This is a genomic window from Mucilaginibacter litoreus (assembly GCF_042676805.1).
Classification (GTDB): Bacteria; Bacteroidota; Bacteroidia; order Sphingobacteriales; family Sphingobacteriaceae; genus Mucilaginibacter; species Mucilaginibacter litoreus.
On the sequence record NZ_JBHTHZ010000005.1, the window covers coordinates 634,155 to 691,825 of the forward strand.

Consider the following 57,671-nt stretch of genomic DNA (forward strand, 5'->3'; position numbering starts at 1 on the left):
CTTTAGACGACTGGTGCATTGCACAGATGGCAAAAATGCTTAACAAGCCGCAGGATTACGCCGAATATATTAAGCGGGCCCAATACTGGAAAAACGTACATAACAACCAAAATGGCTTTATGCAGGCCCGTGATAATGGTGGCTGGTATACCCCTTTTGAGCCAACTGAAATAAATAACAACTACACCGAAGGGAACAGCTGGCAGTACAGCTTTTTGGTACCGCAGGACGTAGAGGGCCTGGCAAACAGCCTTGGTGGACGTAAACAACTTGAACAAAAGCTGGATGAATTATTTACAACACAGGCTAAACTTAGCGGCAGGCAACAGGATGATGTTTCGGGCTTAATAGGTCAGTATGCACATGGTAATGAACCAAGCCACCACATTGCCTATCTGTACAATTTTACCAACTCTCCGGATAAAACACAGTATTATGTAAACAAGATCCTTCGCGAACAATACAGCGCTAACCCTGACGGCTTATCAGGTAACGAGGATTGCGGGCAGATGTCAGCATGGTATGTAATGAGCTCATTGGGTCTTTATAATATTATGCCTGGGCAAAACCAGTATCAGATCACCATGCCGCAATTCGAAAAAATCACCATTAACCTGGAGAATGGCAAAACCATCAACATCAGCAACCCGGGTGCTACGGTAGGCAAAGGCAACTTCTACATACAAGGCATGAATTTTAACAAAAAGCCTTACAGCAAGCTTTATTTAAACTATGATGACCTGGCCAATGGCGGCGATCTGGAAGTGTTTACCGGCAGGCTGGCCAACAAACTGTTTATGCAGGACCTGGAAAAGCCAACGTCTAAGATCACCGATGAACTGATAGTTCCCAACCCGTACATCACCGCGCCTGACAAAACATTTAAGCAGCCAATAAACGTAGAGATTGGCTGTGCAGATAGTGCAGCTAAGATCTATTACACGCTTGATGGCAGCACCCCTACTCAAAGCTCAACACTTTACTCAAAGCCAATAACCATCAGCAATACTACCACTGTAAAAGCGGTAGCTATTAAAAACGGCAAAAGCAGTTTTGTAGATGTGGCCACCCTTACAAAAATACGCAGCGATATCAAGCTGACGTTGAACAGCAAATACCTTTACAATTACTCGGCACAGGGGGATGAAACGCTGATCAACGGCATACACGGTACAGCCAACTGGCGACTGGGTAACTGGCAGGGTTATCAAAATAAGGACCTGGAGGCAATCCTGGATCTGGAGGAGGTTAAGCCTGTAAAAACCATTAGCCTGGGTGCTTTGCAGGATACCCGCTCGTGGATTGTTTTCCCGCAAACTGTACAATACTGGACATCCGCAGACGGAAAAAATTACACCCTGGCTGCCGAAGTAAAAACCAAAGTAAATATAGATAACCTTGAACCGCAAACCCAGAAGTTTACTGCATCTATCAATAAAAGTGTCCGCTTCATAAAAGTTGTGGCTAAACAATACGGTGCCTTGCCCGAGTGGCACGAAGGTAAGGGTGGCCAATCCTACATCTTTGTTGATGAGATAACGATTCAATAATGATTGTGGATAGTGAATAGGGAGTGATGAATTGTAGATGGTGAATAGAAAATAGCAATTACACATGGCATACGACGAAAATCTGGCTGATAAGGTACGCGAATCATTGGTGCATTTGCCTGATGTTTATGAGAAAGCTATGTTTGGCGGACTGTGCTTTATGGTTGATGGCAAGATGTGCATCTGCGTGCGTAACACCGAACTGATGTGCCGTGTAGGTACCGATGAAGCCGAAACCGCCCTCGAACGAAATGGTGCGAGGCAAATGGTACACGGCGGCAGAACTATGAAGGGATATGTGTATGTTGAGGACACCGGCCATACCAAACCGTCCGATTTTAATTACTGGATAAACGCATGCCTTAAGTATAATAAAGTCGCTAAATCGTCAAAAAAGTAAGCAGGGGCATTATAGCCGCGCTTCAACCGTTTATAAGGCAGGTATGAAGATATACATCAAAAACATGGTTTGCAGCCGGTGTAAAATGGTTGTTAAAACAGAGTTGGAGAAACTTGGCTTACACCCTGTATCAGTTGAATTAGGTGAGGTGGAGTTAAGTGAAGAACCTGCTAAGGCTATCATCAATCAATTAGATCAAAACCTAAAGCAACTGGGCTTTGAGATTATAGACGACCGCAAAAGCCGTATCATCGAGCAGATCAAAAACACTATTGTAACCCTTACCCATCATAGTAACGAGCTTCCTCAAGTAAACCTGTCCGACTATCTTGCTCAACAACTTAATTATGACTATGGTTATCTTAGCAACCTTTTCTCTGAAGTTGAGGGCGGGACAATAGAAAAGTACTTCATTTCTCAAAAAATTGAAAAAGTGAAAGAGTTGATGATGTATGATGAACTTACGCTATCGCAAATTGCCAATGAACTTGGCTATAGCAGCGTGGCGCACCTTTCAGCTCAGTTTAAAAAGCAAACCGGCTTAACACCTACCTTTTACAAATCTTTAAGAGAAAATAAGCGCCGCAATATCGAGGAGCTGTAAATATTGTAAATGATTCCTGTAATTGTGTAAAGCTAAGGTAGCTTACAGCTTGTATCTTTGCAGGATAAACTCTGATCAAATGACACATACCTATCATATAACCGGCATGACATGTACCGGCTGCCAGGCCAAAGTACAAGGGCTGCTATCAAAAGTTCCCGGCGTTACCAACGTCGATATCAACCTGGAGAATGGAACCGGAGAAATCAGCATGTCAAAACATATAGACACATCGGCTTTAAAAGCGGCATTAGCTGACTATCCAAAATATACCATTAACGAGGCCCATCATGCGGCAATGGCTGTATCTGCATCTGGTTCAGTTACAGATGAAAGTAAACGTTCGTTTGTAGAAACTTACAAACCCGTACTGCTTATATTTGCTTATGTTACATTAATATCAGTACTGGTGACCGTAACCGCTGGCTTAAGCTGGATGACAGGCATGCGCATTTTTATGAGCGGTTTTTTCCTGATATTTTCATTTTTTAAAATGCTTGATGTGGCCGGTTTTGCCAGCAGCTATGCCATGTATGATATAGTAGCCAAAAAGATCCCGGCCTGGGGATACATTTATGTATTTTTAGAATTAGGATTAGGGATTGCCTATGCCATAAATTTTGCACCTGTATTAACCAATGCGGTAACGCTGATAGTAATGGCGGTAAGTATAATTGGGGTATTGCAAAGCGTATTTAACAAGCGCCAGATTAAATGCGCCTGTCTTGGTGCGGTGTTTAACCTGCCCATGAGTACCATTACTATTATTGAGGATGGCCTGATGATAGCCATGAGCGCCATTATGCTGACACTCATGGTCTAATCAATATTTTAATCCCAGTTGAAGGTTGTAACCTGTCCGTCAAGTTTCCATTTGGCAGGCCATTGATTGGTCAACCAGTCCAGTGGCTCGCCTGTTGGCTGCACTTTAGCCGCCTGGGCAAAAGCCTGTTTAATGGCAGCTTTTTGCTCGGCCCCTAAAACAGCAGGATCTGCAGATACAAACAAAGGCGATCCGCTTTGTGCCAGTAATTGCAGCCACTGTTTATTCTTATCCCAGGGCACATCTTTAGTTATTCCTACGCAATCGCCATCGGCGGCATAAAAAGTGTTATTTTGTGTTAAACGGAAACCAAGCGTGTTTACGCCCATCTTTTTAGTACGTGCCCACTCCTTTCCGCTGGTATCGTCACCAATACGGTTTAATTCAAATACTCCGGCCGATAAATGGCTTAGCGTATTGCAGCCTATCAGGTACATACTGCCCGCAGCCTGGCGTATGGCGCCGTACATGTTCAAAATAATTTCGGCGTTGGTTTTGGTTTGATCATAAAAATGCCAGCCGGGTTGGGTAAAGTCAGTAGTCATTTGCATACCCCATTTACCAAATATGTCCCAGGTGGTATAATCGTGCTTAACCATCTCGTATCCCCACTGTTTGTAAAGAGATATATTATGCTTTATCTGCTCAATGTTTTCAGGTACTGATGGATCAAGTATAGGCGTTTTAGGATCATTACGACCATCAATAGACGGCGCAAGCCTGTTTTTAGCCGTATCAAGGCGTGCTATCAAAGGCCTTGTCCATAAGCCGGGGCGCATGCCAAGCGCTTTTACTTCAGCAGCCATTTTAGCCATATCCTCAAACTTGTCATTATGTTTGGAGAAATCATCCGGCAATTCCCATCCATCATCAATTACCGAAAACGGCTTATTGCCGCTCACAGCAAATTCCGCCATGATCTTCGTGATCTCGTTTATTGATTTTTGAGAGTTATTACCATACGCGTAATACCAATCGTTTATACCATAAACAGGTTGCTTAGGCAATAGCGGCTTTTCGCACATCATTTTGCAAAAGCGTGTGGTAGTTGCAAAGGCATTTTCGTTTCCTTTGCTTATTGTGGTCACTACATCAGCAGCATGCAGGGTTCTGTCGCCCAGCTTTACGCCTTCGCCGCCAGAGTGGGTGTCAAGTGTAAGCTCAATATTATCAGGCTTAACCTGCCACCAGCACATAGTATTGCAGCCTGTTTTAACGCCAAATCCGGCTGTTTGCTTTCCGTCATACAGCATAACATACCATGGGTTCTTAACATTTGATTCAGGCGTTTTCCAGGCAAGGTCACCGTATGAGCGCTCCCAGTGGTCGCCCAGCATCTTACTATATTTTTGATTTTGGTATTTCCAGACAAGCCTTATTCCACGTAGTTCGGTTGAGGGTGCCTGCACCAGAATTGCCTGCCCGTTTTTACTGTTTTTCAAGCTAACATTTATTCCGTTTCCGGAGAATGCAGAACCGTTAGCTGCAGTCAGGCGTACCCAGTCGCCGCCCGTTAAAGCCCATGCCTCATCAGGATTATTGATTAATTGTTCATTGTTAGCATTTGCATACGTCAGCCTGCTGTACAGGGTTACAGCCATTGCAGTTGCAGATAATTTTATAAAATTGCGTCTTTGCATAGTTTAGTAATATGGCTTAAATTTATTTATTTAAATAGAGATAACCTTATTTTGTAACAAAATTGATGTCAAATCATCTAATTTTAACGTATTAGCAAAGCGTAAACTCTACAACATGAATTGGAAGTTTTTTTCAAGAAAAAAATCAGCCGACAGGCCTAAGAAAAGCTTATTGCGCGAATGGGTAGACGCCATAGTATTTGCAGTGGTTGCATCTACCATTATTCGCGGATTGATTTTCTCTGCTTATGCCATTCCTTCAGCTTCTATGGAAGGAAGCCTTCTAACAGGCGATTACTTGTTTGTAAGCAAGATGGCCTATGGTGCACGTATGCCCATCACGCCGGTTTCATTTCCGTTTTTAGAGTCAACAATTTTTAACGGCAAAGTAAAAACCTATTGGGAAGGATGGCAACTGCCTTACTACCGCCTGCCTGGCTTTGGTAACGTAAAAAAAGGCGACCCGGTAGTATTTAACTACCCTGCCGAAACTGTGGCACGCCCGGTTGATATGCGTTCACATTATATAAAAAGGTGCGTGGCAACACCAGGAGATATCCTGCAGATTAAAGATGGTAAGGTTTATGCAAACGGTAAATATTATGCAAATGCACCTAAGGGCCAAACTTCATACCTGGTGACAACAGATGGCAATGACCTAAACCCGGACATGATACGAAATTTAAAAATTGAGTTAAGGTTACAATACAGCCCCAATTTGTATGAAATGATCATTCCACCCGATAGCTACAACGAGTTTAAGAATTACTCCAACATTAAGGCTATTAAGGAAGTGATTGAACCGGCCGGCACTTATAACCCACAGATATTTCCGCATAACGAAAAATTTAAATGGAGCGAAGATAATTTTGGTCCGCTGCTTATACCCAAAAAAGGAACTACCATACAACTTAACGACTCTACCATGGCATTGTATGGCCATGCCATTGAAGCTTACGAACATAACAAGGTTGATCGTAACGGAAGTGATGTTGTAATTAATGGTAAAAAGGCAAATAATTATACCTTTAAGATGAATTACTACTGGATGATGGGCGATAACCGCCACAACTCTGAGGATTCTCGTTTTTGGGGGTTTGTACCGGAAGACCATATTGTGGGCAAGGCAATAGTTACTTGGATGAGCGTAGACAGCACCCAAAGCGGCTTAAACCATATTCGGTGGAACAGGATATTCCGGGGCATTAATTGATAGCTTCATAGTGAACTTATACTTAAGGCTTAATGATTATTAAGCCTTTTTAATTGCCCGTAACCGAACAGCTATTGTAGCGTTACCGCTCATTTGCCGGATAAAAGTTTAATTTAAATTATTGATATACAATGATATATAGCTATGGCATTTACTTTGAGGATAAGTATTTGTTGTTAGCGTATCAAATGAAAGATAACAAATATATTATACGGCGTACACTATCGCAGGAGCGATTTGAAGTACTATGGACCAAGCGGAAAAATGGCGAGGCTACACTCAAAGACTTAACCGAGATGGACGAGATCATCAACCGTGATGCCGGTGTTCGCCAATTTGTACTGGAAGAAATGGCCGCCGAACAAAACTCACTTGACGACGACAACGGTTTATCACAAATAGCGCCTCAATTAAAAGTGCCCGCTACAAATATTTTTAAAAGGATTAAAGCTATTTTCGGTCGGCTCTTTATCTTGTCGCCGCAAGCGAAAATCATATCATTTCCTAACGTTTATTGATCTATAGGCAAAGTAAACCAAAACTGGCTGCCTTCGCCCCACTGGCTATCAACACCTATATTACCATCATGCCTTTTAATGATGTCTGCGCTGATGTAAAGCCCCAGCCCCAAACCCGAAAATTGATGTCCAAGTGCATCTACACGGTAATAGCGGTCAAATAAATGCGGCAGTTTTTCAGGATTGATACCTATGCCATAATCGCAAACAGTCACCTTGGCGTTGCTGCCCTCCTGTTCCAGTATCACATCTATATTTTTTGATTGTGGTGAATATTTTATAGCATTACTTAAAAAATTCACAATCACCTGATCAACGCGCCGGTAATCAGCATAAACCATCAGTTCGTCAACACCAGTAACCGCTATTTCATGATCGCTTCCTGGGCTGATGTGTTCGCAACTGTCCTTAACAAGTTCAACCAGGTTGAACCTGTTTTTGCTTAGAGCAAGCTGCCCTTGCTGTATTTTGGTTACGTTAAGCAAATCATCAAGCAAATGCACAAGCTTGCTTAAGTTATTGGCGGCCTTAGCGGTAAACATTTTAAATTTATCCGTTACCTGCTCTGTTTTAACCAGCTTTTGCAGAATTTGGAGCGAGGCATTAAGAGAGGTTATAGGTGTTTTAAGCTCATGGCTGGCAACACTAATAAACTCGTCTTTACGCCTTTCAACCTCGTACTCGTCTGTAACATCCTGTAAAGTGCCGCTAAAGCGCTTGGGCTTTCCTTCTGCCTCAAATATTACTTTTCCTTTAGCCCTTACTGTACGTTTTTCGCCGCTTGTTAAACTTTGTATACCATATACAATGTCATAATAACCGCCAGACCCTGGTTTAAGCACATCTTCTATTGCTTTTTTCACCTTATCACGGTCTGGCTGAACAATGGCATTTAAACCGTCAGTCAATGATATCTCGTCATCAGGTGGTAGTCCAAACCACTGTTTTAACCGCGCATTGCCTATGAAACACCCGGTTTCTGGGTTCAGGTCCCAGGTAGCTAACTCAGCGGCTTCAATGGCAAACTCAAGCTCTTTATTAGCCTCAGCAATGCTTTTATTCAGTTTTACCTTAGCGGTTGTCTCGTTACATACAACCAGTATACCGGCCGGTTTACCGCTTTCATCTATCACCGGGCTATAGCTAAATGTCCAGTAAGCGTCATCTATGCGGTTATACCTGTAAAGCGGAATTAGCTGATCTTCACGCCATACCGACTCCCCTGTTTCAATTACCACATCAATAAGCGGTTTAATTACAGGCCAGGTTTCAGTCCAGCACTCCACTGCTTTTTGGCCTAATGCCTTTGGATGCTTACCAGGATTACCCAAGCTTGGTCTGTATGCATCATTATAAAACTGTATAAGGTTTGGGCCCCACCATAAAAACATGGGGAACTTAGACCTGAGCATAATACTGAGCGTAGTAAACAGGGTTTGTGGCCACTTGTCTGGGCTGCCAAGTTCGGTGCTGGCCCAGTTGTATGATCGGATCAACTCACCCATTTCGCCGCCGCCTGCCAGATATTTTAAATAAGGCTTTTCCGTATCAACGTAGTCGATCATCTAATTATATACTTTAAGGATGGTTCAAGTATGGGCGATAAAGATAAATAATTATTAAAACGTATAATTTATAAACCGCAACTATTTGCAACATTTTTATTTCATATAGAAACGGCCAAATTAATTTTCAGATATTTAGAAGGATTGTATGATGAACAAACTTTTACTTACCTGTCTTATTTTTATTTCGGTTGATGCTTTTGCTCAAAAATCATCAAAAAAACCATTGGATCACAGCGTTTTTGATAGTTGGCAAAACATCAGCGGAGAACAGATCAGCAATGATAGCAAATGGATACTATACGCGGTAAAGCCACAGGAAGGTGACTCACAACTGGAAATAACTGATGCAGCCGGAAAAAAACGCCTGATTATCCCCCGTGCGGATACCGCCCGTTTTACTTCCGATTCTAAATACGCTGTTTTCCTGATCAGGCCGTTTTACAAAGACATCCGCGAAGCGAAGATCAAAAAGAAAAAGCAATCAGAATTTCCTAAAGATACGCTTGGGATAATCCTGACAGGACAAAAAAACATTACGAAGGTACCGGCCATCCGCTCATTTAAAATCGCTAAAGATGCTGCAGTGGTTGCTTATCTGTCGCCGGCAGATACAGTGAAAAAGCCAACTGGCAGCGACACCTCAAAAAAAGCAATTGCTACAACCATTGCCCCGCCCGTTAAAGATGGCGCGGAGTTGACGGTTCAACAATTACAAAATGGCAAAAAACGCAGCTTTAAATACGTCAGCGAATATCAACTGACCAAAAACGGCAAATGGCTTGCGTTTGCAGTAACTGCTCCCAAGAAAAATAAAAGCATTATATCAGGCTTATTTTTGTATGATGTATTGAAGGATACTTTAAAGATCATCAGCACGGGCCGTGGCACCTATAGCCACATTACTTTTGATGATGCCGGGAAACAACTGGCGTTTACAGCAGAAAAGAATCCTGAAAAAGCCCAGGTTAAACCGTTTAAACTTTATTATTACAATACCAGTAAAGATTCGGCTATAGTTTTAGCCGCGGAAAACTCTAACGGTATGCCTGCAAAATGGGCGGTTAGCGGTGATGGTAAGGTTTCATTCAGTAAAAGTGGCAATATGTTGTTTTTCGGCATCGCCCCCATACCAAAACCAATTGATACTACCCTGGTAGATTTTGAACATGCAAGGCTGGATATTTGGAATTATAAAGACGACTATTTACAACCACAGCAGCTTAAAAACCTGCAGCGTGAGTTGAAGCGCAGTTACCTGGCGGTAATCCGCCCATCAGACGGTACAAAAAAGTTAATACAGTTAGGTGATAAAGGTATCAGAGAGGTATTGGTTGCTGATAATAATTCGGATGCCCAATTTGTTTTAGGGCTTACTGATACCGGGGCACGTGTACAATCTCAGTGGGAAGGTGGGTCGCAGCAAGTGGCTTATCTGATCAATACCGCTAATGGCGACCGTATGCGCATAAACAACCGCCTGAAAGCCCGGTACAGCATATCCCCCGATGGCAAGTATATATTATGGTTTGACGCCAAAAACCAGCATTGGTATACTTATGATATTTCCACCGGGAAAAAACGCAATATTACTCTATCTGCACGGGTTAAAATGGGCGACGAAGAAAACGACGTGCCCGACGACCCCTCTGCCTATGGTGTAGCCGGATGGACGGCTGGAGATAAATATGTTTTAATTTACGACCGTTATGATATCTGGAAAATTGATCCGGCGACAGGGCGTGCCAACAATTTTACCGATGCTGTAGGAAGAAAAAACAAAATACAGTTCCGCTATAATCCTGCTGATGACGAAGAGAAGTTTATCCCAAATAAATACCCCTTGTGGCTGTTAGCTCAAAACGAAGGCAACAAGCAGTGGGGCTACTACACTAAATCTTTATCTGCCGATGGTGAACCCAAGAAAGTTGCCATGTCTGCAGTAAAATATAGCCAACTGCAAAAAGCGGAAAAGGAAAATATTTTCATTTACACTAAACAAAGCTATACGCAATCGCCCGACCTGTACGTATCTGCTGATCTAAAGAAGGAAACCAAACTAACATCAATAAATCCCCAGCAGAATAATTACAATTGGGGCACTGCCGAGCTTATAGAGTGGAAAACACCTGCCGGCCATAAATCAAAAGGTATTTTATACAAACCGGAGGACTTTGATCCGGCAAAGAAATATCCGCTGATAGCCTACTTTTATGAAAAACTATCAGATGGGTTGTACAATTATATACCTCCTGCGCCCACGCCTTCCAGGCTGCCTATCTCGTGGTTTGTAAGTAACGGCTACCTGGTTTTTGCACCAGATATCAGCTATCAAACCGGCTATCCGGGCGCTTCGGCAGTTGAGTATGTCAACTCAGGTGTTGAATATTTGAAGAAAAACCAATGGGTTGACAGTGAACATATTGGTATACAAGGGCAAAGCTGGGGTGGCTACCAGGTTGCGTACTTAATTACGCAAACCAATATGTATGCCGCTGCCTGGGCCGGGGCACCTGTTGCCAACATGACATCGGCGTATGGCGGTATAAGGTGGGAAAGCGGCGTTAACAGGCAATTTCAGTACGAAAGGACACAAAGCCGTATCGGTGCAACACTTTGGGAAAAACCCGATCTTTATATTCAAAACTCACCCTTGTTTCAATTACCAAAAGTTAAAACACCGGTTGTTATCATGAGTAATGATGCCGACGGCGCTGTACCCTGGTACCAGGGTATAGAAATGTTCACCGCCTTAAGGCGCTTAAATAAGCCGGTATGGCTGCTGCAGTATAACGATGAGGCGCACAACCTGGTTAAGCGCCAAAACCGGAAAGACATTACCATACGCGAAGCGCAGTTTTTTGACCATTATCTGAAAGGTGCACCAATGCCGGTTTGGATGGCTAAGGGCGTGCCCGCAGTAGACAAGGGCCGCGACTGGGGGCTTGAGCTTAGTGGGCAGTGAATGGTGAAACAACATTACGTCATTGCGAGGAACGGAGCAATCCCCGGTATTAGACTGGCAAATGCGAATGGAGATTGCTTCGTTCCTCGCAATGACGATGCAATCAAATCATTTCAAGTAATAATGCCTGATGCTGTTCAGCTTGTCATCAAGTTCGTACACCCAGGGTGTGGCAGTTGGTATGTCAAGCTTGGTAACCTCTTCATCGCTCAGGTTTTCTATATATTGAATAAGCGCCCGCAGGCTGTTACCATGTGCGCATATAATTACCTTTTTATTCTCCCGGATGGCCGGCACAATGCTTTCATGCCAGAATGGTAAAGCGCGGTCCATCGTTTCACTCAGGTTTTCAGTTAACGGTAGTTCGCGGTAGGTTAAATCAAAATACCGCAAGTAATGTCCGGGAAAGCGTTTATCATCCTCGGTAATAGCTGGCGGGTGCTCATGCGGGTCCCGCCGCCATTTGTGCACCTGCTCCTCGCCGTATTGATCTACAGTTTCCGCTTTATTAAGGCCTTGAAGGGCACCGTAAAAACGCTCGTTCAGCCGCCATGACTTTCGTACCGGTATCCATAGATGGTCCAATTCTTCCAGTATAAAATGCATTGTTTTTATGCTGCGTTTTAAAACAGATGTAAAGCCCATATCAAATGTGTAACCATGCCTGGCTAATAACCTGCCAGCATTTACCGCCTGCTTTAATCCTTCTTCAGACAAATCCACGTCCTCCCATCCGGTAAATCGGTTCTCTTTGTTCCAAACACTTTCTCCGTGGCGTATCAATACCAATTTTTGCATATCTTGCTAATACGTTTTAGTAAACCCTAAACTAAATATTGCTATTTAACTAAATTTAATTAAATTGCTTTATAAACCAATTTTAAACTTTATTATGATACCTACTACTCCTGTTGTAGTGAAGGATGGCATAGCTAATCCTGCACCTCTTGGCCTTTGCGCTTTTGGTTTGACGACCGTTTTATTAAATATCCATAATGCCGGTTTTTTCGACCTTAATGCCATGATATTGGCGATGGGTATTTTCTACGGCGGACTGGCGCAGGTAATAGCCGGTATCATTGAAGCAAAAAAGAACAACACCTTTGGGTTAACAGCATTTACTTCCTACGGTTTTTTCTGGCTGTCACTCGTTGGTCTTATTGTTATGCCAAAATTAGGCTGGGGCACAAAACCATCTGAGGGTGCTATGTGTGCTTACCTTGGGATATGGGGTATTTTTACGTTTTGCCTGTTCTTTGGTACTTTAAAGCTTAACCGCGCCTTGCAGTTTGTATTTGCATCCTTAACCATACTTTTCTTTCTATTAGTATGGGGCGATGCCAGCGGTAACGAAACCATTAAACATATTGCCGGTTATGAAGGCGTTATCTGCGGTTCATCTGCCATATATACCGGCATTGCCAATGTTTTGAATGAGGTTTATGGCCGTACCGTATTGCCTATCGGTGCAAAATAGTACAGCTGGAAATTTCTTGCTAACTTTCGCAAGTGAAAGATTATAAAAAATATTATCTCATACCGGCTACGCCGGAGGAGGTCTATATGGCACTTACCAACCCTGTTACCATTCAACTTTGGACAGGCGAGCCTGCCGAAATGTCGACAGAGCCGGGTTCTGAGTTTTCCCTATGGGAAGGCGCCATTGTAGGGAGGAACATTGAGTTTGAACCAAACAAAAAAATTGTACAACAATGGTACTTTGACGGGCAACCGGAGGAGTCGATAGTTACTATTAAACTGCATGCTGATAAGCATGGCTCATCTGTAGAACTGCGCCATACCAATATCCCTGATGAGGATTACGATGATATTACTGAGGGCTGGAACGATACTTACTTCGGCAATCTTCAGGATTTCTTTTCACTATAAAATCTTTAAAACAACAAAGCCGCTTTGTTTCCAGAGCGGCTTTGTTATTGTTAAAGGTATTTATTAATATAAAGTAAATTCAACACGGCGGTTTTGCTGACGGCCTGCTGCTGTTTTATTGGTAGCAATTGGCTGGCTTTCACCGTAACCGGTAGCTTCGATGCGTGATGGATTAGCACCCTGGCTTACCAGATAAGATTTAATAGATTCAGCACGATCTTTAGACAATTTCAGGTTAGCAGCGTCAGAACCAACATTGTCAGTATGACCGGCCAGTTTAAGGCTGAAGTTTCTGTCTACAAGTAAACGTGCAACACGCTGTAAGCTTGCATAAGATCTTTCGCGTATGGTAGCTTTGCCAAAATCAAACTCCAGGTTGTTAATAGCATCTTTAACCACGCGGCGGTCTTCTTCGGTAACCACTACAACCGGTTTAGCCAATGGGCAACCAGAACCATCTACCTTAGTACCTGATGGTGTGTTAGGGCATTTATCATTTGCGTCGATAACACCGTCGCCATCGCTGTCTACAGTAAGTTTGGCAACGTTTGCGTTAGTAGCATCCAAATCGCTTCTTAACTGAGCATTTTTAGCTTTTTCGGCATCAATTTGTGCCTGTAAAATTTGTTGAGTCTGTTGGTTTTTCCATAAATATTCTGTACGCATTGAGTTAACAGGATTGTAAGTAGCCAACTGCGGTTTCTTGCTGCTTCCAAGGGCAAATTCTAAACCGATGTGGGCATAAGAGAACCTGTCGTTAGTTGAACCTACGTTTACACCATCAAAGTTATCGGCTTGTACAAAGTTAACCTGGTAGCCTAAATCTAAGTTTACGCCTGATCCTAAGTTAAACTTAAAGCCTAAACCCACAGGGATAAACCATTCGTTGATGTTACCATTGCTGGTTGTAGTTGCACCATCTGCATCAACAACTGATGTTTTGTAGCCCATATAACCGGCACCCGCGCTTAAGTATGGTTGTATAGAGCTTTTACTGTTGAACCAGTTGATGTTGGCCAAAGTAAAATTAGCTTTTAAAGCTGCAGACCAGTTTAATTTGGTGTTAAAACTGCTTGCACCTTCTTCACCGCCCATTGGCTGGCCGTTTTCACCGCTAACCTGGCCTCTCAGGAAGTCGGCCTGTAAGGCAAAACCTGGTAAAAATTGTTTTTGAATGTAAGCGCCGTAGCCAATTTCAGAATGTGCCCTTCTGAAATCCTGACGGTTGTTAGGACCAAAAATAGTATAAGGTGTTAATAAGCCACCATGTACGCCTATAGTCCACGTACGGAATGAGCCACCGCCCGAGAAAGGTTGTGCATAATTGTTAGAGTTTACAGTTGTGTCGGGGGTTTGTGCAAACAATTTACTACCAACCATTATACCGGTTAACAGTAATGATGCTTTTTTTAAATTTGTCTTCATAGTAATCATTTTAAAGTATCGGCCACAATAAATGGCTTCAGATACTGCGCAACAGACAACAACAGTGCCATCAAAGTTGATTTCCAATAAAAGAATACTTGTAAAAACCTGATGGTTGCGGTAGATTATCAGTTATAAAAGACTGCCATTTAAGCCTTTATTAACCACCCGGCACCCCTTGAAATGCCGAAGGGTAAAGTTTATAAAACGAAAGCCGACATAACACAAGCATTGGCCTCAATACTATACAAACATGAAGCAAAAGGGGTCCGAAAGGCGGGTTAAGCCATACAGCAACGATACAAAAACGCATTTGCAAGATAACGGCCGGCACTTATTACAATATATATAAATTAACAGGTGCAGCGGCTTTTAAAATGCATTTGTGGATACGATATTAGGTTTAAGGAATAAATTTACAAAACAGGCCCTGTTCCGTAATAAAGCAGTTTAACGGATTCGTGCAGACCGGGTAAAGCCAGCCTCTGCTCAATTTAGCCAAGAAAATAATTTTTACTAATTACTCTGCCGGGTGAATAAACACCTTCCATTGTATATCAGCATCAGCTTTATATAGCGTTGCTGCAACCGAACAATATTTACCTAATGAAAGCTCAACAGCTTTTCTTGCTTTCTCTTCATCCACCTCGCCATAAAGGTGAAATTCAAGGTTGATAGTTTGCCATAAAGAAGGTTCCTTGCCGGCTTCACGTTCGCCAGCTATCACCATTTTATAATCAACCACATTCTGGCGTTGTTTTTTAAGGATGGCGATCACATCAATAGCGCTGCATCCACCCAGCCCCATCAACAGCATTTGCATTGGGCGTACACCAAAATTCTGGCCGCCGCTTTCGGGGCTGCTGTCCATCTTTACCGAGTGTCCGTATTCGTCAGTAGCTTCAAAGCCGAAATCGCCGCTAAGGCGTGATAGTTTAATTGTAGGCATAGCAATGTAATAATTTTGCTAAGTTATGTTTTTGCAAACACAATAAAACATCTGTTCCCTATATTGACACCGCAAATACAATCCAAACCTTATAGTATTCATGAAAAAACTGCTTTTATCAGGGCTTGTGCTATTTTTCACCGTACAAGCCTTTGCACAGGCTAAGTTGTTATCTTACGACGACATCAACTATCTATTACACAACAATATCAGCAAGGCTGATACCTTTTTTAACGCCAAAGGTTATACACTCGCCAAAAAAGATGAAAAGAAAAAGTTAAGATCATACGCTTTGAATATTAACGGCGGCACTTATAACAAGGTTAATCTACGGTCTGACGGTAAGCGGCTTTACATAGAGATAGATACCAACGAGCCTGCACAGTATAATATGATTTATAACTCCATTGCCCAGTATGTTGACAAGCAAAGCACTAACGATGATGTGCAACTATTTAAAGTAAAGGATGTTGGTGAAATTTATATCATGACTAATGACGGTGGCGCCTTAAGCCCTATCAGAAAGGAATACTATATACGCATTGCATCAGATAAAAGCATCACAGCTTACAATTAAGTAAGTACTATCTTTAAAAGCTTACAATGAAGGTAAATTATTTAAAATATTTTATCTTCATCCCGTCAAACACGCTATGGCTTTAAATTATATCTGGATAGCTTTTTTTATCATCGCTTTTGTAATAGCATTTGCCAAACTGGTGTTTTTGGGCGATACCGATGCTTTTAAGGTTTTGGTTGACGGCATGTTTGATAGCTCCAAGTCATCCGTAATGGATATTGCGCTGCCATTAGCCGGTAATATGGTGTTATGGCTTGGCATCCTCAACATTGGCGAACGCGCCGGTGCCATGAATTTTTTGTCGCGCATTGTTGGTCCATTTTTAAGCCGCTTATTCCCCGAAGTACCTAAGAACCATCCGGCAAACGGACAAATGATGATGAATTTTTCGGCCAACCTGCTTGGGCTGGATAACGCTGCAACCCCTCTTGGCCTTAAGGCCATGGGCAGCCTTCAGGAACTTAACCCGGATAAAGAAACTGCATCAAACTCGCAGATCATGTTCCTGGTGCTGCATACATCGGGCTTGCAACTGCTACCTGTAACTATTATCGCACAGCGTTTTATATTGCATGCCAAGGATCCTGCAGATGTTTTGATCCCATGCATTATTGCCACCTATGTCGCAACGGTTATAGGGATGATAGCTGTTGCCATCAAACAAAAGATCAATTTGTTTGACAGGGTAATACTAAGCTGGCTGGGGGGGTTAACCCTGTTTATAATAGGCCTTGTTTGGTATTTCACCCAGTACCTGGATAAGGAACAAATCTCTACCGTATCTAAGGTGGCCAGCAACCTGCTTCTTTTCGCCATCCCGGTAGTATTTATATTGGGCGCATTACGTAAAAAGGTAAATGTGTTTGAAAGCTTTATTGATGGTGCAAAATCCGGCTTTGAGGTATCTGTAAAAATCATTCCTTATTTGGTAGCCATGCTGGTGGCCATAAGTGTTTTCAGGAACAGCGGCGCCCTTGATTATCTGAACGGCGGCGTTAAATGGGCGGCTACCGGGTTAAATTTAGATACCCGTTTTGTTGATGCCCTTCCGGTAGCTTATATGAAGCCGCTAAGCGGATCTGGCTCTAAAGCGATGATGATCAACACCATGCAAACTTATGGCCCTGATAGCTTTGCAGGCCGGCTTGCATCGGTATTCAATGGATCTGCCGATACCACTTTTTATATTGTAGCGCTCTACTTTGGATCTGTAGGGATAAAAAAGTCCAGATATGCCATACCTGCCGGGTTGATCGCTGATTTTGCCGGTGTAATAGCCGCCATATTTATATCCTATTTGTTTTTTGGATAGCTAAGCCGCCTTTTATCTCTTTTTTACGGTTGTAGCCTGTAACTGTTTTTTCTGTTTTGCGTATAACGACATGAGCAGGAGCTCTCTCCTCCTGCTCATGGTTTACATCGTTTGGAATATTTGATTAACGCTTAATGGTTAAAACTTTTACCAAAAGTTTATTTTTTCTACCTATTTTCGTTTTGGCTACAATGGCTGTTTGGGCTCAATCCATCACCATTGGCACTATCAATCCAGGACCTTACGGGCGCGGCTCTACCATTAGCGTCCCTGTAAAAATAACTGGTTGTATTAATGATACAACTAACGTCTACAGTCTTTATTTATCAGACGCTAACGGCAACTTTGGCTCACAAAAGTTAATCGGCACTTTCCAAGGCTTTTATGCAACCTTTATAAATGGGGTTGTTCCTTCTGATGCAAGCATAACAACCAGTTCAAATTATAAGGTACGGGTAACATCAAGTAAGCCTGCTATAACCAGTACCGCATCAGCGGCGTTTCAAATCCAGGCTACGGCTGGTATCAAGGCGGGTACGTCGTCTACGCAAATAAACGCAGGAGTGGATCCGGAAGCTTTTGGTTCCTGTTCCGGTATTGCGCAAAACTTTACATTTACCAACACCTCTGAAGGCGGTAACGCGGCAACTGCAACGTTTTTTAACGAGCTTACCCAGGCAAGCGAAGGCACTTTTAATTTAAACACAACCTTCCCGGCAAAGGCAGCGAATTATACGGTTACAGTTAAAACTCAGACAAGTTCGGGCATTATTGGCACAAAATCGTACCAATTGATCAACAACGTCGCAAATAACAGCTTTACCATAACCGGTAACGGTACAGTATGCTTGGGTGCAGGCAATACTCTGGATTATAACGTGGATATAACCACAGATAATGGCATCCAAAAAAACTATCCGGGATTAATCTATAAAATCACATGGGGAGATAGCACTTCAAATATTTATACGCTTTGCGATATTGCTGCCGCCAACGGTAAGGTAAGCCATATGTTCTTAACATCATCATGCGGTAGTAACCCCAATGGTCGGAAAAACGTTTTCCAGATAGACATACAGCCTAAAAGCAGATATTGCAGTAACATAACCCAACCCGTTACTACTTATGCCAGGGTTTTAGCACCACCTGAAAACACGTTTGATTATCCCGAAACTGCTTGTTTAAAAACACCAGTTTCATTTGCAAATACATCAGAACCTGGTGATGACCCAAACAGTGCGGGTATAAGCTGCAAAAACGATAATGTTAGATACACATGGATGGTTGATGGAGTAGTAAAGGTAACAGGCTACAGATTAGACCAGCCCTTTGTTTACACATTCAGCAGTAACGGAATACATACTGTAACTCTTCACCTTGAAAACAATGGAGTTATTTGTACTGCTGCTGACAAAACCCATGAAATATGTATCCAAAATCCGCCCGTTCCGGCGTTTGACCTTCCTGCACAAGCCTGTATAAGTTCAGGCGCGGTATCACCGGTAAATAACTCTACGGTAGACAATATCTGTAATACACCTGTTACTTATAACTGGGTTTTAGTGAGCGGCCCTGCAAATGGCGTTAACTATACAGCCAGCGCCCAAAATCCGTCTTTCAATTTTTCTAAAACAGGCATTTACCAGTTCAGGCTTGATATCACCACTTCAAGCTGTGGTACGGTGAAGGGGCCGGTTAAACAAATAGTGGTGAATACTACCCCTACCGCGGTAATGTCGCCTACTACAACGCAGTGCGGTAAGGGTGTTACATTAAGTTTTGATCCTACGGCAGTATCTACAAAAACCACGCTTGACGGTACTGCACAGCCCTCGCCAACAACATATACATGGTCGGTCACCAGTGCAGATAACGGAACGTTTGCTTTTGCATCCGGAAGCGACGAACATAGCCAATATCCAAGGATCACTTTTAACGACTACGCTACTTATGTTGTAACCGTAACGCATACCAATAACTGCGGAGGCCCGGTTACTGCTTCGCAGATCATTTCATTCGTACCTTCGCCAACTGTATCAGCCGGGCAACCGCAAACCGTATGCGAGGGTGAAATTGTAACACTAAACGGATCTCCCGGACCCGGTGGAAATATCGCAAGTGTTAAGTGGACCAGCCCTACAGGTGGTACATTCTCTAACCCTAACGGGCCAAATACTACTTATACACCTTCTGCAGCTGATATTGCAAACGGAAGTGTTATGCTGACTTATACGGCAACTACATCCCTTGCCCCGCCATGTAACCAGATACCAAGCACTGTTACTATTACCATTATCCCTAAAGCCGTTATTACAAGCCCTAATGCCGAAAGCGTTTGCAGCGGCACTAATTTTAATTATACGATAACATCGCCTACGGCTACCAGCTTTAACTGGACAGCAACCCTGACATCGGGCATAGCTACTGGCTTTGGCGCTACAGGCAGCGGAAATACCATCAATGATCTTATAACCAACACGGGCACCACCAACGCTGTGATAACTTATACTATCACTCCAAATAATGGTACCTGTACAGGCACACCCTTTAAACTTACTTTAACAGTTAAACCTTTGCCTGTTGTTACTGCTACCGCTGCAGAACCAGAGATTTGCAGCGGTCAGCCTGCCAACATTTCCTTATCATCTAACGTAAGTGCAACTACCTACACCTGGACAAGTACTTCAACCGCTGGTGTAACAGGCCATACCAGCCAAAATACACCTGTAACTGCTACAAAAATAAATGATATTTTAACTAACACCGGCAATGCTAACGGTACGGTTACCTATGTTATCACACCTTACAATGGTACCTGCCCCGGTACTGCAGTTACAGTGACCGTTACAGTACGGCCCGGGCCCAAAACATCAGATCCGGGGCCTGATAACGTGATATGTAATCAACCAACTTATACCCTGCAAGGCAATGATCCGGCACCGGCAAATGGAAAATGGACTATCACCAGCGGCCAGTCTGGCGTTACCTTTAGTGATAATACAGACCCAAATGCCGTTGTATCGGGCTTGCAGCCAGGCCAGGTGTATAAATTTACATGGACCATAACTGCTGCTCCAACATGCCCTTCGAGCGCCAATACGGTCACCATAACCGTGAGCCCTCAGGTAGTGGGCGGCACAACTGCTTCTGCCACGGGTGTAAATACAGTTTGCGCGGGTGCTAACAGCGATAAAATTAATTTAACAGGTTATACAGGTAATATCGTACGCTGGGAGCAATCGGTTAATAATGGATCAAACTGGACAACTATAGCCAATACCACTTCAACTATTACCTATACCAATCTTACACAAACCACACTTTTCAGGGCGATTGTTGAAAGTGGCGCCTGCGGTTCACAAAGCTCCTCGGCAACCACTATCACAGTCAATCCGCAGGTTACCACAGCGGCGGCAGGTAATGATCAAACGCTGTGCGATGGTACAACTGCCACGTTACAAGGCAATGATCCGGGGCAGTTTGCAGGCGAATGGACACAAATAAGTGGCCCGGTTGTAACCATAGTAAACCCGGCCAATGCACAAACGCAGATAACTGGTTTAGCCGGCGGTAATGTTTATACCTTTAGGTGGACGATAAAAGGGATTCCGCCTTGCGCCGATAGTTTTGATGAGGTTACTATTACAGATAACTCAAACGTACAGGCCAACTTTACAACTCAAAACCAGGTATGCGGTAATGTAGCAGTTACTTTTAACAATACCTCTGCCCCTTCTTTACCTGGTACGGTTTATGACTGGAATTTTGGAGATGGCTCATCGGTTTCACATGAAGTTAACCCTACGCATACATTTAAACCCAATGCTAACGGAACCGATGCACAATACCATGTAATACTTACCATTGCAGGTAATTGTGCAGCAAGCCAGCATGAGGAAATTATTACAGTTAGCCCTTCCAAACCTGTTGCGGCCATTACACTACAATCGGCGCAGGCGTGCGGTACACTTAACTTAACGGTACAAAACACATCACCAGGTACTAACTACAGCTATGATTATTACCTGTACGACGAAAACCATAACGTAATTGACCATGTAGGCCCGCTGTTAGATAAGTCTGATGCGGTGTTTCCGCCTCATATACCTACAAAAGCAACTACATGGTACGTACAAATGATTGCTACCAATAATTGCGGGGTAACTAATAACACAGGATTTATAAATATCAGCGTTTCGCCATCAAATATCATATCCCGGATGCAACTAAAAGATGGTGTTGATGCGGTTTGTGTGGGTAACCCGGTAATTTTACAGAATACTTCTGTAGGGGGCGAGAAATTTGAATATAAAATTTATAATGCCAGCAATAATCAGATAACTTTTTTCACTGCCGGCACTACAGATTTCCCTTACACTTTTGCTTCACCTGGCGAGTACAAAATAACTATTACAGCATCTAACGCAGCATGTGGCTCTGCTCCGGAATCGGCGCCCGTAAACGTTAAGATATATGCCTTACCTCAGCCAAACTTTGCATATACACAGGATGTAAATAACAGGGTAACATTTGTTAATACTACCCCGCCGTTAGATGGGGTTCCTGCTACGTCGTTAAGTTATCAATGGGATTTTGGCGACGGATCGGCCATCGAGACCGGCTATACACCTGCCCCTCATTTGTTTGATTATACTAAATCACCTTATACGGTAAAACTGACTGCTACTAACCCTGCCACATCCTGCCAGCGGCAAATATCGCAAACTATCAGTATCAAATTTACGGGCGAATTGTTCCTGCCTAATGCATTTCAACCGGCATCAACGCAAAACGAGCTGCGCACCTTTAAGGCAAAGGGGCAAAAGCTTAAGGAGTGGAATATGCAGGTATTTAATAAGTGGGGGCAGCTGGTATGGCAAACTACTGCTCTGAGCGGCGACGGCTCGCCATCTGAAGGTTGGGATGGTACCTTTAAAGGGCAACCGGCGCCACAAGGCACCTACATTTGGCAGGCAACAGCCAAATTTCAGAATGGAAGCGAGTGGAAAGGAATGTCATACAACGGATCGCTGCCTAAACGTTCAGGTGTGATATATTTAATACGATAGAGATGAAAGTACTGAGAAAATACTGTTTAACGCTTTTAATAACAGCAATAATACCGGTTGTTACCGCCAGGGCGCAAGACCACATGTATTCGCAGTTCTTTAACTCTCCGGTTTATTTAAACCCGGCACTTAACGGCCAGTTTGAGGGCGACCTGCGCATGAACCTTATTTACCGCAACCAGTACACATCTATACCCGGCAACCTCTCCTACCTTTCGGCCTCTATAGACTATAACGTGCCACAATTTGGTGGCGGTCTTGGGCTGATATTTACCCGGAGCAGCGAAGGCACGGCGTACCTGAATAAAAACAATATCGCAGGCATTTACTCGTACAGTGTAGGTTCACAGGACTATGTTCTATCTTTTGGTATTCAGGCCGGGGTAACTAATCGTTCTATTGATTACAGTAAACTGGTATTTGGCGACCAGATAGACCCCAGCTTGGGTTATATACCAGGCTCGGTATCCGGTGCAGACAGGCCCGATTTTAATAATAAGTTTTACTTTGACGCCGGCGCAGGAATCAATTTAACCTTAAAAAGCTTTAATATAGGTGGCGCCGCGCAACATATTAATCGCCCTAACGAGTCTTTTACAGGTACCCCGGCACAACTTCCGGTAAGGGCTACGCTACATGCAAGTTACAGGTATAACTTATCAAAGGATGATAACCTTTACGACGATGAAAAGTCATATCTGATACCTTCTGTAATATTCTACAAACAAGGAAATGCTCAATCTTTAAACGCGGGTATGCAGTATAAGCGCCGCAGCATCAATGCAGGTTTGTGGTACCGAGGCGGCGGTTCGGGCGGGCCAAGCGCTATCGTTTTATCATTTATTTTCGATCTGTTCATCAACAGGGAAGGCGGCGAAAAACTGCGTTTTGGGGTTAGCCACGATGTACCTGCCGGCGGATTAAATTATGGTAACACAAGCGGCACAACTGAAGGCAGTATAGGGTATGAAACTACTTTACCTTCGCGTCAGCGCGGTGAGCGTAAATTTAATGGGGCGAGCCGTTGCTACGATTTTTATTAATAGCTATTTTCACGGCCTCAATTAAATCTTATGCCAAAAGATTATTTGAAGGATAAGGCTTCAAAACAAAAGTCGGCTTTCAGAGCGGGATGGCTTATTGCCTTAGCAGTGTTTATTTTTGCCGCGTTAATTATAAAATTCGCGTTATCAGGTTCAGCATTATTTAATGGGTTACCCGATAGCGATGCGGCATATACGGTAGCTAAGAAATTTATTACGCCAACGATCCGTTATGCTAACGTTTCGTATTCAGATTCGGAATACAAGTATGCCAAACAATCAGATTCGGTTTATGTTATCAAATCGTCCTACACTTCTGTTGATGGCACCGGGGATAAGTCGACAACCAATTTTAAAATCACTTTAAAGTATAATGGCGGTATGGCTTCAAAAACCTCAAACTGGTCATTATTAAACTTGGTTCAGGGGAATGATTAACCAGCATTGGGATGAATGAAGATAATACGCCAATAGTAAGCGCAACTGCGCAAATAGCACATGCAAAATATCAAACCATTGTAAAAAGCGGTGGGCACACGCTTATTGTTGATGAACCGGTTGATAAACATGGAGCTGATACTGGCATGTCTCCTTATAACTTATTACTGGCAAGCCTGGCAAGTTGCACAATTATTACGCTGCGGATGTATATAGATCGTAAGATGTGGATAGTTGATGAAATTGATATCTACCTGGAGCTTTTTAAGAAAGAAGGCGGTGTGCAGGTAGAAAGCAAACTTACATTTAAAGGGGAATTAACGGATGCGCAAAAGAAACGCCTGTTAACCATTGCAGATGCCTGCCCTATTCATAAGATATTGGTGGGTGATGTTACAATAAATAATACACTTTAAATTTACCGTAAGCCTTTAATAAAAATATCTATCAGCAATAGGCGTTTATCGTGTATTTCTTCAAGATGTTCTTTAGGGGGGAAATCCTTTTTATGGGGTATTGCCCCGCTTACTTTAATACCATGTAACGAATCCAAAAAAACTTCAACAACCTGCAAAGGGTTATTTACAGGTGTGATATTTCCTTTTTCAACTTCAATTTGTATAGCATCGGCAAGCAGCTTTGTTTCCGCATTACGTATATGGCCGATTGTCTCCCATATAGTTTCCGGCAGGTTTTGCTCATTCAGCCTGAAGTAATCAAAAAAATTATAGTTGTGAACTATGAATTCATGATGGGTATTAACCTGGTAAAGAAACGCCTGCCGCAGATCGGAAAAATGCCCGAATTTAGCTTCAAGCTGCTTTAAATAATCGTTGGCTATTTTGCGCATAACAGCCATATACAGCTCACTTTTATCAGGAAAATAATAATAAAGCAGCGCTTTGGACATAGCCAGATCGCCTGCTATTTCGTTCATGGTTGTCTTAGAGTAACCATAATGAAGAAAACGTTGATAGGCGGCTTCTAAAATCTTTTCGCGTTTGATGTCCTGCTGCTCTGTTGTTATGTTCATTCTATATCATAAGTGTTTATGGCGGTCCTGCTAATGTTTGACTTTTTAACAAAACTATCAAAACCTTTAACAAATGTGTCAGCCTGACGCAAATTATGATTTTTAAATGTTAAACCTACAGTTTGCTGACTATAGTAACACCAGCCGCGATTGTAAGGATATCTTCGCAAGCACCTATGACAGGATCGGGTAGTCTGGAGTTTTTAACTACTTGTCTGCGCAGCATAAAACACCCGAAAGTTGACGCTGTAGCCATAGCTCCGCCTATCAGCCCTCCTATTAAAGCATTTTTATTTTCGCCTTTAAAAACCGCGGCTCCGCATAAGCCTCCGGCTATTATACGGCCAATCAATCCGGGGGCAGCTGTACGGTTAGGTGCCGAAGGCATTTTATCGCCCACTAATTCTGCTACCGCAAGCACCTTAAATACTTTTGATGCGGGTATGGTTTGCAGCCATTGCAGAGGTGAATTTTTTAACTGCTCAGTTGTATTCCGGCTATATATATGTGTCAGCACCGCAGGTGCATACATTGATCGCATGCCGGCTACCAAGCCTAATGCCGCGGCACGGCCATAAGTTTTATTTGTTGATAAGCTCATTACAAATTGATTATTCTTTCTTGAAGTAACAGTTTCTACAAAGGCAGTGTTTTGATTAAAAAAATAAACCATCAGGAAAAACTATTGTTAGTTACTTAAATCATTCAACCATGAAAATACATGAAGATAATGCATTGGGCGCTTTAGGTAGTGCTATAGGCAAAGGTTTACTTGCCGGTTTGGCAGCTACCGCTGCTATGACCCTATCACAAACCATAGAAATGAAAATCACCAGGCGCGAAAGCAGTGATGCACCTGTTAAGGTTGTGGAAGATGTAGCCGATGCCAAACCCTCGGCCCCAGAGGATAAACAAAAGCTATCGCAGGAGATACACTGGGCCTATGGTACTGCATGGGGCATTGCCCGTGGTTTAATAGGTTTAACAGGTTTAAAGGGGGTGCCAGCAACGCTGGTACACTTTGGGGCTGTTTGGGGTACTGCATTGGTAATGCTGCCAAAACATGGTGCAGCAAAGCCAATTGATGAGCAGGAACCAAAAGCAATAGCTATAGATGTATTACATCATGGTGTTTATGCCGTAGCTGCAGGCCTCGTTTATGAAGCACTTGATGCAGGCAGCAGGCGCGAGCGGAAACTTAACAAATTAGCAGGCAATTTAAAAAGCCTTATTAAACGGTTTAAATAGTATATATCGTAAATCTAAGTGGTGGCGTTGTAATGTCACCATTATTTTAATTGACCTGATAACTAATGTTTTACGCATGTTCACGATGTTCGTATGTGTGTTGGTGAACATTAGGTTAACGAGGGCTATATTACAACGATAAGGTTTATTAACACGCAAAAGAGCCGCACCAGATTGGTAGCGGCTCTTTTGCGTGTTATGTTGATTTTTGGATTATACTTCGGCTACTTCAAATTCCGGTTTGTCTTTCTTATCCTTTTTGCCAAAGAAGTAATTTTTCATATTGGCGCGGATGATATACATACACGGAACCAGTATCAGGGTAATAATAGTTGCAAACCCAAGGCCAAATATCATGGTCCATGCCAATGGCCCCCAAAAGGCAACGTTATCACCACCAAAGTGAATGTGTGGTTCAAAATGAGTGAACAATCCTACGAAATCGATATTGAAACCAACTGCAAGTGGTATTAAGCCTAATATGGCCGCTGTTGCGGTTAGTAATACCGGGGTCATACGGGTATGGCCCGCTTCAACCACAGCGTCATGCAGGCTGGCGCCTTGCTCAATCAGCATATCGGTAAACTCAACCAGCAATATACCGTTACGCACCACAACCCCTGCAAGTGCTATAATACCCACACCGGTCATTACAATAGCCATGGTCATACCGAAAATAGCGGTACCCAATAATACACCTATGATACTGAAGAAAATTTCGCTGATAATGATAAATGTTTTACCAATAGAGTTGAACTGTATCATCAGGATGATCAGTATCAAACCAAATGAGGTCAGCATAGCACCGCCTAAAAAGTTCACAGCTTCCATCTGATCTTCCTGCCCGCCACCCTGACGGATAATAACATTATCAGGCCGTTTGAAATTGTTGATAGCCCTTAAAATACTGGCGTTAACTTCATTAGCATTATAAGGTTTTATAACATTTGAACCCAAAGTTAATACCCTTCGCTGCTGCTTACGTTTAATATTACTGAACGTATTTGTATACCGAATATCTGTAAAGGCCGAGATAGGTACCTGCCGAATAGCACCCCCGGTTGCCAGATCACGATACGTTATTTTCATATTGCGTAATTCGTCAATGTTCTCACGCTGGTCTTTAAGCGCCCTTACCTTAATCTGGTAATCATCTTCTTTTGTGTTCCTGAAATCAGCAGCTTTAGCACCGAAGATGGCAGTAGCCAGATTTTGAGTGATCTGTCCGGTTGATATACCTTCCCGGTTTGCACGCTCCCTGTCAATGTCAAACACAATTTCAGGTTTGTCGTTTTGTACGTCGGCAACAAGATTTTCAATACCTGCGATATTTTGTTTCTCAAGGTAGGTTTTTAGGCGGTTACCTGTATTAACAAGGGTATCAATATTATCACCGATAATTTCAATACTGATATCTTTTTGTACCGGTGGTCCACTGCTTTCCTGAGCTACAGCTATGGTAACACCAGGCACAATATTTTGCAGTTGTTTACGAATGTTAGCAAGAATAGGCTTAGTATCTTTACCGTTACGGTCACCAAACTCTACAAAGGCAACAGTTACTTTACCACGGTTCTGATAATCGCCCTGGTCTTCATCCTGGGGATCGGTAACACTTTTGGTTACGTTTGATATAATGGATGATACAATGTCCTTATCAGGCTCAACTATTTGCGCTACCTTTTGCTCAACCTTTTTGGTCACCTCATTAGTTGTGGCCTGATCCGTACCGATAGGCATAGTTATATATACATAAGCAAAGTTAGGGTCGCCAGACGGAAAAAACTCAGGGGTTTTGCCTAAAACAGCCGTCAGTACAATTGCCAATATAAATAAACCAAACGTTCCCAACAGCATGGTTACCGGCCGCTTTACCGCGCGCTCCAGCCATTTGGCATACCAATTCTGGAATTTAGGCCATACATTATTTTGGAACCTGTCTATAACTTTCAATAAGAAGAAGTGATTTAGCAAGTACAAAATAATGATCAAAACCATAAAGTTACCAAAGCCTACATTGATAAGGTATCCTATAACAGTTGCACCAATCAGCCATGCTAAAGCACGCTTTGTGGCTTTATCAAATTTAGGATTATCATGCTCTCCTTCATGGTGTGGTTTCATAAAATCCACAGCAAACACAGGGTTCATGATGTAAGCTACAACCAGTGATGCTAATAGCGTAATAATTAGCGTGATCGGCAGGAAGAACATAAATTCACCAATGATACTATTCCAGAATGCCAGAGGCACGAATGGTGCAAGGGTAGTCATTGTACCTGAAAATACAGGAAGGAACACTTCACCTGCAGCCATTTTCGCAGCTTCTTTTATTGGTACTTTACCATTGGCAAAAATACGGTGGGTATTTTCTATAACCACAATAGCGTCATCTACAACTATCCCTAAAGCAAGCAGGAACGAGAATAATACGATCATGTTAAGTGTAAACCCTATCGCCGGCATTATCAGGAAGGCGATAAAACACGATAACGGAACAGATAATGCTACGAAAATAGCATTGGTTGTACCCATAAAGAACATCAGGATAACGGTCACTAATATAAACCCTATCACTATGGTATTGATCAGGTCATTAAGGGTGGTTCGGGTTTTGTCTGACTGATCGCCGGTTACAGTAATATTTAACCCTTTAGGAAAAACGTTTTGTTGTTTTTCCTTAATTAAAGCGTTGATCTTATCAGACGCTTCAATCAGGTTTTCACCTGTACGCTTACTAACATTTAGTGTTATTACGTTCTTGAATTTTTGCTGCTCAGGTGTTTTTAAACGTGCGTAGCTTTCCTGCTCTAAGAACGAATCCTTTACATCGGCTATATCCCGCAGGTAAACAGCCTGGCCTTTTGGATTACGTATCACCATCTCGGCCACTTCATTTGCGTTCTTAAAGTCCTTTTTAATATCTATGCTCCTGCGTACACCATCTAATTTAATAGTCCCTGCAGATGCCAGTATATTTTCGCCACCAATAGCGTTTGTAATATCAGTGAAGGTCAGCTGCGCAGCAGTCATTTTGTTCAGGTCGACATTAACCTGTATCTCCGGTGTCAAAGCACCTATCTCGTCAACTTTTGATATTTCTTTAAAGCCTTCAATTTCATCCTTAAGTATATCTGCGTATTCTTTCAGCTTTTTAAGATCGTAATCACCGGAAAGGTTAATATAAAGAATAGGCAAATCCGCTACGTTGATATCAGATACTGTTGGCTCTTTAAAATTATTATCATTCTGAGGGAGGTCCTGACGAGCTTTGTCAACCGCATCCTGCACATCTATTTTAGCGTCTTTAACGTCAACATTGGCGTTAAACTCTGCTGTGATAATAGATACGTTTTGTACGGAGTTTGATGTTACCTTTTTTAAACCTTTAAGCGATTTTAGCTTCTTCTCAATCTGTCTTGTCACCAGGTTCTCTATATTCTGCGGAGACTGGCCTAAAAACTGGGTAGTAACAAAAACCTTTGGTACGGCAATATCCGGGAAGTTCTCTTTGGGGAGGTTGTTGTAACTGATAATACCTAAAACTGTTATCAGGAACATCAGCACATAGATGGCCGTTTTATTATCAATGGCCCAGCTTGAGGGCGCAAATTCTTTTTTTACATCTTTCATATCTGTTACAGATAAGGAGTTTAATACTATATAGCAGATTGTGTTGCTTTTATCTTGTCGCCATCCTCAATGTCGGCAGCGCCTTCGGTAACTATCTGATCACCGGCTTTAAGACCCGACAATACTTCCGTCATGCCGCCATACGTTACACCTGGTTTAATCACTGTACGTTTAGCAGTACCATTGGCGTTTACATACACATAATCTCCATCTTCGGCACGTTGTATCGCTTTAACGGGTATGGTAATGGTGTTGGCCTTTGAGTAGTTCGCTATTTTTAAAATAGCCGTCATGTTTGGCCTTAGCGATTTACGATCTGGCAACCTTACTTCTACTGCAAAGCTGCGTGATGTAGGGTCAATTGCTTTGGCCGCAAACGTAACATTGGTAGTCAGCGAGTCGTTTGCATCTGGTACAACAATCTTCACTTTATTACCGGTGGCAACACTGCCCGCGTAAGACTCTGGCACATCAGCCTTTACTTTTAATATATCGGCATTAACTATACGTATACCTGTTTGGCCGGGTTGTGCAACCTGCCCAAGTTTAAGGTCCATTTGGTCTATTGTGCCACTGATAGGCGATACAATACGATACATGGCAGCTTGTTCGCGCAAAGCAGATAATGCCTTTTTACTGGCCTGCAAATTAGTTTGAGCTTGCAAAAATTGGACTTCAGTACCTATTTTCTGGTCCCATAATGCTTTCTGGCGATTATATAATGTTTGATTCAACGCTACCTGTGCTTCTGACTGCGCTATGCTTTGCTGCAATACGCTGGCATCTAACTGCGCCAGCACCTGCCCTTTAGATACATGCTGCCCCACCTTAACGTTGATCCTGGTTATAGTACCCGGAGATTGGGGGTAAGCGGTAACGTTGTCCTGCGCATCTATTTTACCCTGTATCTGAATATAATTAGTAAATGCGCCGCTTTTAACATCAACTACGCCAACTTCGGTTATTTTGGCAGAATCGTTACCACCTACCTCAGCCTGTAATTTAGTGATTTTCGCATTAAGCTCGGCCTGCTGTTTCTGCAAATTGGCAAGTTCCGCCTTTTTATCTTTTGGCTTGTTAGAGCATGCTGCTAATAACAATAAAGCCGGTATGTATATAATTTTTTTCATGTTGAGTTTGATATGAGTGATTTTAGTTTAGTTGTTGTTATTTAATTCGTCCGAAAGCCTTATCAAGATCCACCTTGCTTACCAGCGCATCATATAATCCCTGGATGTATTGGTTATCGGCATCTTCAAGCGCTGTTTGTGCCTGCGTAACTTCAATGCTTGAACCTACCCCCTGCTGGTACTTGATTTTGGCCACACGTAAAACCTCCTGGGCTAAAGCCTGGCTTTGCTTTTGGTTATTCAAAGTTTGCAAGCCATTCAAATAATTAACACTTGCCTGGTTAGCTTCTAAACTAAGTGCGTTCTTAAGATTGTGGAGATCATTATCTGCCTTTAAAACCTCTATCTGCGATTGCCTTACCTGGTATTTTCTTTGAAAACCGCTAAAAATCGGCACGTTTAAACTTAAACCAACATAAGCCGATGGGAAGTTATTGCTATATAACTTCTTAAAACTATCGTTTTGGTAAGAAGCTGCATAACTGGCATTAGCGCTAAGTGTTGGCAAGTACTGCGATTTCTTATTTTTTACATCCAGTTCGTTCAGCTTTTTCTGAGTTTCCTGTAATGCGTATTCTATGCGGTTATGGTAAAAGGCGGTATCTGCGCTTAACACCTCAGGGCTTTTATCTAATGCAACATCGCTTAATTTATCTGTTAAAACCAAATTGTTCTCTATGGGCATACCCATTTGAAACTTTAGCAACTGGTAATTTAATGCGAGTAACCTTATTACGTTTTCCCTGTTTGTAAGCAGGTTGTTGTATTGAACGGTAATCCGGTCAACATCTATTTTCTCAACAAAGCCCTGTTTGTTTTGTGCTGTTGTTTGTTCAACCTGCTGCTTTAACTGATTAATATTCGCATCAATTAAACGTAACTGTTCGTTATTGACCAGCACTTGATAGTAAGCTTTAGTAACATTTACATTAACTTCAATTTTTGAGCGTGTATAAGCACGGGCAGATAGCTCCTTATAGGTTTTAGAAGCCTTTAAACCTACCAGGTAACTCCCGTTAAATAATATCTGGTTAGCAGTGACCCCTAAATTTGAATTGTACTTCACACCAAATTTTACAGGGATAAATGTCCCCGGGGCGTTAAAAAATTCGCCAGGTAATAAAGTAGTAGGGATCTTCAGATAATCAGTGAATGAAGCGGTACCGTTTATTTGAGGTAAACCTATACCGGTAGTTTCTTTCACTTTGTACTCGGCGCTCTTCATATCCAACGCAGCATTCAAAACCGAGTTTTGATGCTGATACGCATAGTTCACGGCATCCTGTACAGAAAAACTGTACGTTTGCGGCACGGGCTGCGTTTGTGAAAACCCGGTAAGGGCTGCCGTTAAGCAAATTAGTAGGGTTAGTATTTGTTTCATTCGTGTGTTTAGATATATGATGGATTTATTGTTTGCATGTATTTTAAAACAAATCAATTTCTTTGGTTGACAACCGTATGTCAGCAATTAAGCCTCTTTTAAAAATTTACTTTGCCCCGTATTTGCCTCTTTGTACTGATCAAGCAGTTTATGCCCTTCCAGTGTACATATACCATAGTTAAAATGCTCAAGTAACTGATATTGCACTTTCCATGGGCTGAACTGGGCAACCGGGAAAATAACCGTATTAAACCCCATTTCAACCTGATTAACCCTCATTTTCGCCATGATCTTTACATCGAGATCTGAGCGGATAAAACCTTGTTTAATCCCTTTTATCAAAAGTTCTTCCAGGGTTTTAACCAATACCTCAGATTTAAACCGTTGAAACTCCGCCCATGCATCCGGGTGATACTTTTGCATATCGTGTATCACAATGGGATTAATGCGCCCGAAGATCTCTTCAGAACATTTCATCATATTGATCATCTCCTCAATTACATTCAAAGATGTGCTGATGATATTGTTCATCTGCTCTTCATCCTCTGCCAGTTTTTTCTTGACCAGCGCCATTACCAGATCATTCTTATCATTTAAAAAATGATAAATGGTTTTTTTCGACATTCCTAAATGCCGGGCAATGTCATCCATAGTGACACTTTTGATGCCGGCCTGCATAAACAACTCTTCGGCACCTATAATTATTCTATCAATTTGACCGTTTGACATTTCGGGTCAAAACTAAGGAAACAATTTTAGATTTCAAAGTTTCCATTTTAAATTACTCATCCCTTAACACCTCGTTTTCAACATTTGTCTATCTTTGCAAAAAATTTATTCGATGGAATTAAATTCCCTTACCTCTATTTCTCCTGTCGACGGCAGATACCGTAACTCAACATTGCCTCTTGCACTCTACTTTTCTGAATTCGCATTAATTAAGTACCGGGTTTATGTTGAGATAGAATATTTCATAGCTCTTACTCAACTACCTGTGCCTCAGCTTCAGGATTTTGATAGCGCTAAAGCTGAAAAGTTACGCGACATATACATAAATTTCACCGAGGCGGATGCTGAAGCTATTAAAGAGATTGAAAAAACTACTAATCATGATGTAAAGGCTGTTGAATATTTTATAAAAGGGGAATTTGATAAGCTTGGCCTTCAGAAATATAAGGAGTTTATCCATTTCGGGCTTACATCTCAGGATATTAACAATACGGCTATCCCATACTCTTTTAAGGCTGCGTTAAAAGAAGTTTATTATCCGGAACTGGAGGAGCTGATTGAAAAGCTAAGGGAATATGTAAATGAATGGGAAAATGTATCAATGCTTGCTCATACGCATGGACAGCCGGCATCTCCTACCCGTTTAGGGAAAGAAATAAATGTTTTTGTTGAGCGCCTGGAAAAACAACTGGAATTGTTAAAAGCTGTACCTGACGCCGCTAAGTTTGGTGGCGCTACCGGCAATTTCAATGCGCATCATGTAGCCTACCCGGGTATTGACTGGAAAGCATTTGGTAATCATTTTGTAAATAATGTTTTAGGACTTAGTCGTTCGCAGTACACCACCCAAATTGAGCACTATGATAATTTTGCAGCTCAATGCGATGCTTTAAAACGCATCAATAATATTATTATTGACCTTGACCGGGATATTTGGACCTACATCAGCATGAATTTTTTTAAGCAAAAAATCAAAGCAGGTGAAGTGGGCTCATCTGCTATGCCGCACAAGGTGAACCCTATTGATTTTGAAAACAGCGAAGGTAACCTGGGCATTGCAAATGCTTTATTTGAACACCTTGCGGCCAAACTACCAATCTCACGTTTACAACGCGACCTTACCGATTCTACCGTATTGCGCAATATTGGCGTACCTGTGGCGCATACGCTGATAGCATTTAAATCTACCTTGAGGGGCTTAAACAAACTACTACTTAACGAGGCCGCTATAAACGCAAGTTTAGAGGCTAACTGGGCGGTAGTTGCAGAAGCTATACAGACTATTTTACGCCGGGAAGGGTACCCAAACCCATATGAGGCCTTAAAAGAACTTACCCGTACCAATACAGGTGTAAATGCTGAAACCATTGCTGGCTTTGTAGATAATTTAGAGATAAGTGACAATGTAAAACAGGAGATAAAACAAATAACTCCTCAAAATTACACCGGCATTTTTTAAGATTTGGCATTACTTGCCAACAACTCTTAACAAAAACATAAAGTACATAAAACTTTCAATTAATAGTAGTTGTTCAATTTTATACCGTACACTCTATTAAATGAAAGTTTATGACAAACTCTATTCTTGAAATAACAGAAAACGAATATCTTATAAAATTAAACCGAAGTAATTTCGACCTGTCATTCATTCGCAGCCTGTTAAAAATAGTTGAGGTATCTGAACCTGCAGAAACAAAAAAACAGGAAAGGTATGCAGATGACTATAACTATACACCTGCAGAAATGCATATAGTTGACAGGCATATCGAGCCAAGCCAAAGCCACTCATCAGAGCCTGAATATTTCAGTAAGCTTGACGAGAAATAAGCTGTCAGAATTTTTGGCGGAAGCCACGCACAACCTGTTGCTTGTCCATCTGCCCCATTTGCGCCTTCATCATCTTGATCTGATCGGCAAGCAGCTTGTTTTTATCATCTTTAGCCGCCTCTTTAATATACATTTCTGCCTCACGCTTGTTACGTTTAGCCATGGATATACCAGCCAGGCTTAATTTGGCTAAAGCCGTATTGTGCGACATACTCATGCCCAGTGATAAAGCTTTCTTAAAGTACTTTTCGGCCTTTAAAGGCGCCTTGCGCGACTCTATTAAACCGATAAGCAGGTTATAATAACCCCACTGGCCTTTGTGCAATTGTTTTTCGTAGTCTGTTATTTTGCCAAGAAACTCTTCGGCCTTGTCTGATTTCTCTTTGCGCAGATAAAACTGTGCAATAAGCATATTTTCGTTAAAAAAGAAGGTAAGCAGTGTTAATCCACCAATCAGAAATACAGGAATCCCCCATCCCCAAAAGCCAAAGCCGCACAGTGTAACCCCTGCGCCCATTATAACACATGCAATAATTAACCTAACTATATTTGACATAATTTGTATTACTATAAAAACAGTGTGCAAATATCGTTATTTGTAGGCTAAATAAATCATTGTATATAATATTTATGGCTGGAGAATTAGATAAATCATGGATGTATGTTTTGGGGGATGAATTTCAGAAAACGTACATGCTTGAGCTTAAAACATTTTTACAACAGGAAAAAGCCGCCGGGCATATCATATATCCAAAAAATACTGAAATATTTAATGCATTTAACACTACCCCCTTTGATAAGGTAAAAGTAGTTATACTTGGGCAAGACCCTTACCCGGGCGTAGGCCAGGCACATGGGCTATCATTTTCAGTACAAAAAGGCGTCGCCATACCCCGTTCGCTTGTTAACATTTATAAAGAACTAAGTACTGATATCCCTGGCTTTAAAATACCGGGCCATGGCAACCTGGTAAAATGGGCCGAGCAAGGAGTATTACTATTGAATGCAACACTTACGTTGCGCGCAGGTGAGTCAAACTCGCACTCCAAGAAAGGATGGGAAAAATTTACAGATGCCGCTATCAAAGCCATATCTGAAAAGAAAAGTGGCGTAGTGTTTATTTTATGGGGAGCGTACGCGCAATCAAAAATACCGCTGATAGATGCCAGTAAACATTTTATTCTAAAATCGGTGCATCCATCGCCGTTATCTGTAGAGCGTGGCTTTTGGGGATCTAAGCCTTTCTCGAAAACCAACGAGTATCTGATCAAAGTGGGCAAAGAGCCTATTGACTGGCAAATAGAGTAAATATGCAGGGCTATAAACAAAATGTGCAAATGAAATGATCATTTGCACATCTGCATATTGATTAATATTCCAAAGGGATAATTGGCTCTTTTTTGCTGGTGCTCATGATCATCATGGTTTGGAAGGTTTTAACGACCGTAATCCGGCTGATCTTTTCCATGATCAATTGTTCGTACGATTTGATGTCTCGCACGTAAACTTTCAGCAAAAAGTCGCATTGGCCGGTAACATGATGGCATTCGGTTACTTCTTTTATACTTTTTATTTCATCCAAAAACGTCTGAATGGTATTTTTCTGATGAAAATCAAGCGATATCTGTATAAAAGTTTTGATACCTAATCCCAGCTTCTCCTCATCTACCAGAGCATGGTAGCTTTTGATATACCCGGCATTCTCAAGTTTGCGCACCCTTTCAAGAGTTGGCGCAGGTGAAAGCCCAATCTCGTTAGAAAGCTGTAAGTTGGTGATACGCCCGTTTTCCTGTAAAATCTTAAGTATCTGTAGGTCTATCTTATCTAATTCTGAAGCCATGGTAGATGCAAATATATACTATTATAAATCTCACAAAATATAATTTTTTTTAAATAAATCCCCGCAAAACATTTTAAAGATTTAATTGTATTTTTAGACAAGTCTAAAAAAAATATTAGATTTGTTTAAATGTATACATTAGCCGAAGAGAATTATTTAAAGGCCATTTACAAACTGTCAATCGCGACCGGTAATGTAAGTACTAACCAAATTGCTGCTGAACTGGCTACCAAGGCATCATCGGTAACAGATATGGTACGTAAGCTGGCCGAAAAAGCGATGATCAACTATACCCGTTATCAAGGCGTAAGCCTTACCCGATCTGGTGAAAAGGTAGCATTGAGTATTATACGCCGGCATCGCCTTTGGGAATACTTTTTGGTTGAAAAGTTAAATTTTAAGTGGGATGAGGTACATGATATGGCCGAGGAAATGGAACATATTTCATCTACCGAACTGATAGACCGGCTTGATGCATTTATGGGCTATCCCACCCACGACCCGCACGGCGACCCAATACCTGATTGCAATGGTAATTTTAAAACAACGGAACTAAAACCAATATCAGCAATAAAAGTTAATGATTGCGGCGTTATTTCTGGCGTGCGCGACCACTCGGCTGCGTTTCTTCAATACCTGGAGAAACAAGGGCTTACTATCGGCAAAAAAATCGCGGTCAAAGAAATCATCAATTACGATAATACCGTGGTATTAGAAACCAATAAAAAACAAGTACAGATAAGCCGCGATGTGGCCAACAACCTGCTGATTGCTTTATGACACAACACGACTCGCACTCTTTAGGAAACGTACATAATACAGTTACAACCGAGAACAAAACCGGCTGGCGCAAAATAATGTCATTTTTGGGTCCGGCTTACCTGGTAAGTGTAGGTTATATGGACCCTGGCAACTGGGCTACAGACCTTGCAGCGGGCAGTCAGTTTGGTTACAAGCTGATCTGGGTTTTACTACTGTCTAACTTAATTGCCTTGCTATTACAAAACCTGTGTGTAAGGCTTGGTATAGTGCGCAGTTTAGATCTTGCACAGGTATCTAAACATACCTATCCGCGTTTTGTAAATTTTTGCCTTTATGTACTGGCCCAAATAGCCATCATAGCCTGCGACCTGGCCGAAATTATAGGCATGGCTATTGGTTTAAACCTGCTGTTCGGGCTACCATTAATATGGGGCGTATCTATTACTTTGTTAGATACATTACTGCTTTTGCTATTGCTGAATAAAGGAATGCGCAAGCTGGAAGGCTTTATCATATCCCTCATTTTTGTTGTGGGGCTGGCCTTTTTAGTACAGATGTTTATTGTGCGGCCACATGTTATTGATATAGCCAAAGGATTTATACCAACACAGCTTAATAACCAGGCATTATACATAGCCATTGGTATAATAGGCGCTACGGTGATGCCCCACAACCTTTACTTACACTCGTCGCTGGTGCAAACCCGCAAGATAGACCGTAGCGATGAAGGCATTAGAAAAGCAATAACCTATAACTTTTGGGATACTACTATTGCCCTTAACCTGGCGTTTTTTGTAAATGCAGCTATTTTAATATTAGCCGCGGCCGCCTTTTATTACCGCGGATACCATGAAGTTGCCGAGATACAGGACGCGCATAAATTACTGACCAGTATTTTTGGTAAGCTGGCCCCTGCCCTGTTTGCCATAGCGCTTATAGCCGCCGGGCAAAGTTCTACTGTAACTGGTACACTTGCAGGTCAGATCATTATGGAAGGGCATTTAAACCTACGTATCGCACCCTGGTTACGCCGTTTGCTTACACGTATGCTGGCTATCATTCCTGCCTTTTTTACTATACTGCATGCAGGGTCTGAAGGTTTAGGGAAGCTGCTTATACTTAGCCAGGTGGTACTGAGCCTGCAGTTAGGCTTTGCTGTAATACCGCTGATACATTTTACATCCGACAAAAAACGCATGGGGCAGTTTGCCAATAGCATGCCTATGAAAATAGCTGCGTGGTTTTTTGCCATTATTATTGTTGCCTTAAACGTGCGACTGGTAATACAGGAAATTAACGATTGGGCGGGAAATAGCCCCTCGGCTGCTAACCTGGTACATTTTGTCATCACACCAATTGCGGCTGGAATAGGTTTACTGCTTCTTTACGTGTTTATCAGACCTATGCTTTACAAGCACAGCAACCAGCCCGTTTATGTACCGCATGGTATTGCCGCTACGCTGGATAACCTTGAGGCGATACAATACAAACAAATAGGCATTACTATCGATTTTTCTAAAAATGACCAGGACACCATAAGGCATGCATTAATGCAGGGTGGTAAAGAAGCGGATTACAATCTGATACACATAGTTGAAACAGCCGGCGCCCGTTATTATGGTAAACAGGTGATGGATAACGAAACGCAAAGTGATGTAGATAACCTGGATAAATATGTTGATGCACTGGTTAAACTGGGTTACAACGCCCGGGCAAAAATAGGATTTGGCGGGCCAGCAACTGCCATTGCGCAGATTGTAAAAGATAACAAAATTGATTTTGTGGTGATGGGCTCGCATGGGCACAAGGTTTTAAAGGACCTGATATTCGGCACAACAGTTAACGAGGTAAGGCACCGGGTGAATGTGCCGGTGCTGATTGTTAAACCTCAAAAAAAATAATTGCATATTTGCAATCCCAATAAAGTTTAGGATGGAGCAGAACGTATATATTAAAAACAAAAAGGCTTACTTTGAGTACACCATACTGGATAAGTATGTGGCCGGTATTCAGCTTTTGGGTACCGAGATCAAATCTATCCGTAATGGTAAGGCTAATATCAATGATGCTTTTTGCACCTTTATTGATAACAGGCTTTACGTACGTAACCTGCATATATCAGAATACTCGTTCGGCTCATTTTACAACCACGAGGCCAAACGCGACCGGGTGCTGTTACTGCATAAAAAAGAGCTCAAAAAACTGCAGACACGTACCGAAGAAAAAGGCTTAACAATCATTCCGCTTGCATTATTTATTAGTGAGCGGGGCTTTGCCAAACTGGAGATAGGCCTGGCCCAGGGTAAAAAAACCTATGATAAACGCGAAAGCCTTAAAGAGCGTGATACAAAACTTGAAATGGACAGGGCGATGAAGAGATAGTTTTAAGAGAGTCGGGATTTAAGAAACACGAACCAAGATAATTTTGGCACATAGCTTTAATGAGATCAAGTAATTTTGAGATCAAGTAATTTAAAGTAACGATAACATATACCAAGAGGTTAGCCTTATCTTAAAATCACTTTCTTTCTTGATTCCTGACTCCTGATTTCTTGGTTCTCTTTTCCAATCACCACGCTCTGTCACCTACCAGCGGTACAAATCTGAAGGTATCTAACACATGGCGCTCATAGTCATGTTCGCCTGTTTTTAGCACGGTTACCATTTTTTGTGATTTTTCATCCCCTACCGGGATAACAATGATACCGCCTATTTTCAGTTGCTTAAGCAAAACTTCTGGCACGGTTGGCGCCCCGGCAGTTACTATTATTTTATCATAAGGTGCATCTTCTGCTATTCCTATTGAGCCATCGCCTAAAAAGAATTTAGGCTTATAACCCATATAAGGCAATACTTGTATGGTGCGTTCATAAAGCTTTTCCTGCCGCTCAATGGTAAAAACTTTTGCCCCGATTTCCATTAAAATGCAGGTTTGGTAGCCGCAGCCGGTGCCTATTTCCAGCACCTTATCGCCTTTATTAATATGCAATAGCTCAGTTTGATAAGCTACAGTATAGGGTTGCGAAATGGTTTGGCCTTCCCCTATCGGGAAGGCAATATCTTTATAAGCCTGGTTCCAGAAAGTTTCATCAAAAAAATAATGGCGCGGTACTTTAGCTATAGCATTTAAAACTCTTTCGTCCTCAATCCCCTTTTTACGCAGTAATTCAACCAGCCTTTTACGTGCCCCCTGTTCGCGGTAATTATCAATAAACTTGTACGCCATAATACCCAACAAAATTAACAGGATTTAGGGATTTAAGGATGTACAGGATTTGATATTATAGCTATATGTACTTTATTGATTGATTTTTAGGAAGATTAGTTTATATCAAAGTCTAAGTTTCTGGATTTACCATTTTTTATTATAATCCATTTAAACTATCAGACTCCTTAATCATGTTAATATGGATCAACATCAGGCTGTACGATACTGCCTTTACTCAGCCTGGTGGTTTGAAATTGAGTGATAACCTCCCTGATGATAACTTTGGCTTTAACAATAGATATGGTATCCCGCTCGAATTTGAGCATGATAGATTTAATGTAGTAATTGCGTATGCGGTTGATCAGTGGAGCTTCAGGGCCGATTACCCGTTCCCCGAAATGCTTGCGTAATTCAGTGGCCAGATATTCAGCTTGATTATATAATATTTCAGGGTCCTTGTGCTTTACATCCAGGTTAATAATGCGGTAATATGGGGGATATTTGAAACTCTTGCGCTCCTCCATTTCGGTAAAATAAAGGTCGGCATAGTCGTTGTCTATTACCTGTTTAATAACCCTATGGTTCGGATCATACGTTTGGATAACTACTTTGCCCTGTTTACCACGCCTGCCTGCCCTGCCGCTCACCTGGGCCAGCATCTGGTAGCTTCTTTCATTGGCCCTGTAATCCGGGTATTTTAAAAGGCTATCCGCATTGATAATACCAATTACAGTAACATCAGCAAAATCAAGCCCTTTCGCTACCATTTGCGTCCCTACTAAAATATCTATCTTTTTTTCTTCAAGATTATTTAGAATATTCTGCAGTGAGTTGCGCGAGCGGGTAGTATCCAGATCCATCCGGGCAAGGCGAACATCAGGCATCAGCACAGATAATTCATCTTCAACTTTTTCGGTGCCGAAACCTTTGTACTCTAAATGAGTAGAGCCACAGGCCGGGCAAATAGTTGGCGAATCTTCCTTATAACCACAATAGTGGCAATGTAATTTATGGCTGTGTTTATGGTAGGTTAGGCTTACATCGCAGTTGATACATTTGGGCGTATAGGCACAAATCTTACACATCAAAACCGGGGCATAGCCGCGGCGGTTCTGAAAAAGAATTACCTGCTCTTTATTTTGCAATGCCTGGGCCATGTCCTGCATTAAAACGCTGCTGAAATGCGACTGCATGGTTTTGCGCTTGGTTTCCTCGGTTACGCTTACTACTTCAGTTAGAGGAAGCTGCACGCCGCCGTAACGTTCATTCAGCTCGACCAAGCCGTATTTTTGCACACGTGAATTGTAATAACTTTCAAAAGACGGTGTAGCCGATCCCAGTAACACCTTCCCCTTATACATATTAGCCAGGTAAATAGCCGCATCACGCGCGTTGTAGCGCGGTGCCGGATCAAACTGCTTATAGGAGGTTTCATGCTCTTCGTCAACAATGATCAACCCCAGATCGCTAAAGGGCAGGAAAACAGACGAGCGTGCGCCAAGCACTACCTTATACTCGTTATTGAGTACCTTTTGCCATACTTCTACGCGCTCGTTATCATTAAACCGCGAGTGATAAACCCCTATCGAGCTGCCAAAATAAATGCGCAGCCGTTCTATAACATGTGTAGTTAAAGCTATTTCGGGCAGCAGGTAAAGCACCGGCCGGCCAGTAGCCATCATTGCCTCTATCAGCTTAATATATATTTGCGTTTTCCCTGATGAGGTCACTCCGTGCAACAAAACAACTTCCTTTTGCTTAAACTGCTTATTTATATCCTTCAGTGCAGTTTCCTGTGCCTCGCTTAAAATAAAATTGCTTATCTCTTCGTCATCTTCTGTATAACCCAATCGGGATACATTTTTTTCCTCGGCGTAAAATACATCCTTTTCTATCAGCGATTTTATGCTTGATTCGCCCGACCCGCTTGCCTCTATCAACTCGGCTTTATTTACTGTTTTTTGCTGTCGCGATAGTTTGATATATGCCAGTACCGCATCAGCCTGTTTAGGTGCACGCTTTTCGAGGATCACAAATAACTCCTGCAAAGCATCAGGATTCTGGTAAACCGGATTCAGCCGTATATAAATACGCTTACGCGGTTTATAGCGTTCGGCCACTTCCTCAGATATATTGATTATATTCTTCTCAAACAACGCCTTAAGGATAGGCATAACGGTTTTTTGCCCCAGCAATTTTGCAATATCGCTAACCGTGAGCTCGGGCTGCAGGTCGAGTGCCTCTACGATCAAAAACTCCTTATCATTCAGTTGGCTTTTGTCGTATTGAAAATCCCGGTTGATAATTACCTTGGTTTCACTTGCCAGTTTAAGAGCGGTTGGCAGCGCAGCATTCATTACCTCGCCTACATTACACATATAATATTCGCCAAGCCATTCCCAAAAAACGAGTTGCCTTTGGTTAACAACCGGCCTGTCATCCAAAATATCCAGAATATATTTAGCCTCGTACTTTTCGGGCGCTGCTTCTGTAATGGCAGATACGATTGCCGTATACAACTTGCTTTTACCAAACTGCACCACTACTCTTTTGCCTATGGCAATGTCACTGTTCAACTCAAAAGGTATGCGATAGGTATAATTACGACTGATTGCTAAAGGCAATATCACCTCAACAAACAGCGTTTTACGGGCAGACTGTATACCTTCGGCAAATTCTAACATCATTTATTTATTTCTGAAAGCAGCTAAGCCCAAAGTTATCCATCCAATAATAAAGAGCAAACCGCCTAAAGGAGTAACGGGGCCTAACGCCACAAGGCCGGGCATATGTAACAGATCACGGCAGGATAAAAGGTAAAGCGAACCTGAAAATAAAACAATACCAAGGGTAAACATATAATAAGCAACGGTTATCAGCTTATTTTTGAACCGGGTAAATGTCGAGAGAAACAGCAAGGCGAAAACATGGTAAAAGTTATACTGGACCGCCGTGTGCCAAACATCCAGCTGGTATGCAGATAGGGAGCTTTTTAATGCATGCGCCCCAAACGCGCCCGCAATTACTGCCACTGCACCAAAGAACGACGCTGTGATTATTATTTGTTTGTTCATGCAGATTTAAAAGGCTAAGTTAACCAAATGAAAGTATTACTTTATTGTGGTAAGGTAAAATTCTAACTTGCAGCACAAATTCATCAATGAAAAGACTAATAGCTTTAACATTAATTTTGGTAGCTGCAACAGCCTATGTTACGGTTAAGTATTTCAATAACCTGAACACATCCGGCGCACATGCCGGTAACATTATTCGTACTATCCCTGCAGATGCGGCCCTTGTGTTTGAGTTTACTAATGAAAAAAGCTTTTATGATATTTATTCAGGTAACGATCTGCTGAATAACCTGATTGGAGATGAGCAGGCAAAAGACCTTGATACTGTGCGCAAGGTTTTGTTAGGCAATAATACTATCAAATCATTTTTTGATGACCGTAATGTTTTCATATCCGTTCATCCGACAAAGCAAGAAGGCATTAACCTGTTGCTTACCACCTCTGCAAAAGAAATGGATATTGATCAGTTGATAGATTTATCCAAGGCAAGCGGCGCAAAAATGCTGGTAACTCCCCTAAAAATTGATAATAAACCAGGTTTTACCATATTTTTCAATTCAATAAAAAAGCGCTTATATCTTATAAATATCGATGGTGGTATATTTTCGGCCAGTTTCTCAAAAGAACTTATTGCCAGCGCCGCTGCATACAAGCCCAACAGGGGGAAACTTCCGTTTATGTTATTGCCCGATAAACAAACTGCTAATTCGCTTGCTAATCTGTACGTAAATTATAAACATACTGATCTTTTGTTTGAGCAGTTGTTCAAACATAAAAACATAGATATTTTTAAACCTTTCCGCTTGTTACCGGCACAAGCCGCCCTTAACATCAACTTTAAAAATGATGCGGTTATGTTTAGTGGATATACAAATATTGATAACGATGAGCCGGCAAGTTATCTGAACATTTTTACAAACCAACAGCCTGTAGAAAACAGCCTTAAAAGTATATACCCGTCAACAACTGCCTATGCTTTAAATATGGCAGTATCTGATGTTAAAAAGTTTGCAGCCGGATTGACCCGGTTTCATGACAACGCCGGATTAAAAGCAGAAAGAGAGGCACTTTTCGCTAAAATAAAAGGAGAAACCGGTATCAGCCTTAAAAAAGAATTCGAGCAGTTGCTCGGTAATGAATTTGCCTTTGTCACGACGAGGTACGGCGAAAGATTTGCCTTGATAGCTGTAAAAAATGGCAGCAATTTACGGCCGGTCATGACCAACATCAGCAATATGGTAAACGATGATGTTGGCCAGTTCAATTATAATAAGCTTCCTTATTTTTTATTGGGCGATGCATTTAATGCCTTTAGAAAACCCTATTTTAGGGTTATTGATAATTATTTAATATTGGCTAATACAGCTAAAGAAATTGAAAGTTATAACGATACTTACTTTAACCGGAAGTTTTTGAATAAGATGGACGACCATCGAAGATTTGATAATCTGCTTGCCGAAAAAAGCAATGTTTCTTTCTTCCTCCAATTTCGCAACGCTCAGCAAATATTAAAGGCAGGTTTAAAGGATGAGTATTATGCTGCTTATAAAAACAACAACTTGTCTTGGAAAAAATTTTACGCCGCGTCATATCAGTTTGCTGCATCTGATAAAAACTTTTATACAAACTTTTGCTTATTGCTAAACCAGCCGGATACTACGGCCAATAAAAATCTAAATTAAATGCTGTATGTTACAACCCAAAATAGCCTTAACACGTTTAAGCAGCATATAAGTGCTATTCGTTTTTTTATCGATACGTATAATAAAGCTTAATTACGCACTGCAATTATTTATGAAGTATTTTTTATTGGTTGTTTGTTTTCTATCTCTTTCTATTAAGACTTTTAGCCAGCAATTTTCGCAATATAATACAGGTACACTCTACGATTCGTTTGAAAACCCTGCACAAACCACCTTTGTTCCTGATACAAGCCGGTACATCGCATTCAACTTTTTCATTCCAAACTTTGGCAGTAATTTTTACCTGACAGGTAATGGCCAGGTGCCACTTAAAAGCAGGGCTTTTACCGGCAGATATGTAACCGACAATCTTGTTATCGGCCAAAATAAATTCAGCCGTGCCAAGGTTGATGCAAACGCATACCTTGGCATGCTACGTATTTTTAAAAGCCTTGATGGCAACCAGGAGATTGGCTTTTCAATACAAACCCGCGCAGAAGGCAAAGGGCTGTTTACCGATGAAACACTGCTGCTGCTTAATGGTACCAGCGCCTTTGATACAGACCAGCCTTATGCTGAAGTACTGAACAGCAATTACAGGTATCAGGCTTATCACCAGCTTAGCTTTGCTTACCGGGAAAAGTTCAGTAAAAATTTCGCGTTAGGTTTTAAGCTGAGCGCTTTGTTAGGTATTCAATATCAACGTCTTCGCATCGATCATTCGTACCTTACATTTAACAGTGCTGATAACTCGGCCGACCTGGCTTTGCAAGGAGACTACCGTATCAGTTACACATCCGGCAAATTCAGCAAACATGATCTGCTGCCTTCCTTTCGTAACCCCGGGGCCTCTATAAGCATAGGTACTTTGATCCGCACACGGGATAATTTTAATATTCAGGCTAATATTAAAGATCTTGGCTTTATACATTGGAGCGGCAAATCAACTATTAGCCAGTTCAATACCGCCGCCACTGTACCCAATATAAACGGCACACGGCTTGAAGACCGTTTGTATGCTACTGCTTATGACATCGTTCGTTCGGCCGATAAAAAATCGGGATTTGTAAGCCCTACCAATGCCAAGGCCGAGCTTAGCGCTAATAAATCATATTGGCTTAATGATGACAAGACCTTTAAATACTCACCTACGCTTATTGTGCAAAAGGAGTTGTTTTATGCCGACTATACAGCGGCGTTATCCAACCCGTTTCAATATAAAAACTTCACAGGCACTGTTGTAGCTGCTTATAACAATTATAAAATATTCAGCACCGGTTTGCAGTTGATGCTCAAATCGCCAAACGCGGAGTTTTTTATAGGAAGCGACAGGGTTATACAAACCGGCAGTGTTATCGGCGCAGCAAGAAAATCAGACGGACAGATCTATAAAAATGCTTCATACACCGGGGCCGATTTCTTTATGGGGTTTTCCCTGAAGTTTGGCTATGTGATAGAGCACCCGATGAATACCAGCCGTATCCCCCTGGGCGAGAAACCCGGCCTTATCAAGCGTATGTGGAACAGTATAACCGGAAAAGATAACGGCGATTAATCAGCCTTTTTGCCTGCAATAAAATCTTTTAAATAATAAGGCTCAAAATAAGCCACGTCTTCAAATTCGGCACGGTCAAATTTTTCGTGAGCAATATTGGTTAGATGGGTGGCCGAGTTACTGAAATCGGTTACAAATAACGCATTAGCATTATGGCCCAATGCTGCCTGGCATTTGCCAGCACCATCGCCAAAAAATAACATTTTGTTAACAGCTAACAGATCGCCAAAGCTGTTTTCGTCAATTATTTCAGCCGCAGTTGGCTTTATTATGTTGTTATTTATATCATAAACAGCCGTGTACACTTCCATTCTGCGCGCATCTATCATTGGGCAAAGCAGCGTGCTATCTTCAACCTCATTAGTCGCGATCAATCCGTTTGCCATAGCTGCAAGCGTGTCTACAGCAATCAGGGGTTTATCCAGCGCAAAGCAGAGGCCTTTGGCGGTTGACACACCAATGCGCAAACCAGTGTACGAACCAGGCCCGCAGCTTACTGCTACCGCATCTATAGCACTATAAGTAATTTCGCATTGCCTGATCAGGTCTTCAATATAAATAGTAATAACCTCGGCGTGTATGTTACGCGCGTTTATTTCTTTATAAGCTAATACCTGTCCTTTATCGGCCAAAGCGACCGAACACGAAGTAGTGGCTGTTTCTATTTGTAAAATCATGTTGAAAGCCAAAAGTAAAAATCAAAATGTAAAAAGTTAAATTCACACTTCAACTTTTGATATTTGATACAATTTAAGGAACCGGGTCGTGCCCGTGGCCGCCCCAGGGGTTGCACCTGGCTATGCGTTTAAGTGTCAGCCAGCCGCCTTTAAAGGGCCCGTACCTTTTTATGGCCTCTACCCCGTATTGTGAGCAGGTTGGGGTGTACCGGCACGAATTAGGCAATATTGGTGATATAAGATATTGATAAGCTTTTATAAGCAGCAAAAAAAATGCGCTGAGAATGCTTTTTATACCATTCCACAAAAAAGTCATTTAATGGCTTCCCCCGCAAGCTGAGTTAAAAGCTTAAGCATTTTCTTTTCAACAAAATCAAATGAGGATATCTCTTTACCGATATAGCTAACCGATAGCACCAGCTTTTTACCAGCATTATCAAGGGCATTGTAAAGATTGATTTGCTTATTAAGGCGATAAGCCTCGCGCATACGGCGTTTGATGAGGTTACGGTCAACCGCACGTTTATAACGCTTTTTGCCTACGTTAAATACGATCTGTACCGGGAATTGCTGATCCTTTTCTGCATGCATCCACGATACCTTGAAGGGATAACATAAAAAAGAAGAACCGTTATGAAAAAGCCCGTCAATCAGCTTTTTGTTACATAACCGTTCTTCTTTTTTAAGGGTGTACATAGTTGTTAGCGCTAAACCGAAAACATGAAAATCACTAAACGGTTAGCCTCCTGCAAAGGATAAACAACCAGGATTAAGCTTTGTGGCTGCGCTCGTCAGATACAGTTAGTCTTTTTCTGCCTTTAGCTCTTCTTGCAGCAAGCACTCTCCTGCCGTTAGCAGTTGACATGCGCTCACGGAAACCGTGTTTATTTTTTCTTTTCCTCTGTGAAGGCTGGAACGTTCTTTTCATGGCTATATTTTATTCTATTCGTCGCTTTTTTAAAACAAGAGTGCAAATGTAGCTTATTTTTCAGTTTTTTCAAATACTATTGCAGTTATTTAGCTAAATTTATTAACAAGGCTAATTTTTTTGCTGATGAAATATCCTATAGTGTTGCTCCTTTTACTTTTAAGTATGTTTTGTTGTTTCGGTCAGGATCAGATGTCCGTGCATTATAAAATTTACAATACGGCCAAAAAAAGACTTGTTTCTGCAGATGACATCATAAATGATCTGACAAATGCAGATGTATTATTTTTTGGCGAAGAACATAATGACTCTACCGGCCATTACCTGGAAGCACTGCTATTTAAAAAACTGACAGAAAAATATCCTGATAAATCCGCGCTGTCGCTTGAGATGTTTCAAACAGATTGCCAGATCGTTTTAAATGAATACCTGGCGGGGTTTATCCGCGAAAAAAACCTGATAACTGAAGGCCGTGCCTGGAATAACTATAAAGACTATCGCCCCCTGATAGAACATGCGAAGGATACCCATACGCCAGTTATCGCGGCCAACGCCCCTACCCGTTATACCAACATGGTTACGCGTGGCGGACTGAGCAGCCTTGACCGGTTAAGCGCCCAGGCCAAAGCATGGCTGGCACCCTTGCCTATTGATACTGCTACCGGTACTTACTACGAAAAATTTGTAGACATAATGGGCGGCCACAGCGCCATGGGCGATATGAAAATTTATCAATCCCAAAATGTATGGGACGCCACCATGGGTTGGAACATCGCTCAATTCCTTAAAAGTCATCCGGGCTTTAAAGTATTACAAGTAAACGGCGGTTTTCACAGCGAAGAAAAGCTGGGCAGCTGTGCCCAGCTAAAAAAGTATTTGCCCAAGACACGTATACTTAATATCGCCGCTTACGCCGATGACAGTTTTGACAAACCCGACTGGACTAAATTTGAAAAAATGGGCGATTACATAATCTTAACTGATCCGAAGCTGCCAAAAACTTTCTAAGTTTTTGACCTACCAATTATTCCTGCTTAGTTCTTAGCAGCTAACAGGTCGCGTATCTCGGTTAACAGTACCTCCTCTTTTGTTGGTGCCGGTGGAACACTCGGAGCCACTTCCTTCTCACGTTTTAAACTGTTTATAGCTTTAACCACCAAAAAAATACAGAAAGCAACTATAAGGAATTGAATGATGGAGTTAATGAAGTTGCCATAGTGTATAGCTACTTCATCAATCTTTGCTGCAGCATCTCCTGGTTTTAATATAAGTTTCTTATCAGAAAAGTCGACGCCCCCTGTTAAATACCCAATTGGGGGCATAATGATGTCATTAACTAATGAAGTAACTATTTTGCCGAATGCAGCACCTATAATAACACCGACTGCAAGGTCAACAACGTTGCCCCGCATGGCAAACTCTTTAAATTCTTTAATAAATCCCATAAGTATAATGTTTAGTGTATCATAAAGTTATTAATAAAACTTACATACCCCAAAACAATATCACCGCAAAAACACTTTACACCCTAAATACGCTTAGCAAGTAATTTTTAATCTTTAAGGTAATTGGCGTATTTTTGAGGCCGCGTCTTTATACATTATGCTAAAACAAAATCTTCAACAGAAACTCTTACAAAAACTTTCTCCGCAACAAATCCAATTCATCAAGTTGCTGCAGGTACCTACCGTATCGCTCGACACGCGTATAAAGGAAGAACTGGAAGAAAATCCGGCACTTGAAGATATGAGCCTTACAAACATCAGCGAACCGGAGGAACAATATCCCGACCGAGACCCTGATGAGGATAACTTTAATGCAGATGAAGCCGGTGAGATGGATGAATTTAATATAGATGATTATCTGCAGGATGACAGCATCAATGACTATGGCAGCCGGTATGACCAAAACGGTGATGATGAGGATGACCGCAAAGAAATACCCATTGCCGTACAAAGCTCTTTTTTTGAGAACCTGCAATTGCAGTTAGACCTTTTACCGCTTTCTGACAAGGATTTTTCCATAGGCAAACAAATTATAGGTAGTTTAGATGACGATGGTTATCTGCGCCGCCCTATCATGTCATTAACAGACGATCTGGCTTTTTCTCAAAATGTAATGGCCGAGGATGAAGAGGTTGAAGATATGCTGAAAGTGATACAAGGCTTTGACCCCGCGGGTGTAGGTGCCCGTAGCTTGCAGGAGTGTTTGCTGATACAGTTACGCCGAAAGGACATCAATGATCCTATCATCAAAAAAGCCATACTGGTTGTTGAGGAATACCTTGAAGAATTCACCCGTAAACATTACGATAAACTTGAAAAATCTTTAAGTATGTCGTCTGAAGAATTGCGGGCGGTTGTTGGTGAAATATTAAAGCTTAACCCCAAGCCGGGCGACAGTAACGAAGTAAGTACCAAGCAAATGCAGGTAATACCTGATTTTCATATCAAGAACAACGATGGGGTACTTGTACTTACGCTTAACTCTAAAAATGCACCGGAGCTAAAGGTAAGCCGCTCCTATCAGGAAATGTTTCAGCATTATGATAAGGCTGCGCAAAAAGATAAAAAGCTTAAAGAAGCTGTACAATTTGTAAAACAAAAGCTCGACTCGGCAAAATGGTTTATCGATGCTATAAAACAGCGCCAGCAAACGCTGCTTAAAACCATGAACGCCATAATGCAATATCAATACGATTTCTTTTTAACTGGCGATGATAAAAATTTAAAGCCGATGATATTAAAAGATATCGCAGACCGTATAGGTATGGATATTTCAACAGTATCACGCGTGGCTAACTCCAAATACGTACAAACCGAACATGGCACATATCTGCTGAAATCATTTTTCAGTGAAGCTATTCAAACAGAAAGCGGCGAAGAGGTATCAAATAAAGAGGTTAAAAAGATTCTGGAAGAGCATATTGGCAAAGAGGATAAACGCCATCCGCTTGCCGACGAGAAGCTTACCGAAATACTAAAAGAAGCCGGATACAACATTGCGCGCCGCACCGTAGCCAAATATCGTGAACAGATGAACATACCTGTAGCAAGGCTAAGGAAAGAGTTATAATTCATTTGCAGTTTATAGTTGGCAGTTTGTAAAACCGTATTTAATTCCCCTAAGAAACTGCCCACTGCTAACCGCCAACTGCATCTACCATCCGTGCTGAGGGCTGGTAAGGTTATACCTGTTATTTAATAAAATGCCGATCACTAACTCGTGAGAGCCGTTGCTTACGGTTTTTAATGCCGAGGTGGTAATATCATAAGAATAGCTCACATTGATAAGGGAGCTAAGGTTAAAACCTGCAAGTACACCAAATGAATCGTCCTTACGGTATGACCCACCAAACCAAAACCTGTCCCTGAAAGACATTTTCATATTAATATCAAATGATGTTGGTAGCGGATTAATAAATTTCAGTAAAGCCGATGGCAATAAGGTTACATCATCAGATACATAAAACTTGTATCCGCCTGTAAAAAAATAATGCGGTACTGTTTTACTTAAGTTACTGGTGTTGCTTGTAGTAATATACTGGTTTTGAGGTAAAATTTGCTGAACAGATGCACCAAAGTAATAATTGGCGGCATAAGCCCATATACCTATTCCTAAGTCAGGTTTCCAACGGTTATTCTCTATCTGGTTCAGTATAGGATCATTAGGATTTTCAAGCGTTATTTGTGATGTGTTCAAGTGCAAATGATTAGCACCCGCTGTTACACCAACTGCCAGGTTTAGCTGGCTGGTTATACCAAGGTGGTAAGCATAAGAAGCTGAAACGTTAGTTTGATCGATAGGCCCGGCCTTATCAGTAAATACTGTAAACCCAATACCATGATGCGGCTCTGAAGCGCGGTACTCCTGGGTATACATGCGGCTATAAGGGCTTTGCCCGCCTGATGCCGGGAAGGCAGTAGCATCACCCTGCGTAAACTCTGTACCCAATGGGGCGTTTACACTAAAAAAAGCGGTCACCGGGGCGCCGTCAAGGCCTGTCCACTGGCTGCGGTAGCCTAATTTTACATCGGTATAATTTTCAATACCGGCTACTGCTGGGTTCAATAAAAAGTTATTAAAAATATATTGGGAGTATTGGGGGCGTTGCTGCGCAAAAAGCGAATGCATACAAATGCAGCAGAATAAGCTGCATAAAACCAGATGCCTTTTCAAAATCGGATAATAGTTTAAATTAATTAGCGTTTGGGCTTAATAATATTTTGCCACAAAAAGCTCCTTAAAAGTAATAAGTTAATTTGTAATAGTGATAATTATTTTACTGCTTTAAAAAAACTTATCCGGATTGGGTACAAGGTTCAAAAACTTCTCAAATTTTTCTTCGTAGTTAGATTGATCAAGGCGATAATAAAAAGCTCCTTTCTTTGAAGATTGCTTATCTTTTTCAGCCTGTTTAATCAATAAACCGGTAGAAAGGAGTTTGCGGCTGAAGTTACGATCGTCAAATTCAGTTTGATACACCCCTTCGTAAAGGGCCTGTAACTGAGGTATGGTGAAACGTTCGGGCAGTAATTGAAACAATATAGGGTGCAATGCAGCCTTATACCGGAGTTGCTTTTTGGCCATCTTAACCATTTCTGCATGGTCAAACACCATATCAGGCATTTCATTGAGCAAAAACCACTCCGGGTGATTGTCAGAAGTTAGCTGCTTTTCGTATTGCTGAATATCAATCAGGGCAAAATAAGCAATAGAAAACGTACGCTCTACAGGGTCGCGGTCTGGCTTACCAAATACCCTGAATTGCTCCATATATACATTTTTTAACCCTGTGCGCTCTTCCAATACCCGGTTGGCAGCATCTTCAGGGCTTTCTGAGGGTTGAATGAATCCTCCCATTAAGCTCCATTTACCTTTTTCAGGGTCTATACCGCGTTCTACAAGCAGTAATTTAATATTCCAGCCATCAAAGCCAAATATGATACAATCAACAGCAACTAAAATTCTGGTTTGCCCCTGGTATTTGTGCATAAGTGTTTATATAAATCGCAAGATTAAAAAAATTTAGCAATTCAAAAAATGGGAGCAGTTGGTTTAATTAAGTTACAATATTAAAGATATAAAGGCTTGCCGATTTCCCAATGATGACCAAACGGATCTATGAAATGACCCAAACGATAGCCGTATGATTGATCGGAAACAGGATATATTACATTTATGCCTGCGGCTATGGCTCGCCCAGCAACTGCGTCCGGATCTTGCACCATTAAACCCATACGCACGCTTATACCGTTTTGCTTATCCGGCCCAATATTTCTGTTCTCTGGCGATTCGTCTGCAACAATAAATACGGCATTATTTATACTCAGTTCGGCAACCGTGTGGCCATCAAATGTGTTTTTGGTCAATACTTGCGCGCCAAAAGCTTCTTCATAAAAACTTATAGCAGCTATGGCGTTGTTTACTGTTAACGTTGGTAAAAAATAAGTAAATGAATCGGTTCCCATAATATTACCATTTAGGCTTTAAGTAATATACATAACTTTTAAAAATAACCAGGGCACTCATCATATAATAAAAATATATTAAATTCAACCAGTTTACTAACCTTACTTATGAAAAACTTTTTACGCCTTTTTAGAACGCGAAAAGGGCAAATTATTACCGCTACTTCACTTATACTTATCGCGCTGGTTATTTACTTCGCCAGACAACATCAAAACAAAAAAATAAAAATTGATACTGCTTTTAGCAAATATATTGAATCATACACCACTGGAGTTATCTCTAAACAAAGCCCTATACGTATAAAATTAGCCGGCGAAGTGCAGGTTACCCATGCGCTTAATGAGCATTTAGATGATGAAATTTTTGAGTTCTCCCCTTCAATTAAAGGTAAGGCCATTTGGATTGACGACCGCACGATCGAGTTTAGGCCGGATGAACCTCTTAAAAAAGATCAAAGCTATTCTGCCGAATTTGAATTAGGTAAAATTGTAAAAGTTGAAAGCGGTTATGAGCAGTTTAAATTCGGCTTTCAAACTATTAAACCCGATTATAGCATCAGTTTTGCTGGTTTGCGCACCTCTACAGCTACATCGAATGTAAAGATGAAGCTAACAGGCACTATCTTAACAGCTGACGCTGAAGATGCGAAAGATGTAGAGAAGTTAATTAGCGTCAATTATCCTTCGCCGGTAAAATTAAGCTGGCAGCATAATCCCATCACTAAATCACACCAGTTTACGGTAGATAACATATCACGCACTAATTCATCCAATCCGCTTAGTATAAACTGGGATGGCGATAAGCTTGATATTGACAGGAAAGGCTCACAGGAGTTTCAGGTGCCTGCCATCGGAGATTTTAAAGTATTGGATATTCGTGCTGTGCAAGATAATGACCAATATGTATCCGTTGAATTTTCTGATCCAATCATGGTTGGACAGGAACTTAAAGGCCTTATCGGAATAAACAATATCAGTGATGCTGCATATACCATTGAGGGCAGTGTAGTAAAGGTATATGCACCGGATCGATTGCAGGGTAATTACACTGTTTTTGTGAACGAGGGCGTAAGCAACTTTCAAGACAAAAAAATAACCAAGGGCTATACTGCCAATGTATTCTTTGAAAACCGGCTGCCACAGGTAACTATTCCTGGTAAGGGGGTGATCTTGCCTGACTCAGGTAAACTGCTAATGCCATTTGAGGCCGTGAATCTTAATGCCGTAGATGTCAGCATTATTAAGATATATGAAAATAATGTGCCCCAGTATTTCCAGAATAACGGGTTTGACGGTTCTTATGAGTTGCGCCAGGTAGGTAAGCCCATTGTTCAAACAACTATTCGGTTAGATGCCGACAAGGGCCTTAATCTTACCAAAAAGAACCGCTTTATGCTTGATGTTGATAAGTTTATGCGGACTGAACCGGGGGCTATTTACCGGGTAATTATCGGCTTCAGAAAAGAATATTCCTTATACAATTGCAGCCTTGGTAAAGGTTCAGGCAAAAGCAATGAAGACGATTATTATGAAAATGAATATTCTGGTGATAATGTGAGCAAGGTTAGTGATGAAGACGATGAGTTTTGGCAACGGTATGATAATTATTACCCCGAAGGCTACAGTTGGCAGGACCGAGACGACCCATGCACAGAATCGTATTTTACTAAAAACAAATGGGCCACGCGTAACATCATTGCATCAAACATCGGCTTGATTGCGAAGCGCGGTAACGATAACAACATGACCGTAGCGGTGACCAATATACTCTCGGCGGAACCGATGAGTGGCGTCGACCTTGAACTGCTCGACTACCAGAAACAGGTTATCTTTAAAACCAGCAGCGATGGCGACGGCCTTGCAATTTTCAATCTTAAACGCAAGCCCTACCTGCTTGTCGCTAAGAAAGGGAACGAACGAGGCTATCTGAAACTGGACGATGGCAGCTCGCTACCGCTATCCCGCTTTAATGTTGGTGGCGAAGAAGTGCAGAACGGGTTGAAAGGTTTTATCTATGGAGAACGCGGGGTATGGCGACCGGGCGATTCTATCTTCGTCACCTTTATTTTAGAAGATAAATTAAAGACGCTGCCTGCAGACCATCCAGTACAGTTTGAACTATATAATCCTAACGGGCAGCTATACAGGCGTATCACGCAAACCAGCTCTGTAGGTGGCTTTTACAGTTTTCATACAGCGACAGAAACCTCTTCCCCTACCGGGAACTGGAGTGCACGGGTTAAAGTAGGCGGCGCTGTATTTGAGAAAAAAATAAAGGTGGAAACCATCATGCCGAACCGGCTGAAATTAAAGCTTGATTTTGGCGATGCCCGTGAGCTTACAAAAGGCAACAGCGCTAATGGCACACTTAGCGCTCAATGGCTGTTTGGTGGCGCGGCACAAAATCTCAAAGCTAAAGTTGATGCATTCCTATCTGCGCAAAAAACTACTTTTAAAGGTTATGATGATTATATTTTTGATGACCCTACCCTGGCGTTCAACACGCAAACGCAAACCATATTTGAGGATCGTTTAAATGCTGATGGTATAGCCAGTATAAACCCCGACATCAATGTGGAAAAGCAGGCGCCGGGCCAACTGAGGGCGAATTTTGTGGTGAAGGTGTTTGAACCGGGCGGCAACTTCAGCATACAGCAAATGAGCATGCCTTATAATGTTTACAGTGGTTATGTAGGTATTAAAACGCCAAAGGGCAGTGATCTGTCCGGGATGCTGGTGACCGACAAAAATCATGAAATTGACATTGCTGATGTTGATGTAAACGGCCGCGCTATGCAAGGCAGCCGTAACGTTGAGGTTGAGCTATATAAAATTCAGTGGCGCTGGTGGTGGGACGAAACCGGTAACGAACTGAGCAACTTTACGCAAGACCGATATAACAAACTGATCAAAACAGAAAATGTAGTATTGAACAACGGCCGGGGCAAATGGACACTCCGCATTAATCAGGCGGATTGGGGGCGTTATCTGATACGCGTTAAAGACCCGGAAACAGGGCACTCCACCGGAAAGATAATTTATGCTGATTGGCCAAACTGGTCTGAACGTTTGCAGCAAACTGACCCTACCGAGGCGGCGATGCTTTCATTTACATCTGACAAGCAAAGTTACAAGGTTGGCGAAGAAGCAACCCTAACCATACCAACAGGCGGGGATGGCCGTGCGCTTATCAGTTTTGAAAATGGCAGCAAGGTTTTAAAAACGGTTTGGATAGATACTAAAAAAGGCGAAACCCGCTACAGCTTCAAAATTGATGAAACCATGGCGCCAAATGTTTTTGTGAACGTAACACTTTTACAAAGGCATTCTCAAACGGTTAATGATCTGCCAATACGTATGTATGGTGCTATACCGCTTACGGTTGACAACCCTGAAACCATATTGAACCCTGTAATAAGCATGCCGGATAAAATACGGCCCGAAACACAATCGGCTGTTACCGTATCAGAAGCATCCGGCAAGGAAATGACTTACACCGTTGCCATAGT

At 41.8% G+C, this 57,671-nt stretch carries 51 protein-coding genes (2 of these 51 cut by a window edge); 27 read left to right on the plus strand and 24 right to left on the minus strand.

Annotation, left to right across the window (positions count from 1 at the left end; translation table 11 throughout):
- From ACFQZX_RS10890 to ACFQZX_RS10905, 4 genes are all read left to right on the plus strand, one after another.
- Positions 1–1,550: the 3' portion of a GH92 family glycosyl hydrolase gene (locus ACFQZX_RS10890; RefSeq protein ID WP_377114973.1), read on the plus strand. The gene continues 1,483 nt to the left of window position 1, outside the view; 1,550 of the gene's 3,033 nt are visible here — the last part of the coding sequence; the start codon falls outside the window, past its left edge; the stop codon is at positions 1,548–1,550.
- Between the two features lie 64 nt (positions 1,551–1,614).
- Entirely contained in the window at positions 1,615–1,950 is a 336-nt protein-coding gene (locus ACFQZX_RS10895) for a TfoX/Sxy family protein (protein ID WP_377114976.1), read from the plus strand.
- Between the two features lie 43 nt (positions 1,951–1,993).
- Positions 1,994–2,554 carry an AraC family transcriptional regulator gene (locus ACFQZX_RS10900; RefSeq protein ID WP_377114978.1) on the plus strand — a complete coding sequence of 187 codons (561 nt, stop codon included), beginning with the start codon at positions 1,994–1,996 and terminating at the stop codon, positions 2,552–2,554.
- Positions 2,555–2,633: 79 nt separating this feature from the next.
- A complete protein-coding gene (locus ACFQZX_RS10905) occupies positions 2,634–3,377 on the plus strand; it encodes a heavy-metal-associated domain-containing protein (protein WP_377114980.1) in 744 nt (247 codons plus the stop codon).
- 8 nt (positions 3,378–3,385) lie between these two features.
- Here the strand turns inward: ACFQZX_RS10905 and ACFQZX_RS10910 are convergent, their stop codons facing one another.
- A complete protein-coding gene (locus tag ACFQZX_RS10910) occupies positions 3,386–5,017 on the minus strand; it encodes a hypothetical protein (protein ID WP_377114982.1) in 1,632 nt (543 codons plus the stop codon).
- Positions 5,018–5,132: 115 nt separating this feature from the next.
- Here ACFQZX_RS10910 and lepB point away from each other — a divergent pair, with 115 nt between their 5' ends.
- Together lepB and ACFQZX_RS10920 are read left to right on the plus strand one after the other, a co-directional pair.
- Positions 5,133–6,230: a signal peptidase I gene (gene lepB, locus ACFQZX_RS10915; RefSeq protein WP_377114985.1), complete on the plus strand. Its 1,098-nt coding sequence runs from the start codon at positions 5,133–5,135 to the stop codon at positions 6,228–6,230.
- A gap of 188 nt (positions 6,231–6,418) precedes the next feature.
- Positions 6,419–6,748 (plus strand): hypothetical protein, encoded by a 330-nt coding sequence (locus tag ACFQZX_RS10920; RefSeq protein ID WP_377114987.1) that lies wholly within the window; start codon positions 6,419–6,421, stop codon positions 6,746–6,748.
- On the opposite strand, the gene ACFQZX_RS10925 is transcribed toward ACFQZX_RS10920, so the two are convergent.
- Positions 6,742–8,313 carry a PAS domain-containing sensor histidine kinase gene (locus ACFQZX_RS10925; protein WP_377114989.1) on the minus strand — a complete coding sequence of 524 codons (1,572 nt, stop codon included), beginning with the start codon at positions 8,311–8,313 and terminating at the stop codon, positions 6,742–6,744. The genes ACFQZX_RS10920 and ACFQZX_RS10925 overlap by 7 nt on opposite strands.
- 148 nt (positions 8,314–8,461) lie before the next feature.
- Here ACFQZX_RS10925 and ACFQZX_RS10930 point away from each other — a divergent pair, with 148 nt between their 5' ends.
- Entirely contained in the window at positions 8,462–11,278 is a 2,817-nt protein-coding gene (locus tag ACFQZX_RS10930; protein WP_377114992.1) for a S9 family peptidase, read from the plus strand.
- Between the two features lie 108 nt (positions 11,279–11,386).
- Here ACFQZX_RS10930 and gpmA read toward each other — a convergent pair whose 3' ends face one another.
- Positions 11,387–12,076, minus strand: a complete 690-nt coding sequence (gpmA, locus tag ACFQZX_RS10935; RefSeq protein WP_377114994.1) for a 2,3-diphosphoglycerate-dependent phosphoglycerate mutase — start codon at positions 12,074–12,076, stop codon at positions 11,387–11,389.
- 94 nt (positions 12,077–12,170) lie between these two features.
- Between gpmA and ACFQZX_RS10940 the strand changes: the two genes are divergently transcribed.
- Together ACFQZX_RS10940 and ACFQZX_RS10945 are read left to right on the plus strand one after the other, a co-directional pair.
- On the plus strand, positions 12,171–12,755 hold the full coding sequence (locus ACFQZX_RS10940) for an acetate uptake transporter (RefSeq protein ID WP_377114997.1): 585 nt from the start codon (positions 12,171–12,173) through the stop codon (positions 12,753–12,755).
- Positions 12,756–12,787: 32 nt separating this feature from the next.
- Positions 12,788–13,168: an SRPBCC domain-containing protein gene (locus tag ACFQZX_RS10945; protein ID WP_377114999.1), complete on the plus strand. Its 381-nt coding sequence runs from the start codon at positions 12,788–12,790 to the stop codon at positions 13,166–13,168.
- Between the two features lie 63 nt (positions 13,169–13,231).
- Here ACFQZX_RS10945 and ACFQZX_RS10950 read toward each other — a convergent pair whose 3' ends face one another.
- Together ACFQZX_RS10950 and ACFQZX_RS10955 are read right to left on the minus strand one after the other, a co-directional pair.
- Complete coding sequence (locus tag ACFQZX_RS10950) at positions 13,232–14,593, minus strand: OmpA family protein (RefSeq protein ID WP_377115002.1); 1,362 nt, start codon at positions 14,591–14,593, stop codon at positions 13,232–13,234.
- 520 nt (positions 14,594–15,113) lie between these two features.
- Positions 15,114–15,542: an OsmC family protein gene (locus ACFQZX_RS10955; protein WP_377115005.1), complete on the minus strand. Its 429-nt coding sequence runs from the start codon at positions 15,540–15,542 to the stop codon at positions 15,114–15,116.
- Between the two features lie 100 nt (positions 15,543–15,642).
- Here ACFQZX_RS10955 and ACFQZX_RS10960 point away from each other — a divergent pair, with 100 nt between their 5' ends.
- From ACFQZX_RS10960 to ACFQZX_RS10985, 6 genes are all read left to right on the plus strand, one after another.
- Positions 15,643–16,119, plus strand: a complete 477-nt coding sequence (locus tag ACFQZX_RS10960) for a hypothetical protein (protein ID WP_377115008.1) — start codon at positions 15,643–15,645, stop codon at positions 16,117–16,119.
- Between the two features lie 76 nt (positions 16,120–16,195).
- On the plus strand, positions 16,196–17,434 hold the full coding sequence (locus ACFQZX_RS10965) for a nucleoside recognition domain-containing protein (RefSeq protein ID WP_377115011.1): 1,239 nt from the start codon (positions 16,196–16,198) through the stop codon (positions 17,432–17,434).
- Positions 17,435–17,568: 134 nt separating this feature from the next.
- On the plus strand, positions 17,569–22,503 hold the full coding sequence (locus ACFQZX_RS10970) for a PKD domain-containing protein (protein WP_377115013.1): 4,935 nt from the start codon (positions 17,569–17,571) through the stop codon (positions 22,501–22,503).
- A 2-nt stretch (positions 22,504–22,505) separates the two neighbouring features.
- Positions 22,506–23,546, plus strand: coding sequence for a PorP/SprF family type IX secretion system membrane protein (locus ACFQZX_RS10975; protein ID WP_377115015.1), 1,041 nt, complete (start codon positions 22,506–22,508; stop codon positions 23,544–23,546).
- 30 nt (positions 23,547–23,576) lie between these two features.
- Complete coding sequence (locus tag ACFQZX_RS10980) at positions 23,577–23,984, plus strand: hypothetical protein (RefSeq protein WP_377115017.1); 408 nt, start codon at positions 23,577–23,579, stop codon at positions 23,982–23,984.
- A gap of 11 nt (positions 23,985–23,995) precedes the next feature.
- Positions 23,996–24,400: an OsmC family protein gene (locus tag ACFQZX_RS10985; protein WP_377115019.1), complete on the plus strand. Its 405-nt coding sequence runs from the start codon at positions 23,996–23,998 to the stop codon at positions 24,398–24,400.
- A gap of 2 nt (positions 24,401–24,402) precedes the next feature.
- Here the strand turns inward: ACFQZX_RS10985 and ACFQZX_RS10990 are convergent, their stop codons facing one another.
- Both ACFQZX_RS10990 and ACFQZX_RS10995 read right to left on the minus strand, forming a co-directional pair.
- Complete coding sequence (locus ACFQZX_RS10990) at positions 24,403–25,017, minus strand: TetR/AcrR family transcriptional regulator (protein WP_377115021.1); 615 nt, start codon at positions 25,015–25,017, stop codon at positions 24,403–24,405.
- Positions 25,018–25,132: 115 nt separating this feature from the next.
- Positions 25,133–25,618 (minus strand): DUF4126 family protein, encoded by a 486-nt coding sequence (locus tag ACFQZX_RS10995; protein ID WP_377115024.1) that lies wholly within the window; start codon positions 25,616–25,618, stop codon positions 25,133–25,135.
- Between the two features lie 110 nt (positions 25,619–25,728).
- Between ACFQZX_RS10995 and ACFQZX_RS11000 the strand changes: the two genes are divergently transcribed.
- Positions 25,729–26,265, plus strand: coding sequence for a hypothetical protein (locus ACFQZX_RS11000; RefSeq protein ID WP_377115027.1), 537 nt, complete (start codon positions 25,729–25,731; stop codon positions 26,263–26,265).
- Positions 26,266–26,478: 213 nt separating this feature from the next.
- Here ACFQZX_RS11000 and ACFQZX_RS11005 read toward each other — a convergent pair whose 3' ends face one another.
- From ACFQZX_RS11005 to ACFQZX_RS11020, 4 genes are all read right to left on the minus strand, one after another.
- Positions 26,479–29,898, minus strand: coding sequence for an efflux RND transporter permease subunit (locus tag ACFQZX_RS11005; RefSeq protein ID WP_377115029.1), 3,420 nt, complete (start codon positions 29,896–29,898; stop codon positions 26,479–26,481).
- 26 nt (positions 29,899–29,924) lie between these two features.
- Positions 29,925–31,028, minus strand: a complete 1,104-nt coding sequence (locus ACFQZX_RS11010; protein WP_377115032.1) for an efflux RND transporter periplasmic adaptor subunit — start codon at positions 31,026–31,028, stop codon at positions 29,925–29,927.
- A gap of 37 nt (positions 31,029–31,065) precedes the next feature.
- Positions 31,066–32,409, minus strand: a complete 1,344-nt coding sequence (locus ACFQZX_RS11015) for a TolC family protein (RefSeq protein ID WP_377115034.1) — start codon at positions 32,407–32,409, stop codon at positions 31,066–31,068.
- Positions 32,410–32,496: 87 nt separating this feature from the next.
- Positions 32,497–33,138 carry a TetR/AcrR family transcriptional regulator gene (locus ACFQZX_RS11020; RefSeq protein ID WP_377115036.1) on the minus strand — a complete coding sequence of 214 codons (642 nt, stop codon included), beginning with the start codon at positions 33,136–33,138 and terminating at the stop codon, positions 32,497–32,499.
- Between the two features lie 112 nt (positions 33,139–33,250).
- Here ACFQZX_RS11020 and purB point away from each other — a divergent pair, with 112 nt between their 5' ends.
- Both purB and ACFQZX_RS11030 read left to right on the plus strand, forming a co-directional pair.
- Positions 33,251–34,597 (plus strand): adenylosuccinate lyase, encoded by a 1,347-nt coding sequence (gene purB, locus ACFQZX_RS11025; protein ID WP_377115039.1) that lies wholly within the window; start codon positions 33,251–33,253, stop codon positions 34,595–34,597.
- A 110-nt stretch (positions 34,598–34,707) separates the two neighbouring features.
- Positions 34,708–34,965: a hypothetical protein gene (locus tag ACFQZX_RS11030; RefSeq protein ID WP_377115041.1), complete on the plus strand. Its 258-nt coding sequence runs from the start codon at positions 34,708–34,710 to the stop codon at positions 34,963–34,965.
- A gap of 4 nt (positions 34,966–34,969) precedes the next feature.
- On the opposite strand, the gene ACFQZX_RS11035 is transcribed toward ACFQZX_RS11030, so the two are convergent.
- Positions 34,970–35,521 carry a tetratricopeptide repeat protein gene (locus tag ACFQZX_RS11035; protein WP_377115043.1) on the minus strand — a complete coding sequence of 184 codons (552 nt, stop codon included), beginning with the start codon at positions 35,519–35,521 and terminating at the stop codon, positions 34,970–34,972.
- Between the two features lie 74 nt (positions 35,522–35,595).
- Between ACFQZX_RS11035 and ung the strand changes: the two genes are divergently transcribed.
- Complete coding sequence (gene ung / locus ACFQZX_RS11040) at positions 35,596–36,273, plus strand: uracil-DNA glycosylase (RefSeq protein WP_377115046.1); 678 nt, start codon at positions 35,596–35,598, stop codon at positions 36,271–36,273.
- 61 nt (positions 36,274–36,334) lie between these two features.
- On the opposite strand, the gene ACFQZX_RS11045 is transcribed toward ung, so the two are convergent.
- Complete coding sequence (locus tag ACFQZX_RS11045; protein WP_377115048.1) at positions 36,335–36,805, minus strand: Lrp/AsnC family transcriptional regulator; 471 nt, start codon at positions 36,803–36,805, stop codon at positions 36,335–36,337.
- A gap of 129 nt (positions 36,806–36,934) precedes the next feature.
- On the opposite strand from ACFQZX_RS11045, the gene ACFQZX_RS11050 reads away from it, so the two are divergent.
- The 3 genes from ACFQZX_RS11050 to smpB are packed head-to-tail and all read left to right on the plus strand — an operon-like array spanning position 36,935 to position 39,949.
- Positions 36,935–37,585, plus strand: coding sequence for a metal-dependent transcriptional regulator (locus ACFQZX_RS11050; RefSeq protein ID WP_377115051.1), 651 nt, complete (start codon positions 36,935–36,937; stop codon positions 37,583–37,585).
- Positions 37,582–39,468, plus strand: coding sequence for an Nramp family divalent metal transporter (locus ACFQZX_RS11055; RefSeq protein ID WP_377115054.1), 1,887 nt, complete (start codon positions 37,582–37,584; stop codon positions 39,466–39,468). The genes ACFQZX_RS11050 and ACFQZX_RS11055 overlap by 4 nt, the downstream gene beginning before the upstream one ends.
- A gap of 31 nt (positions 39,469–39,499) precedes the next feature.
- Complete coding sequence (gene smpB / locus ACFQZX_RS11060) at positions 39,500–39,949, plus strand: SsrA-binding protein SmpB (RefSeq protein WP_377115056.1); 450 nt, start codon at positions 39,500–39,502, stop codon at positions 39,947–39,949.
- Between the two features lie 187 nt (positions 39,950–40,136).
- On the opposite strand, the gene ACFQZX_RS11065 is transcribed toward smpB, so the two are convergent.
- The 3 genes from ACFQZX_RS11065 to ACFQZX_RS11075 all read right to left on the minus strand — a co-directional run bounded on the left by ACFQZX_RS11065 (position 40,137) and on the right by ACFQZX_RS11075 (position 43,849).
- Positions 40,137–40,793 (minus strand): protein-L-isoaspartate(D-aspartate) O-methyltransferase, encoded by a 657-nt coding sequence (locus tag ACFQZX_RS11065; protein ID WP_377115058.1) that lies wholly within the window; start codon positions 40,791–40,793, stop codon positions 40,137–40,139.
- 176 nt (positions 40,794–40,969) lie between these two features.
- Positions 40,970–43,459: a replication restart helicase PriA gene (priA, locus tag ACFQZX_RS11070; protein WP_377115331.1), complete on the minus strand. Its 2,490-nt coding sequence runs from the start codon at positions 43,457–43,459 to the stop codon at positions 40,970–40,972.
- A gap of 3 nt (positions 43,460–43,462) precedes the next feature.
- Positions 43,463–43,849 carry a DUF423 domain-containing protein gene (locus ACFQZX_RS11075; protein ID WP_377115061.1) on the minus strand — a complete coding sequence of 129 codons (387 nt, stop codon included), beginning with the start codon at positions 43,847–43,849 and terminating at the stop codon, positions 43,463–43,465.
- Between the two features lie 86 nt (positions 43,850–43,935).
- Between ACFQZX_RS11075 and ACFQZX_RS11080 the strand changes: the two genes are divergently transcribed.
- Together ACFQZX_RS11080 and ACFQZX_RS11085 are read left to right on the plus strand one after the other, a co-directional pair.
- Entirely contained in the window at positions 43,936–45,531 is a 1,596-nt protein-coding gene (locus ACFQZX_RS11080; RefSeq protein ID WP_377115063.1) for a hypothetical protein, read from the plus strand.
- Positions 45,532–45,643: 112 nt separating this feature from the next.
- Positions 45,644–47,086 (plus strand): DUF5723 family protein, encoded by a 1,443-nt coding sequence (locus ACFQZX_RS11085; RefSeq protein WP_377115066.1) that lies wholly within the window; start codon positions 45,644–45,646, stop codon positions 47,084–47,086.
- Here ACFQZX_RS11085 and tsaB read toward each other — a convergent pair.
- From tsaB to rpmH, 4 genes are all read right to left on the minus strand, one after another.
- Positions 47,083–47,763, minus strand: a complete 681-nt coding sequence (gene tsaB / locus ACFQZX_RS11090) for a tRNA (adenosine(37)-N6)-threonylcarbamoyltransferase complex dimerization subunit type 1 TsaB (protein WP_377115068.1) — start codon at positions 47,761–47,763, stop codon at positions 47,083–47,085. The two genes, ACFQZX_RS11085 and tsaB, sit on opposite strands and share 4 nt — an antisense overlap.
- Before the next feature lie 73 nt (positions 47,764–47,836).
- Positions 47,837–48,079, minus strand: coding sequence for a membrane protein insertion efficiency factor YidD (gene yidD / locus ACFQZX_RS11095; protein WP_377115071.1), 243 nt, complete (start codon positions 48,077–48,079; stop codon positions 47,837–47,839).
- The gene (locus tag ACFQZX_RS11100; RefSeq protein WP_377115073.1) at positions 48,076–48,459 is read right to left on the minus strand and encodes a ribonuclease P protein component; all 384 of its coding nucleotides are present in this window, start codon (positions 48,457–48,459) and stop codon (positions 48,076–48,078) included. Before ACFQZX_RS11100 ends, yidD begins: the two co-directional genes overlap by 4 nt.
- 73 nt (positions 48,460–48,532) lie before the next feature.
- Positions 48,533–48,691, minus strand: coding sequence for a 50S ribosomal protein L34 (rpmH, locus tag ACFQZX_RS11105; RefSeq protein WP_377115075.1), 159 nt, complete (start codon positions 48,689–48,691; stop codon positions 48,533–48,535).
- 126 nt (positions 48,692–48,817) lie between these two features.
- Here rpmH and ACFQZX_RS11110 point away from each other — a divergent pair, with 126 nt between their 5' ends.
- Positions 48,818–49,699, plus strand: a complete 882-nt coding sequence (locus ACFQZX_RS11110; RefSeq protein WP_377115077.1) for a ChaN family lipoprotein — start codon at positions 48,818–48,820, stop codon at positions 49,697–49,699.
- A 26-nt stretch (positions 49,700–49,725) separates the two neighbouring features.
- Here ACFQZX_RS11110 and mscL read toward each other — a convergent pair whose 3' ends face one another.
- Positions 49,726–50,136, minus strand: coding sequence for a large-conductance mechanosensitive channel protein MscL (gene mscL, locus ACFQZX_RS11115; protein ID WP_377115079.1), 411 nt, complete (start codon positions 50,134–50,136; stop codon positions 49,726–49,728).
- A 157-nt stretch (positions 50,137–50,293) separates the two neighbouring features.
- Here mscL and rpoN point away from each other — a divergent pair, with 157 nt between their 5' ends.
- On the plus strand, positions 50,294–51,766 hold the full coding sequence (gene rpoN, locus ACFQZX_RS11120) for an RNA polymerase factor sigma-54 (protein WP_377115081.1): 1,473 nt from the start codon (positions 50,294–50,296) through the stop codon (positions 51,764–51,766).
- 84 nt (positions 51,767–51,850) lie between these two features.
- Here the strand turns inward: rpoN and ACFQZX_RS11125 are convergent, their stop codons facing one another.
- From ACFQZX_RS11125 to ACFQZX_RS11135, 3 genes are all read right to left on the minus strand, one after another.
- A complete protein-coding gene (locus ACFQZX_RS11125; RefSeq protein ID WP_377115084.1) occupies positions 51,851–52,870 on the minus strand; it encodes a PorP/SprF family type IX secretion system membrane protein in 1,020 nt (339 codons plus the stop codon).
- A 111-nt stretch (positions 52,871–52,981) separates the two neighbouring features.
- Positions 52,982–53,686 (minus strand): NUDIX hydrolase, encoded by a 705-nt coding sequence (locus ACFQZX_RS11130; protein WP_377115087.1) that lies wholly within the window; start codon positions 53,684–53,686, stop codon positions 52,982–52,984.
- 80 nt (positions 53,687–53,766) lie between these two features.
- Positions 53,767–54,162, minus strand: coding sequence for a VOC family protein (locus ACFQZX_RS11135; protein WP_377115089.1), 396 nt, complete (start codon positions 54,160–54,162; stop codon positions 53,767–53,769).
- A 108-nt stretch (positions 54,163–54,270) separates the two neighbouring features.
- Between ACFQZX_RS11135 and ACFQZX_RS11140 the strand changes: the two genes are divergently transcribed.
- Positions 54,271–57,671, plus strand: partial view of an alpha-2-macroglobulin family protein gene (locus ACFQZX_RS11140; protein WP_377115092.1) — the 5' portion only. It continues 2,209 nt past the right edge of the window; the window shows 3,401 of its 5,610 coding nt (coding positions 1–3,401); the start codon lies at positions 54,271–54,273; its stop codon lies off the right edge, out of view.

Bases quoted from the DNA above. Each gene is read 5' to 3' on its own strand.
- ACFQZX_RS10895 (WP_377114976.1), top strand. From the start codon at position 1,615: ATGGCATACGACGAAAATCTGGCTGATAAGGTACGCGAATCATTGGTG.
- ACFQZX_RS10900 (WP_377114978.1), top strand. From the start codon at position 1,994: ATGAAGATATACATCAAAAACATGGTTTGCAGCCGGTGTAAAATGGTT.
- ACFQZX_RS10905 (WP_377114980.1), top strand. From the start codon at position 2,634: ATGACACATACCTATCATATAACCGGCATGACATGTACCGGCTGCCAG.
- ACFQZX_RS10910 (WP_377114982.1), bottom strand. From the start codon at position 5,017: ATGCAAAGACGCAATTTTATAAAATTATCTGCAACTGCAATGGCTGTA.
- lepB (WP_377114985.1), top strand. From the start codon at position 5,133: ATGAATTGGAAGTTTTTTTCAAGAAAAAAATCAGCCGACAGGCCTAAG.
- ACFQZX_RS10920 (WP_377114987.1), top strand. From the start codon at position 6,419: ATGAAAGATAACAAATATATTATACGGCGTACACTATCGCAGGAGCGA.
- ACFQZX_RS10925 (WP_377114989.1), bottom strand. From the start codon at position 8,313: ATGATCGACTACGTTGATACGGAAAAGCCTTATTTAAAATATCTGGCA.
- ACFQZX_RS10930 (WP_377114992.1), top strand. From the start codon at position 8,462: ATGATGAACAAACTTTTACTTACCTGTCTTATTTTTATTTCGGTTGAT.
- gpmA (WP_377114994.1), bottom strand. From the start codon at position 12,076: ATGCAAAAATTGGTATTGATACGCCACGGAGAAAGTGTTTGGAACAAA.
- ACFQZX_RS10940 (WP_377114997.1), top strand. From the start codon at position 12,171: ATGATACCTACTACTCCTGTTGTAGTGAAGGATGGCATAGCTAATCCT.
- ACFQZX_RS10950 (WP_377115002.1), bottom strand. From the start codon at position 14,593: ATGAAGACAAATTTAAAAAAAGCATCATTACTGTTAACCGGTATAATG.
- ACFQZX_RS10955 (WP_377115005.1), bottom strand. From the start codon at position 15,542: ATGCCTACAATTAAACTATCACGCCTTAGCGGCGATTTCGGCTTTGAA.
- ACFQZX_RS10960 (WP_377115008.1), top strand. From the start codon at position 15,643: ATGAAAAAACTGCTTTTATCAGGGCTTGTGCTATTTTTCACCGTACAA.
- ACFQZX_RS10965 (WP_377115011.1), top strand. From the start codon at position 16,196: ATGGCTTTAAATTATATCTGGATAGCTTTTTTTATCATCGCTTTTGTA.
- ACFQZX_RS10970 (WP_377115013.1), top strand. From the start codon at position 17,569: ATGGTTAAAACTTTTACCAAAAGTTTATTTTTTCTACCTATTTTCGTT.
- ACFQZX_RS10975 (WP_377115015.1), top strand. From the start codon at position 22,506: ATGAAAGTACTGAGAAAATACTGTTTAACGCTTTTAATAACAGCAATA.
- ACFQZX_RS10980 (WP_377115017.1), top strand. From the start codon at position 23,577: ATGCCAAAAGATTATTTGAAGGATAAGGCTTCAAAACAAAAGTCGGCT.
- ACFQZX_RS10985 (WP_377115019.1), top strand. From the start codon at position 23,996: ATGAATGAAGATAATACGCCAATAGTAAGCGCAACTGCGCAAATAGCA.
- ACFQZX_RS10990 (WP_377115021.1), bottom strand. From the start codon at position 25,017: ATGAACATAACAACAGAGCAGCAGGACATCAAACGCGAAAAGATTTTA.
- ACFQZX_RS10995 (WP_377115024.1), bottom strand. From the start codon at position 25,618: ATGAGCTTATCAACAAATAAAACTTATGGCCGTGCCGCGGCATTAGGC.
- ACFQZX_RS11000 (WP_377115027.1), top strand. From the start codon at position 25,729: ATGAAAATACATGAAGATAATGCATTGGGCGCTTTAGGTAGTGCTATA.
- ACFQZX_RS11005 (WP_377115029.1), bottom strand. From the start codon at position 29,898: ATGAAAGATGTAAAAAAAGAATTTGCGCCCTCAAGCTGGGCCATTGAT.
- ACFQZX_RS11010 (WP_377115032.1), bottom strand. From the start codon at position 31,028: ATGAAAAAAATTATATACATACCGGCTTTATTGTTATTAGCAGCATGC.
- ACFQZX_RS11015 (WP_377115034.1), bottom strand. From the start codon at position 32,409: ATGAAACAAATACTAACCCTACTAATTTGCTTAACGGCAGCCCTTACC.
- ACFQZX_RS11020 (WP_377115036.1), bottom strand. From the start codon at position 33,138: ATGTCAAACGGTCAAATTGATAGAATAATTATAGGTGCCGAAGAGTTG.
- purB (WP_377115039.1), top strand. From the start codon at position 33,251: ATGGAATTAAATTCCCTTACCTCTATTTCTCCTGTCGACGGCAGATAC.
- ACFQZX_RS11030 (WP_377115041.1), top strand. From the start codon at position 34,708: ATGACAAACTCTATTCTTGAAATAACAGAAAACGAATATCTTATAAAA.
- ACFQZX_RS11035 (WP_377115043.1), bottom strand. From the start codon at position 35,521: ATGTCAAATATAGTTAGGTTAATTATTGCATGTGTTATAATGGGCGCA.
- ung (WP_377115046.1), top strand. From the start codon at position 35,596: ATGGCTGGAGAATTAGATAAATCATGGATGTATGTTTTGGGGGATGAA.
- ACFQZX_RS11045 (WP_377115048.1), bottom strand. From the start codon at position 36,805: ATGGCTTCAGAATTAGATAAGATAGACCTACAGATACTTAAGATTTTA.
- ACFQZX_RS11050 (WP_377115051.1), top strand. From the start codon at position 36,935: ATGTATACATTAGCCGAAGAGAATTATTTAAAGGCCATTTACAAACTG.
- ACFQZX_RS11055 (WP_377115054.1), top strand. From the start codon at position 37,582: ATGACACAACACGACTCGCACTCTTTAGGAAACGTACATAATACAGTT.
- smpB (WP_377115056.1), top strand. From the start codon at position 39,500: ATGGAGCAGAACGTATATATTAAAAACAAAAAGGCTTACTTTGAGTAC.
- ACFQZX_RS11065 (WP_377115058.1), bottom strand. From the start codon at position 40,793: ATGGCGTACAAGTTTATTGATAATTACCGCGAACAGGGGGCACGTAAA.
- priA (WP_377115331.1), bottom strand. From the start codon at position 43,459: ATGTTAGAATTTGCCGAAGGTATACAGTCTGCCCGTAAAACGCTGTTT.
- ACFQZX_RS11075 (WP_377115061.1), bottom strand. From the start codon at position 43,849: ATGAACAAACAAATAATAATCACAGCGTCGTTCTTTGGTGCAGTGGCA.
- ACFQZX_RS11080 (WP_377115063.1), top strand. From the start codon at position 43,936: ATGAAAAGACTAATAGCTTTAACATTAATTTTGGTAGCTGCAACAGCC.
- ACFQZX_RS11085 (WP_377115066.1), top strand. From the start codon at position 45,644: ATGAAGTATTTTTTATTGGTTGTTTGTTTTCTATCTCTTTCTATTAAG.
- tsaB (WP_377115068.1), bottom strand. From the start codon at position 47,763: ATGATTTTACAAATAGAAACAGCCACTACTTCGTGTTCGGTCGCTTTG.
- yidD (WP_377115071.1), bottom strand. From the start codon at position 48,079: ATGACTTTTTTGTGGAATGGTATAAAAAGCATTCTCAGCGCATTTTTT.
- ACFQZX_RS11100 (WP_377115073.1), bottom strand. From the start codon at position 48,459: ATGTACACCCTTAAAAAAGAAGAACGGTTATGTAACAAAAAGCTGATT.
- rpmH (WP_377115075.1), bottom strand. From the start codon at position 48,691: ATGAAAAGAACGTTCCAGCCTTCACAGAGGAAAAGAAAAAATAAACAC.
- ACFQZX_RS11110 (WP_377115077.1), top strand. From the start codon at position 48,818: ATGAAATATCCTATAGTGTTGCTCCTTTTACTTTTAAGTATGTTTTGT.
- mscL (WP_377115079.1), bottom strand. From the start codon at position 50,136: ATGGGATTTATTAAAGAATTTAAAGAGTTTGCCATGCGGGGCAACGTT.
- rpoN (WP_377115081.1), top strand. From the start codon at position 50,294: ATGCTAAAACAAAATCTTCAACAGAAACTCTTACAAAAACTTTCTCCG.
- ACFQZX_RS11130 (WP_377115087.1), bottom strand. From the start codon at position 53,686: ATGCACAAATACCAGGGGCAAACCAGAATTTTAGTTGCTGTTGATTGT.
- ACFQZX_RS11135 (WP_377115089.1), bottom strand. From the start codon at position 54,162: ATGGGAACCGATTCATTTACTTATTTTTTACCAACGTTAACAGTAAAC.